Source organism: Candidatus Manganitrophus noduliformans (genome assembly GCF_012184425.1).
Classification (GTDB): domain Bacteria; phylum Nitrospirota; class Nitrospiria; order SBBL01; family Manganitrophaceae; genus Manganitrophus; species Manganitrophus noduliformans.
Genome location: NZ_VTOW01000002.1, coordinates 1093713 through 1149980, shown reverse-complemented (window position 1 = coordinate 1149980; position 56268 = coordinate 1093713). Strand labels below are relative to the sequence as shown.

The 56268-nt window shown below is 58.3% G+C and carries 54 protein-coding genes, 1 pseudogene and 2 riboswitches (2 of these 57 running past the window's edge); of the genes and pseudogenes, 31 read left to right on the top strand and 24 right to left on the bottom strand.

Annotated elements, in window-relative coordinates; translation table 11 throughout:
- Positions 1–289: the start of a transcriptional repressor LexA gene (lexA, locus tag MNODULE_RS14610; RefSeq protein ID WP_168061048.1), read on the bottom strand. Its footprint begins 326 nt before the window's first position; 289 of the gene's 615 nt are visible here — the first part of the coding sequence; it begins with the start codon at positions 287–289; its stop codon lies beyond the left edge, outside the window.
- 187 nt (positions 290–476) lie between these two features.
- Here lexA and MNODULE_RS14605 point away from each other — a divergent pair, with 187 nt between their 5' ends.
- Positions 477–1055, top strand: a complete 579-nt coding sequence (locus tag MNODULE_RS14605; RefSeq protein WP_168061046.1) for a type 1 glutamine amidotransferase domain-containing protein — start codon at positions 477–479, stop codon at positions 1053–1055.
- 44 nt (positions 1056–1099) lie between these two features.
- Here the strand turns inward: MNODULE_RS14605 and MNODULE_RS14600 are convergent, their stop codons facing one another.
- Positions 1100–1759 (bottom strand): thioredoxin domain-containing protein, encoded by a 660-nt coding sequence (locus MNODULE_RS14600; protein ID WP_168061044.1) that lies wholly within the window; start codon positions 1757–1759, stop codon positions 1100–1102.
- Between the two features lie 180 nt (positions 1760–1939).
- Here MNODULE_RS14600 and MNODULE_RS14595 point away from each other — a divergent pair, with 180 nt between their 5' ends.
- Positions 1940–3328 (top strand): MmgE/PrpD family protein, encoded by a 1389-nt coding sequence (locus tag MNODULE_RS14595; protein ID WP_168061042.1) that lies wholly within the window; start codon positions 1940–1942, stop codon positions 3326–3328.
- A 277-nt stretch (positions 3329–3605) separates the two neighbouring features.
- A complete protein-coding gene (locus MNODULE_RS14590) occupies positions 3606–5723 on the top strand; it encodes a DUF4091 domain-containing protein (protein WP_168061040.1) in 2118 nt (705 codons plus the stop codon).
- A gap of 70 nt (positions 5724–5793) precedes the next feature.
- Here the strand turns inward: MNODULE_RS14590 and MNODULE_RS14585 are convergent, their stop codons facing one another.
- The 4 genes from MNODULE_RS14585 to MNODULE_RS14575 all read right to left on the bottom strand — a co-directional run bounded on the left by MNODULE_RS14585 (position 5794) and on the right by MNODULE_RS14575 (position 9870).
- Positions 5794–6030, bottom strand: coding sequence for a hypothetical protein (locus MNODULE_RS14585; protein ID WP_168061038.1), 237 nt, complete (start codon positions 6028–6030; stop codon positions 5794–5796).
- A 61-nt stretch (positions 6031–6091) separates the two neighbouring features.
- A complete protein-coding gene (locus MNODULE_RS14580; RefSeq protein ID WP_168061036.1) occupies positions 6092–7186 on the bottom strand; it encodes an SDR family oxidoreductase in 1095 nt (364 codons plus the stop codon).
- Positions 7187–7453: 267 nt separating this feature from the next.
- Positions 7454–7582, bottom strand: coding sequence for a hypothetical protein (locus tag MNODULE_RS25090; protein ID WP_272953264.1), 129 nt, complete (start codon positions 7580–7582; stop codon positions 7454–7456).
- 143 nt (positions 7583–7725) lie between these two features.
- On the bottom strand, positions 7726–9870 hold the full coding sequence (locus MNODULE_RS14575; protein WP_168061034.1) for a YCF48-related protein: 2145 nt from the start codon (positions 9868–9870) through the stop codon (positions 7726–7728).
- Positions 9871–10103: 233 nt separating this feature from the next.
- On the opposite strand from MNODULE_RS14575, the gene MNODULE_RS14570 reads away from it, so the two are divergent.
- Both MNODULE_RS14570 and MNODULE_RS14565 read left to right on the top strand, forming a co-directional pair.
- Positions 10104–10973: a 50S ribosomal protein L11 methyltransferase gene (locus tag MNODULE_RS14570; RefSeq protein ID WP_168061032.1), complete on the top strand. Its 870-nt coding sequence runs from the start codon at positions 10104–10106 to the stop codon at positions 10971–10973.
- 47 nt (positions 10974–11020) lie between these two features.
- On the top strand, positions 11021–11740 hold the full coding sequence (locus MNODULE_RS14565) for a pseudouridine synthase (protein WP_202882219.1): 720 nt from the start codon (positions 11021–11023) through the stop codon (positions 11738–11740).
- A 93-nt stretch (positions 11741–11833) separates the two neighbouring features.
- Here the strand turns inward: MNODULE_RS14565 and MNODULE_RS14560 are convergent, their stop codons facing one another.
- The 4 genes and pseudogenes from MNODULE_RS14560 to MNODULE_RS14550 all read right to left on the bottom strand — a co-directional run bounded on the left by MNODULE_RS14560 (position 11834) and on the right by MNODULE_RS14550 (position 14431).
- Complete coding sequence (locus MNODULE_RS14560; protein WP_168061028.1) at positions 11834–12625, bottom strand: hypothetical protein; 792 nt, start codon at positions 12623–12625, stop codon at positions 11834–11836.
- Between the two features lie 201 nt (positions 12626–12826).
- On the bottom strand, positions 12827–13558 hold the full coding sequence (locus MNODULE_RS14555; protein WP_422666759.1) for a metallophosphoesterase family protein: 732 nt from the start codon (positions 13556–13558) through the stop codon (positions 12827–12829).
- Between the two features lie 87 nt (positions 13559–13645).
- Positions 13646–13801, bottom strand: a pseudogene (locus tag MNODULE_RS25485) (BON domain-containing protein); the annotation flags it as partial.
- A gap of 12 nt (positions 13802–13813) precedes the next feature.
- Positions 13814–14431: a nucleotidyltransferase gene (locus tag MNODULE_RS14550; protein WP_168061025.1), complete on the bottom strand. Its 618-nt coding sequence runs from the start codon at positions 14429–14431 to the stop codon at positions 13814–13816.
- A 204-nt stretch (positions 14432–14635) separates the two neighbouring features.
- On the opposite strand from MNODULE_RS14550, the gene MNODULE_RS14545 reads away from it, so the two are divergent.
- The 3 genes from MNODULE_RS14545 to MNODULE_RS14535 are packed head-to-tail and all read left to right on the top strand — an operon-like array spanning position 14636 to position 18068.
- On the top strand, positions 14636–16030 hold the full coding sequence (locus MNODULE_RS14545) for an MmgE/PrpD family protein (RefSeq protein WP_168061023.1): 1395 nt from the start codon (positions 14636–14638) through the stop codon (positions 16028–16030).
- On the top strand, positions 16027–16929 hold the full coding sequence (gene prpB, locus MNODULE_RS14540; RefSeq protein WP_168061021.1) for a methylisocitrate lyase: 903 nt from the start codon (positions 16027–16029) through the stop codon (positions 16927–16929). The genes MNODULE_RS14545 and prpB overlap by 4 nt, the downstream gene beginning before the upstream one ends.
- The gene (locus MNODULE_RS14535) at positions 16926–18068 is read left to right on the top strand and encodes a citrate/2-methylcitrate synthase (protein ID WP_168061019.1); all 1143 of its coding nucleotides are present in this window, start codon (positions 16926–16928) and stop codon (positions 18066–18068) included. Before prpB ends, MNODULE_RS14535 begins: the two co-directional genes overlap by 4 nt.
- A gap of 13 nt (positions 18069–18081) precedes the next feature.
- On the opposite strand, the gene MNODULE_RS14530 is transcribed toward MNODULE_RS14535, so the two are convergent.
- Positions 18082–18345: a hypothetical protein gene (locus MNODULE_RS14530; protein WP_168061017.1), complete on the bottom strand. Its 264-nt coding sequence runs from the start codon at positions 18343–18345 to the stop codon at positions 18082–18084.
- 355 nt (positions 18346–18700) lie between these two features.
- On the opposite strand from MNODULE_RS14530, the gene MNODULE_RS14525 reads away from it, so the two are divergent.
- Positions 18701–19084, top strand: a complete 384-nt coding sequence (locus MNODULE_RS14525) for a response regulator transcription factor (RefSeq protein WP_168061015.1) — start codon at positions 18701–18703, stop codon at positions 19082–19084.
- 52 nt (positions 19085–19136) lie between these two features.
- Here the strand turns inward: MNODULE_RS14525 and MNODULE_RS14520 are convergent, their stop codons facing one another.
- Complete coding sequence (locus tag MNODULE_RS14520; RefSeq protein ID WP_168061013.1) at positions 19137–20633, bottom strand: Rqc2 family fibronectin-binding protein; 1497 nt, start codon at positions 20631–20633, stop codon at positions 19137–19139.
- Between the two features lie 138 nt (positions 20634–20771).
- Between MNODULE_RS14520 and MNODULE_RS14515 the strand changes: the two genes are divergently transcribed.
- From MNODULE_RS14515 to hutI, 5 genes are all read left to right on the top strand, one after another.
- On the top strand, positions 20772–23126 hold the full coding sequence (locus tag MNODULE_RS14515) for an endonuclease MutS2 (protein WP_168061011.1): 2355 nt from the start codon (positions 20772–20774) through the stop codon (positions 23124–23126).
- A 177-nt stretch (positions 23127–23303) separates the two neighbouring features.
- The gene (locus MNODULE_RS14510; RefSeq protein ID WP_168061009.1) at positions 23304–23975 is read left to right on the top strand and encodes a lytic transglycosylase domain-containing protein; all 672 of its coding nucleotides are present in this window, start codon (positions 23304–23306) and stop codon (positions 23973–23975) included.
- 104 nt (positions 23976–24079) lie between these two features.
- Positions 24080–25090: a formimidoylglutamase gene (locus tag MNODULE_RS14505; RefSeq protein WP_168061007.1), complete on the top strand. Its 1011-nt coding sequence runs from the start codon at positions 24080–24082 to the stop codon at positions 25088–25090.
- Positions 25091–25101: 11 nt separating this feature from the next.
- Positions 25102–26778, top strand: coding sequence for a urocanate hydratase (gene hutU, locus MNODULE_RS14500; RefSeq protein WP_168061005.1), 1677 nt, complete (start codon positions 25102–25104; stop codon positions 26776–26778).
- A gap of 34 nt (positions 26779–26812) precedes the next feature.
- Positions 26813–28066 carry an imidazolonepropionase gene (gene hutI, locus MNODULE_RS14495; protein WP_168061003.1) on the top strand — a complete coding sequence of 418 codons (1254 nt, stop codon included), beginning with the start codon at positions 26813–26815 and terminating at the stop codon, positions 28064–28066.
- A gap of 44 nt (positions 28067–28110) precedes the next feature.
- Here the strand turns inward: hutI and MNODULE_RS14490 are convergent, their stop codons facing one another.
- From MNODULE_RS14490 to MNODULE_RS14465, 6 genes are all read right to left on the bottom strand, one after another.
- Complete coding sequence (locus MNODULE_RS14490) at positions 28111–28485, bottom strand: cobalamin B12-binding domain-containing protein (RefSeq protein ID WP_422666758.1); 375 nt, start codon at positions 28483–28485, stop codon at positions 28111–28113.
- A 64-nt stretch (positions 28486–28549) separates the two neighbouring features.
- Complete coding sequence (locus tag MNODULE_RS14485; RefSeq protein WP_168060999.1) at positions 28550–29425, bottom strand: MBL fold metallo-hydrolase; 876 nt, start codon at positions 29423–29425, stop codon at positions 28550–28552.
- Positions 29394–31007, bottom strand: a complete 1614-nt coding sequence (locus MNODULE_RS14480) for an acyl-CoA mutase large subunit family protein (protein WP_168060997.1) — start codon at positions 31005–31007, stop codon at positions 29394–29396. The genes MNODULE_RS14485 and MNODULE_RS14480 overlap by 32 nt, the downstream gene beginning before the upstream one ends.
- 44 nt (positions 31008–31051) lie before the next feature.
- Entirely contained in the window at positions 31052–32188 is a 1137-nt protein-coding gene (locus tag MNODULE_RS14475; RefSeq protein ID WP_168060995.1) for an acyl-CoA dehydrogenase family protein, read from the bottom strand.
- Positions 32185–33054, bottom strand: coding sequence for a 3-hydroxyacyl-CoA dehydrogenase NAD-binding domain-containing protein (locus tag MNODULE_RS14470; protein WP_168060993.1), 870 nt, complete (start codon positions 33052–33054; stop codon positions 32185–32187). The genes MNODULE_RS14475 and MNODULE_RS14470 overlap by 4 nt, the downstream gene beginning before the upstream one ends.
- A 9-nt stretch (positions 33055–33063) precedes the next feature.
- Positions 33064–34281, bottom strand: a complete 1218-nt coding sequence (locus tag MNODULE_RS14465) for a thiolase family protein (protein WP_168060991.1) — start codon at positions 34279–34281, stop codon at positions 33064–33066.
- Between the two features lie 128 nt (positions 34282–34409).
- Here MNODULE_RS14465 and pdhA point away from each other — a divergent pair, with 128 nt between their 5' ends.
- The 15 genes from pdhA (at position 34410) to MNODULE_RS14390 (ending at position 49279) form a co-directional block, all read left to right on the top strand.
- Positions 34410–35498, top strand: coding sequence for a pyruvate dehydrogenase (acetyl-transferring) E1 component subunit alpha (gene pdhA / locus MNODULE_RS14460; protein ID WP_168060989.1), 1089 nt, complete (start codon positions 34410–34412; stop codon positions 35496–35498).
- Positions 35495–36472 (top strand): pyruvate dehydrogenase complex E1 component subunit beta, encoded by a 978-nt coding sequence (locus MNODULE_RS14455; RefSeq protein WP_168060987.1) that lies wholly within the window; start codon positions 35495–35497, stop codon positions 36470–36472. Before pdhA ends, MNODULE_RS14455 begins: the two co-directional genes overlap by 4 nt.
- A gap of 40 nt (positions 36473–36512) precedes the next feature.
- A complete protein-coding gene (locus MNODULE_RS14450) occupies positions 36513–37745 on the top strand; it encodes a dihydrolipoamide acetyltransferase family protein (RefSeq protein WP_168060986.1) in 1233 nt (410 codons plus the stop codon).
- Positions 37746–37880: 135 nt separating this feature from the next.
- Complete coding sequence (locus MNODULE_RS14445; RefSeq protein WP_168060984.1) at positions 37881–38969, top strand: type IV pilus twitching motility protein PilT; 1089 nt, start codon at positions 37881–37883, stop codon at positions 38967–38969.
- Positions 38962–39411, top strand: coding sequence for a hypothetical protein (locus tag MNODULE_RS14440; protein ID WP_168060982.1), 450 nt, complete (start codon positions 38962–38964; stop codon positions 39409–39411). Before MNODULE_RS14445 ends, MNODULE_RS14440 begins: the two co-directional genes overlap by 8 nt.
- Positions 39412–39469: 58 nt before the next feature.
- Positions 39470–39669, top strand: a riboswitch (cobalamin riboswitch).
- Between the two features lie 88 nt (positions 39670–39757).
- Positions 39758–39990, top strand: a riboswitch (cobalamin riboswitch).
- A gap of 23 nt (positions 39991–40013) precedes the next feature.
- Positions 40014–41873: a TonB-dependent receptor plug domain-containing protein gene (locus MNODULE_RS14435; protein WP_168060980.1), complete on the top strand. Its 1860-nt coding sequence runs from the start codon at positions 40014–40016 to the stop codon at positions 41871–41873.
- 1 nt (position 41874) lies between these two features.
- A complete protein-coding gene (gene cobU / locus MNODULE_RS14430) occupies positions 41875–42459 on the top strand; it encodes a bifunctional adenosylcobinamide kinase/adenosylcobinamide-phosphate guanylyltransferase (protein WP_168060979.1) in 585 nt (194 codons plus the stop codon).
- Positions 42425–43489: a nicotinate-nucleotide--dimethylbenzimidazole phosphoribosyltransferase gene (cobT, locus tag MNODULE_RS14425; RefSeq protein ID WP_168060977.1), complete on the top strand. Its 1065-nt coding sequence runs from the start codon at positions 42425–42427 to the stop codon at positions 43487–43489. The genes cobU and cobT overlap by 35 nt, the downstream gene beginning before the upstream one ends.
- On the top strand, positions 43486–44217 hold the full coding sequence (cobS, locus tag MNODULE_RS14420; protein ID WP_168060975.1) for an adenosylcobinamide-GDP ribazoletransferase: 732 nt from the start codon (positions 43486–43488) through the stop codon (positions 44215–44217). The genes cobT and cobS overlap by 4 nt, the downstream gene beginning before the upstream one ends.
- A gap of 127 nt (positions 44218–44344) precedes the next feature.
- Positions 44345–44908 carry a cob(I)yrinic acid a,c-diamide adenosyltransferase gene (locus tag MNODULE_RS14415; RefSeq protein ID WP_168060973.1) on the top strand — a complete coding sequence of 188 codons (564 nt, stop codon included), beginning with the start codon at positions 44345–44347 and terminating at the stop codon, positions 44906–44908.
- Positions 44909–44926: 18 nt separating this feature from the next.
- Positions 44927–45607 (top strand): adenine nucleotide alpha hydrolase, encoded by a 681-nt coding sequence (locus tag MNODULE_RS14410; protein ID WP_168060971.1) that lies wholly within the window; start codon positions 44927–44929, stop codon positions 45605–45607.
- Complete coding sequence (locus MNODULE_RS14405; RefSeq protein ID WP_168060969.1) at positions 45604–46524, top strand: ABC transporter substrate-binding protein; 921 nt, start codon at positions 45604–45606, stop codon at positions 46522–46524. Before MNODULE_RS14410 ends, MNODULE_RS14405 begins: the two co-directional genes overlap by 4 nt.
- Positions 46521–47597: a FecCD family ABC transporter permease gene (locus MNODULE_RS14400; RefSeq protein WP_168060967.1), complete on the top strand. Its 1077-nt coding sequence runs from the start codon at positions 46521–46523 to the stop codon at positions 47595–47597. Before MNODULE_RS14405 ends, MNODULE_RS14400 begins: the two co-directional genes overlap by 4 nt.
- On the top strand, positions 47584–48390 hold the full coding sequence (locus tag MNODULE_RS14395) for a heme ABC transporter ATP-binding protein (protein WP_168060965.1): 807 nt from the start codon (positions 47584–47586) through the stop codon (positions 48388–48390). Before MNODULE_RS14400 ends, MNODULE_RS14395 begins: the two co-directional genes overlap by 14 nt.
- A 4-nt stretch (positions 48391–48394) precedes the next feature.
- Entirely contained in the window at positions 48395–49279 is an 885-nt protein-coding gene (locus tag MNODULE_RS14390) for an energy transducer TonB (RefSeq protein WP_168060963.1), read from the top strand.
- 44 nt (positions 49280–49323) lie between these two features.
- Here the strand turns inward: MNODULE_RS14390 and MNODULE_RS14385 are convergent, their stop codons facing one another.
- The 3 genes from MNODULE_RS14385 to MNODULE_RS14375 all read right to left on the bottom strand — a co-directional run bounded on the left by MNODULE_RS14385 (position 49324) and on the right by MNODULE_RS14375 (position 51480).
- Positions 49324–49956, bottom strand: coding sequence for a hypothetical protein (locus tag MNODULE_RS14385; protein ID WP_168060961.1), 633 nt, complete (start codon positions 49954–49956; stop codon positions 49324–49326).
- A gap of 101 nt (positions 49957–50057) precedes the next feature.
- Positions 50058–51083 carry a hypothetical protein gene (locus tag MNODULE_RS14380; RefSeq protein ID WP_168060959.1) on the bottom strand — a complete coding sequence of 342 codons (1026 nt, stop codon included), beginning with the start codon at positions 51081–51083 and terminating at the stop codon, positions 50058–50060.
- A 70-nt stretch (positions 51084–51153) separates the two neighbouring features.
- Entirely contained in the window at positions 51154–51480 is a 327-nt protein-coding gene (locus MNODULE_RS14375) for a hypothetical protein (RefSeq protein ID WP_168059264.1), read from the bottom strand.
- A gap of 20 nt (positions 51481–51500) precedes the next feature.
- Between MNODULE_RS14375 and hemE the strand changes: the two genes are divergently transcribed.
- Together hemE and hemH are read left to right on the top strand one after the other, a co-directional pair.
- On the top strand, positions 51501–52541 hold the full coding sequence (gene hemE / locus MNODULE_RS14370; protein WP_168061190.1) for a uroporphyrinogen decarboxylase: 1041 nt from the start codon (positions 51501–51503) through the stop codon (positions 52539–52541).
- Positions 52538–53497, top strand: coding sequence for a ferrochelatase (gene hemH / locus MNODULE_RS14365; RefSeq protein WP_168060957.1), 960 nt, complete (start codon positions 52538–52540; stop codon positions 53495–53497). The genes hemE and hemH overlap by 4 nt, the downstream gene beginning before the upstream one ends.
- A 35-nt stretch (positions 53498–53532) precedes the next feature.
- Here hemH and MNODULE_RS14360 read toward each other — a convergent pair whose 3' ends face one another.
- From MNODULE_RS14360 to MNODULE_RS14350, 3 genes are all read right to left on the bottom strand, one after another.
- A complete protein-coding gene (locus MNODULE_RS14360) occupies positions 53533–54528 on the bottom strand; it encodes a hypothetical protein (RefSeq protein WP_168060955.1) in 996 nt (331 codons plus the stop codon).
- 96 nt (positions 54529–54624) lie between these two features.
- Entirely contained in the window at positions 54625–55395 is a 771-nt protein-coding gene (locus MNODULE_RS14355; protein ID WP_202882217.1) for a hypothetical protein, read from the bottom strand.
- Between the two features lie 273 nt (positions 55396–55668).
- On the bottom strand, positions 55669–56268 hold the end of the coding sequence (locus tag MNODULE_RS14350; RefSeq protein ID WP_238339498.1) for a hypothetical protein. 957 nt of this gene lie beyond the right edge of the window; 600 of the gene's 1557 nt are visible here — the last part of the coding sequence; its start codon lies beyond the right edge, outside the window; the stop codon is at positions 55669–55671.

The window sequence follows — 56268 nt, the reverse complement described above, 5'->3', positions numbered from 1 at the left end:
TCCCTTCGATATTCTCGGTCGCCAAAATCGGCTCCCCTGCCGCGACCTTTCCGACCACCGGAATGCCGCGGGTTGCTCCGCGCAGCTCCAGCGCTCGCGCGCCGCGATGGGATCGGCTCAAATGGCCTTTTTTCTCCAGCGCTTCCAGATGGCGGGCGACCCCCCGGGTGCTCTTCATCTTAAACCGCCGCATGATCTCTCGCTGCGTCGGCGGAAATCCGTGGTCGGCGAGATAGCCGGTAATAAATTGGAGGACCTGGGCCTGACGGTCTGTCAGCAGTTGAGGCATTCTGTCTCCGGATAGTATTCAAATGAATACTATCCGGTTGCGGTGTTCCTGTCAAGCGAATTTTGCCGGCGAATTGGATCTGGAGGAGATTGAAGAAATTCATACTCGAAAGAGTTAACTCTTTGCGGCAAATAGACAGGCCGCCGGGGAAAAGACTAAGTTTGTTCTAATAGAAAGGAGGTTCGTCATGGCAGAGAATATCAGATTGGAGGGACTGCGGGTTGCGATTCTGGTGACCGATGATTTCGAGCAGGTGGAGTTAACGGAGCCGAAGAAGGCGCTGGAGGAGGCCGGGGCGAGTACGAGCATCATTGCGCCCCATCCCGGCCAGGTCCAGGGGATGAATCACGATGAGAAGGCCGACCGCTTCAATGTCGATCAGACGCTCGATCAGTCGAACCCCGATGATTATGATGCGGTTCTTTTGCCCGGCGGGGCGATCAATGCCGACGCTTTACGGATGGAGCCGAAGGCGCAGGAGTTCGTAAGGAAGATCGAAGCGGCCAACAAGCCGATCGCTTTTATCTGCCACGCGCCGTGGCTGCTTGTCTCGGCGGGGCTGGTCAACGGCCGAACGTTAACCGGCTACTACACCCTCCAGGACGACATCCGCAACGCCGGAGGACGCTGGTGGGACCTGCCGCTGGTGCATGACGACAACTGGATCAGCAGCCGCTTTCCGAAAGATATCCCGATTTTTAATCAAGGAATGATCGAGCTTTTCTCCGACTATCAAGAGATGGAGGAATACGAAGAGGCGGCGTAGGCGTAGAGACGTCCCGCCGGGACGTCTCTAAGGATTCATCCGCATTAGGGTTTCACGGCTCCCTTTACGGCGGCGAGGGCCGTTTCGACCTCTCGTTTGAAGAGGGAATAGGGGATCGCCCCTTCCACCTTGCGCCCGTTGATGAAGAAGGTCGGCGTCGCCCGGACCCCCCGTTCGATCGCTTCGTTATAATCGGCCTCCATCCGAGTGATAAGACTCCGATCGCCCAGGGAGGCCTCAAACCGCGCCATGTCGAGATTCAGCCGGCGGGCATAGCCGAAAATGTCGTCTCGGGCGACGCGGTCCCGGTTTTCAAAGAGAAGGTCGTGCATCTCCCAGAAGCGGCCCTGTTCGCCGGCGGCCATCGCAACCATGTGGATCGCCGGGGCGTCCGGATGAGACTCAAAGACCGGGAAGTGGCGGAAGATCCATCGGACCTCGCCGGGGTACTCTTCGAGAATCCGCTTGACGGTTGAAACGCTCCGGGCGCAGAAGGGACATTGAAAGTCGGAGAACTCCTCGATTGTCACCGGCGCCGACGGCGCTCCGCGGACCGGAAATTGAGCCGGGACCGGTTTGGCCGGGACCGGTTTGAATGGAGCAGGGGGAGCGCTCTCGGCCTCACGCCGCTCCGCTTGGACGGGCGCTTCCGAACGGAGCGGGTAAAACAGATAGAGACCGGCGGCCGCTCCCGCCAGAAGCACAATCCATAAAAGTGGATTCGACCTTTTTCCTTTTAGCGACTCCTTCTTTTTCATTTCGAAGAAGGAGTGTACAGACGAACGGCCGGAGAGTCAATCGCCCTCCTTGACACCTCCCTCATCTATTCCTTACGCTAGAGGTAAGCCACACTCGGCATCCTTCTCAAAATAGGGGAGACGTCCATGACCCTTGTCGAACAGCTCGCTTCATTCGTCGTCAATGCATCCTACGAAAACCTCTCCGATGCCGCCCGTCAGGCGCTGAAGATCCGCATCCTCGACTCGATCGGCTGCGCCATCGGGGCGCTCGATGGGGAGCCGATCCGGCTTATCCGGGCGCATCTGGAAGACTTCGGCGGCGCCGAGCGCTGCACCCTCGTCGGCGGCGGGCGGAACGCCCCCGATCGGGCCGCTTTCTACAACAGCGCCCTGGTCCGCTACCTCGACTTCAACGACAGCTATCTGGCAAAGGGGGAAACCTGTCATCCGAGCGACAACCTCGGGTCGGTCCTGGCCGCCGCCGAGTATTCGGATCGATCGGGCAAAGATCTCCTCGCGGCCCTGGCGGTCGCCTACCAGGTTCAGTGTCGCTTAAGCGACGTCGCCCCCGTCCGGGACAAGGGGTTCGATCATACCACGCAGGGGTCCTACGCCGCCGCGGCGGGAGTGGCCCGGGCGCTCGGTCTCGATCCGACCCGGACCGCGCATGCCGTCGCCGTCAGCGGAACCGCCTTCAACGCGCTTCGGGTGACCCGGACGGGGCTCCTCTCCCATTGGAAGGGGCTGGCCTATCCGAACACCGCCTTCGGCGCAACCCACGCGGCCTTCTTGGCGATGCGCGGGATCACCGGTCCTTTGGAGGTTTTCGAGGGAAACAAGGGATTCATGGAGAGCATCGCGGGACGGTTTGAGATCGATTGGTCGAGAGAAGATCTCGAACGGGTGACGCGTACCATCATCAAGAAGTACAACGCCGAGATTCATTCCCAATCGGCGATTGAAGGGATTTTGGAGCTCAAGCGGGAGGACCCTTTCTCTCCGGCCGATGTGGAACGGATCGAGATCGAGATCTTCGACGTCGCGCACAAAATCATCGGCGGCGGCGAGGAGGGGGACAAAACGGTCGTTCAAAACAAAGAGCAGGCCGATCACAGCTTGCAATATATGATGGCGGTGGCCCTTTTGGATGATCAGGTCCTACCCGAGCAATATCTGCCGGAGCGGATCGAGCGGCAAGATGTCCAAGCGCTTCTTCAAAAGATCACCGTCCGTCCACGAAAGGATTTCAGCGAGCGGTTTCCCGATGAGATGCCGTGCAGGCTGACTGTTTCGCTTCGGGATGGACGGACCCTCATCAAAGAAAAGCGGGACTATGAAGGGTTCTACACCCGCCCGATGCAGTGGGAGACCGTCTCCCGGAAATTCGAGCAGCTCAGCAAGCGATACGCGGACGCCTCCCTGCGCCGCGATATTCGGGAGGCGGTCTCCCGGATCGAAGAGATCCAATCGCGGGATCTTATGCGGCTTTTGTCCCGGGTTCAGTTCTCGACCGATCTAAAAGCGGCTTCATAGCCGGGCCTTCCCGATTTCGGTTATTTACCTTCTCCCAAAAGGTGTGTTCCTCGTCACACTTTTTCGCTCGCCTTCATCAAAAAGTCATCGATAAAACCCTTCTAAGTGTTTTCACATCCCTGTAATAAGACAATTCCCAATAGTCACAATAATAATCTCTGTTATCTTTGGCCGTGGGTTTACTGTAGAGCTTGCTCTCGGTAAGGAGATTTTTCCGAGATCTTCCCGGAGGGGGCGCTCGCCCCCTTGTCATCAACGCCCTTGTAATGGAGGTGGAATGAGAAAGTCTGTTTTCGCAACCACGGCCCTCGCCGCGCTCACCCTTTTTGTGTCGCTCTGGTCCGCAGGCGCGGCCGGTGCGATGACCGTCTGGACGGAGCACGCCACCGTCAAGATCCGAAGAACAACCTCTCCGAAAACAAGCCAGACCGCGGCGGTCCTCAAAGCGGCCAAAAACGAATTCGAAGCCTTCCAGCTGGTGGTGACGGCGAACAGCGGCGCCCTTTCGGGTGTCGATGTGAATGTGAGCGATCTGCGCGACGATCACGGCAATACGATCCCTGCCGATCAGATCATGATTTATAATCAGGCTTACATCAACGTGACCACCGTTTCGACTATCCAGGGGGCGACGGGAGAATGGCCCGACGCGTTGATTCCGAAGAAGGATGCCTACTTCGGCGAAGTCCGAAACGCCTTCCCCTTCTCTGTCGCATCCGGCAGAAACCAGCCGGTCTGGATCGAGGTCTACGTTCCGTCCACGGCGGCGGCGGGGGTTTATACCGGCTCGGCGACCGTGACGGCCTCCGGCCGGAACCCGGTAGTGGTTCCGATTCAGCTGACCGTCTGGAATTTTACCCTTCCTTCCACTTCAACCCTCAAGTCGGCGCACTCCATCGATTACCACCTTGTGCCGGTCGGGCATGGTTTGGGTTCTTATACTTCCCCCCCCAGTTCGAGCCATCTTAGACTGGTAAAGCTCTACGCGAAAGCCAATCTGCTTCATCGGTTGACGACAAATTATTTGCCGGCCCCGCAAGCTATGGGAGGGGTCTCGAACAGCCAGATCAGCTGGGGACCATTCGATACGACCTTCGGTCCCCTCTTCGATGGAACCGAGGCGCTTCCGGGGGGAAAGCTCCCGGGGGCAAAGATGACGAGCTATAGTATGTCTTTCTCGGGACATGATACGAACACCACTTTTCTCCGAGGCATCGCGACGCATGCGAAGGCGAAGGGATGGTTCGATCGTCTCTTCCAGTACACCCTCGATGAGCCGAGCACGAGCGCGCATTGGCAGACGATTCGAACCCGGGCCAACGCGCTCCATCAGGCCGACCCCGAACTTATGGCGGGAGTCACGACCAGCATTCAAAACGCCACCTCGAACAATGCGGCCGGTCTGATCGACCTGTTCATCCCGACCATCCGGTTCATGGACAACAAGCCGTACGGACGGGAACCGGGCGGCGAGGTCCCCGGCGGCGCGGGAACCATCGGGAATCAGCGGAGCAAATATCCCCAAGAGACCTGGTGGTATCAGGCCTGCGGCAGTCACGGCTGCGGGATGGTGGGGGGGGGAGTGTTCGACTCGGAGGGGTACCATCTCGATTGGCCTAGCTATATGATCGACCTCCCCGCTCCGTTCAGCCGGATCATGGAGTGGATGAGCTTCAAATATAATCTTCAGGGAGAGCTCTACTACGACATGGTTTACGCCTACGGGCGGAGAGATCCCTGGGTCGGCCAGTACGACTTCGGCGGCAACGGCGACGGGACCCTCTACTATCCGGGGCGGCCGAACAAAATCGGCGGGACGAGCCACATTCCAATCGAGTCGATCCGGTTGAAGCTCCTTCGGGAGGGGATGGAAGATTACGAGTATCTGCATCTTCTGAAGACCCTCGGCGAGGAAGGTTATGCCGATGAGCAGGTCGCCCAGGTGGTCACGAATGTCTACACCTGGAGCAAGAACCCGCTCCTCCTCTACGATGCCCGCGAGAAAATGGGGACGCGGATATCGGTTCTCCAGGGTGGAGCGAATCCTGCGCCGACCCCCTCCCCCGAACCCCCTCCGCCGGCCGATCCCGGTTCCGATCCGGACCCTGACGCCGGGGCCGGGGCCGGATCGGGAACGGACCCTGATCCTGATTCGGAATCGGATCCTCCCATCTCGAAAGATCCCGATCCGATCTCAAAAGATCCCGGTCCGATTACCCCCTCCACCGGGGAGAGCGGATCTTCTTCCGGTGTGCAATTTGGCGGGTGCAGTCTCTTGAGAACGACGGGGGAGGCATCCCCCCCGATGGAAGCGGTCGCTTATCTTCTCCTCTTTTTCTCCCCCTTCTGCGGGGTGGTTTGGAGGAAGATTCGGGTTTTTGCTCGACTCCGCTAAACGTTGAACGGGAGAGGGATTCTAAAAGATCCCTCTCCCGTCTCTAATTTAAAAACCAACCTGAATGATTCTAAGGGACGTGGTCCGGCCCGTAGACGGTGAAGCCGTGCAGCTCCAGGACCATCTTCGCTTGATCGGCCTCGGCCCGATCGGCAAACCACCAATCGAATTTTTCCGCTTTCTCGGCGGCGGTCAATTCCGAGGTCGCAACCCGGTAAGCGGTTTGATTTTCATCGTTCATGGGGAACTCATCGATGCCGACATGCCACAAGGCCGACCCGCGGCACGGATCTTCTTTCTTCGCCATCGCTTCCTCTCTATAAAAGGGATTTTCTAAAATGAGGATGCAACGCCATCCTTATTCTCGATTAAGGGATAGAGCGACCGAACATCCGACCGGCGATCGCGTGTCCAACGGCTTCCGCCAGCGGGCTTAGGAAATCGATCATGCTTGGCGCGCTTCTCCTCGGAAGAGCGGTTCTCATGCCGAGACGGAACCATGCCATCAGCAAGATCGGCGCGAGGATCGCCGCCCCCGCGACGGCGGCACGGCGAAAGGAGAGATGACCGTTGACCTTCCATCCTCCGCGAATACCGGTCCACTCGGGGAGCGGTTCGAAGAGGTTCCCCGCCGTGGGAGGAATCGGTTGATCTTTCAGGAGCTGCATTTTGTCGGTCATGACGGCAAGTTGTCGCTCCGTTGTTTCAGGCGCCAGAAGTGATTCGAAACTCAGCATGCGGGCCGCATTGCCGACATAAACCTCATGGCGCGGATTCTCTGCCAGACGGATGAACGTTTCGGCGACCTGGTCGGGCGTATAAACCGGGGGAAGCGGCTTGGCGGCGCGGCCGGTGTAATTGCCGGCATGCTGGTAGAGAGGCGTGTCGATGCTGGCCGGAACCACCGTGCAAACATGGATATTCTCCGCCCCCTCCAGCAGGAGCTCTTGCCTCAGACTCATGCTCAGGCCTCGGACGCCATGATTGGCGGCGACGTAGGCGCTCAGGTAGGGTTGAGAGAGTTTGGCGGCGAGAGAGGCATTGTTGATCAGCACGCCGCTTCCCTGCTCGCGGAAGTAGGGGAGGGCGGCCCGTGCCCCATGGATAAAGCCGAACAGTTTTGTCTCAATCACACGCCGGTAGGCCTCGATCGGGGCATCTTCAAAACGGGCGAAAAGGGTGACCGCCGCATTATTGATCCAGACATCGAGCCGGCCGAAATGCTCGACGGCGCGCCGCGCCAGATTCCGAACGGCCGCTTCATCGGTCACGTCGGTCGGCACCGCGAGGGCCCGTCCTCCCAAGTTTTTGCATTGCGTGACAATTTCACGCAACGGTTGCTCCCGCCGAGCGGCGATGACGACCGATGCTCCCTTTTTCGAGAAGGCCAGCGCGGCGGCGCGGCCGATACCGCTTGATGCACCGGTAATGACGATAACCGAATCGCTGATCCTCCTACGCATCGAACCCTCCCTGTCGGTCATAAGTGAGACTTCTTGCTTTATTAAAGAGCAATATCCGTACCGGATGGAGGCGCCCGTCCTCCCCCTTCTTGCGGTTCGGCAGGAAGAAGAGAGGGAGAGGGGATGAGGCGGCCTGATTTGGAAGGGACATTACAGAAACGGGGTGAGCGGAAGAGGATGAGACGTACCGGGGCCCGGGAAGTTTTGGATCAACATGCATGAAAGTGCGTGATTTTTATCTTGCGGGGGAGGAGGGGTCGGGAGAGATTATCTCTGAAAATCGGTGGTGTTCTGAACCACCGCCGGCTTGGCGGCTTTGGCCTCCAGGGCCCGGACCGCGCGTTGGAGCAGCCAGATTTTAAAATAAATCCGTAACTGAACAAAGGGGGTGAACATGTTAACGGCTCCTCCGATGAAACGCTTTTTCTTCTTCGTGATGAAAGAAGGGAGACGATCCGGCGATCATTTCTCCCCGATATTGTATATCACTTTATGGGATAAATTAATTTTGGGCAATCCCCTCGAAAGAGGGGGGCTTGTCAGTCTCCTCCTGACACGGTTCGGAAGACCTGGCCTTGACCGGCGATCCAGCCGTGGTTCTTATCGAAGAAAAAGACCCGGCGCAGCTGGCTGGACGTCCCGCTTGTCTGCTGCCGCCAGCTTGCTCCCCCGTCACTGCTGTGGAGAATCAGCCCGCCCCACCCCGCCATCCAAATGTCGGAGGGGGAGAGGAGGGCAAGACCGTAATAGGCGTTGGAGAAGTTCGACGCCGATCTTACCTGGCGCCATGTTTGACCCCCGTCGGTTGTCTGGAGAGCATTGGCGCGGGCCGTGCCGTTTCCCCCGACCGCCCAGCCGATCGGCCCCGCCGAGCCGTCCACATTCCGGCTGAACTTGATGTCAAAGAGACGACCGTTTCCTTCGAGCTGCCCGCCGTTTTCGGCCTCGTAGAGGAACCGCCACGTCTGCCCGCCGTCGGTGGTGTGCCCGAGCATCCGAAGCCACCCCGTCGCGCACGGCTCGTCCGCCTCCGATCCGCCGCCGATCCAGACCTCATTCGGACTGATGACATCGACCGTAAAGAGATGGGGATTGTAAGAAACCACGTCCGGCCGCGGCTGACCGGCCTGCGAATGTCCCGCCGGATAGGTGCACGGCACCGGAAGGGGGCGGACGGCGCCGGTCTGCGGGATCGCCCGCCAGGTCGCCCCGCCGTCGTCGGTCTTGAAGATAAACCCGAAGCGCCCGACGGTCCACCCATGCCGGCTGTCGGCAAACACGACCTTGCGCAGGTAGACGCCGACCTTTCTGCTGCAGTACTGATCGGCGCTGTTCCAAGTCGTGCACCAGTCTCGCTGATCCCACGTTCCGTCTCCGTTGCGATCACCCCAGTAGCCGCGATGCAGGTGCTGCTCCACCCAGGTCGCCCCGCCGTCGGTCGTCTTGAAGATCGCCTCCGGCCAGCCGACCGCCCAGCCGGTTCGGGCATCGGTAAAAAAGACGTCGTAGAAGTCGATCGGCGCGGCTTCGGGAGAGGGCGATCCGGTGAAGACCAGATTTTCCTGAAGTGTCCAGGTGGCGCCGCCATCGGTCGTGTATGCGATCACCTCGTTGAGTCCGACGGCCCATCCCTCGGTGGGGGAAACGAAGTGGACCCCGAAGAGATCGCCGTTGATCCCCTTGGGCCGCCAACCTGATCCTGGAGGGGGCGGGGGAGAGGGAGAATGCACGGTGATGGCGACGGACGCCGTCCCGGTGGCGCCTCTGTTGTCGGCGACGTCGAGGGTGGCCTTGAACTCGCCGGCGTTTTGATAGGTGTGATCAATCACCGCCCCTTTGCCCGGGGGGGAGCCGTCTCCGAAGGTCCAAGTATAGGAGAGAATCGAACCGTCGGGGTCGGACGATCCCGTGGCGTCGAAGGTGACGGTGAGGGGGGCGATCCCGCTCCTCGCGGTGGTGGCAATCTCCGCCGACGGTTTCAGATTATCGTCGCGCACGATCACGACCATCGACCCGCTGACGCCGTTCTCCGCCGTCGCGGTGACGGTGGCGCTTCCGGCCGCCTGGGCCGTTGCCGATCCGCTCGAATCGATCGATACGATTCCCGGCGCGCTGGAACTCCATGTAACGATCACGCCGGGGATCGATTTCCCGTCGGCATCCCTCGCCGTTGCAACGAGCCGGATCTCGTTGCCGACGAAGAGCGGCTGAGAAAGGCCGTCCAAATCGATCGAGTCGACGGGGAGGGGGGTCCGGGGGGGCGACACGACCTCCAAAAACGCTTCGTTGCTGGTGACCTCTCCGATGAAGGCGGTCAAGGTTGTTGTTCCTACATTAAGTCCCTTCACGGAGCCATCCGAGGCGACCTGCCCCACCTCCGGATCGGCGATCCTCCAGGAAACCTCGACCCCCATCACCGCTTCGCCCGCGCCATCCAGGACGGTCGCCGCGAACGGCCGGATCTCTCCGACCAGGAGAGTCGTCTCCGTCGGCGCGATCTGTATCTCCGAGATAGCCGGCTGCTTCGATCGGGAATCGGGCAGTTTGGGATTGGGTGAAGAGGTTGAGGCGCCGCTCCCGCAGGCGATGAGGGAGAGTGACAAGAAAAATGGCGCGAAGACCCGGAAAGAGGGGGTGCGTTTGAATCGAAACGAGATAAGACGGCGAGAGGAAACAGGGTTCACAAGTTCTTTCTTACAGAGAGGGTCTATTCCGATTGAATGATGGTCGGCCTTTGCTCGGAATTACTCCTAAGAGAGTAGCAAAGCAGGTGCCATTCGCTGATTTTCGAATCACTCCGAAATCAGCGAAGGATGGAGCCTCTCGACTCCAGCGGCCTGATTCTCTTTGCAGAATGGGTGCAATGATTTTCCGAGTCGGAGTGGAGCCCTGCCCGGTTCCGTGTTACAATCGCCCCATGTCCACCGAAGGCGCCCATTGGCGGGAGATCAAGGCGACCGTGCCGGCCGAGGATGAAGCGCGCGCCGCTGCGTTCTTGATTGAGCAGGGAGCGGGCGGGGTCTGGGTCGAATCAAACGGCGCCCTTGTTCACCTCCATGTCTTTTTTCCTGTTCAAGAGGAGGGAAGGGTCGCCGCCATCCGGAAAGGGCTTCGCCGGCTGGTCTCGAAGGGAAAGGTCGCGCTTCTCACCGCGCTCCGGCCGGAGGAGGCATGGCAGACCGCTTGGCAGAAGCATTCCGTTCCGGTTCAGCGGATCGGGAAACGTTTGTTGATCGGCGCGACATGGCATTTTCCCCTTGCGAACCGTTCCGGGCGAGAGGTTATTCGACTGACGCCGGGAATGGCTTTCGGCACCGGAACACACGCGACGACAAAAAGCTGTCTGATCCTCTTGGAAAAACGGATCGGGGAGGAGGAGCGGGGGAGGCTCCTCGATATCGGGACGGGAAGCGGCATCCTGGCGATCGCCGGGGCGAAACTGGGAGCAATCGGGGTGACGGCGGTCGAGGTCGATCCGGTCGCCCTCGCCGTGGCGAGAGGAAATGCGCGGATCAATGGGGTGGCTTCCAAAATCGTTTTTCGCGAGACGCTTCCTTCCCGTTCCCGCTACTGGTGGGTCGTCGCCAATGTGACTGCGCCGGTCTTGATCGAACTCTCTGAAGCCGTGACCGATCGGGTCGGCCCGGGAGGAACGCTGATCCTCTCCGGAATCCTGGCATCGGAATGGCGCGGCGTTCTTCTCCGATATCGCGAGCGCTTTACCCTGGTTCGAAGAATACAAAGGGGAGAATGGATCACCCTTCTTCTGGAAAAGAGAAAAAAATAGCGAAAAGGGGTCGCCCCGGCTCTCCGGGACGCCCGCTGGAGCGGAAGGTGAGTCTCGGGCGCGCCCTCTCGAAGCTCGGATTTACCTCGCGCAGTCAGGCGCGGCCCCTGATCGAATCGGGGCGGGTCTCTGTGAATGGGCGATCGATTCGAAATCCGGAGGTCCGCGTCGATCCCGACCGCGAGGTGATCCGGGTAGATGGTCAAATCATCCGCTCTGCGGCCCCGGTTTATCTGATGATGCATAAGCCGAAAGGGGTGGTGACGACCCGTTCGGATGAAAGGGAAAGGAAAACCGTCTATGATCTCCTTGGAAAAGATGAACAGTGGCTCTTCCCGGTCGGTCGTCTCGATAAAGAGACCTCCGGACTGTTGCTCCTGACCAATGATACGCAGTGGGGAAATCGAATCACGGCGCCGGAGTCAAAAGTTTCCAAGATCTACCACGTGAAGCTGAACAGGACGATGACGGAGAACGATTTGGAGCGGCTTCGGTTGGGTGTTGTTCTTGAGGAGGGACAAACCGCTCCGGCGGAAGCGACCCGCCTGAGGCAGGCTGAAGGTAAGGAGTGGATTTCGCTGGCCCTCCGGGAGGGGCGAAACCGCCAGGTGCGCCGGATGTGCGAGGCGCTCGGCTATCGAGTTGAAGAGCTTACCCGGATCCGAATCGGCGATCTGGCGTTGGGGGATCTTCCGGCGGGGGGGCATCGGCCGCTGACCCCGTCGGAGGTCCGGCGGCTGGCGGCTCCTCCAAATAAATCGCTTTGAAAATAAAAAGACGCGCCGCTTCCCGAGCGCTATCCGTGCCGGTGAGAGCGGCGCGTCTTGGACCGTTTCAGGAGAATCTCTACAGAGGATCGCTCAGGTTCTCGCCGGCCGGTCGTACCCGCGCCGTGAGAATCCGAGATGTCCTCCCCATACGGCGGCCCCGAGAGACAAGAGCGCCGTGATGAAGAACCACCACGCTGCGGCGGCGCCAAACTTCGCCGTCGTCTCGGCGGCTTCCGCCGCCTGCTGCTGGACCTGTCCCTGACCGCCGGCGCCGAGGCCGAGTTGGTCGACCGCTTGCTCCGCCTGTTCTCGGGACAGACCGGTGGTATTCATCAGATTCTGGATCATCGATTCACGATCCATCTCCGCCTGAGTTCCACCTGCGCCGCGTCCGACCTCCTGGTCTCCTTGCCCCATTTGAGAGATGGCCCCCTGCGCTCCGCCTTGGATCCCTTGTCCGACCAATCCCATGATTCCCCCAAGGGCGGTGCCGACTCCCATGGTGGCGATCCAGATAAAGAAGATCAGCGAGAGCGACCAGACCAATGCTCCTTGAAGAGATCCTTCCCCCCGTTCAGGGATCGATGTGTAGCGGCCCGCGACCCACGCTCCGACAAAAACGGAAATCACGGACGAAACAATCGTCCAGATTCCGGCCCCGATGCCCATCGCAGTGCCGGGCGTCTCTCCCTCTGCCCCCACCATGCTCAATCCGATGGCGACTCCCAGCGTATTCAGTAAGATCTGCGTCACCGTGGCGATAAAAAAACCGGCGATCACCGCGCCCCATCCGATTCGACTCACCGGATAGAGGGAAGATTCTCTCGTTGTTGGATAAGTCTCTCGATACGGCTCCCTGACTCCTTCACGTTCCATTTCCATTATGAACCTCCTCTTCCTCGACAATAAATTGCTGCTATTGAAAAGGAAAAATGGATTTGTAATACCCCTTTATATAATTTTGCAAAAAGGGTGCCTCTAGGGAAAGGGAAGGATGACAGAGTCTGGAGGCAATGCGGTAGACCGCGCAAGAATGCGCCTGTGGGGATGGGAAGGATCACGTCAAATTCGGTATTTTTTCTCTTACGAGTGTGTTTTTTTTGCACGCGGAGAAAGGGAATAGAAGAGGTTGGCCTTCTTGAGCATCGGGATGGCGGCATTGCGGACCGGGATTCCTCCGCGGGTCATGCCTCGTTCTCGACCGTGGTGGGCATGGCCGTGAACGACAAGATCGGCCCCCGCTTCGTCGATCGCCTTTCCCAAGAGATAGCTCCCCAAGAAGGGGAAGACCTCGGCGCGCTCGCCGGCGAGGGTCTCTCTGATCGGCGCATAGTGGAGAAGCGCAATCTTGAGATCGGTCTCCAAAGAGAAGAGGGTTTCCTTCAACTGGTGGGACACCCTTTCGGTATGAGCGATAAACGCTTTCATCTCCGGCTCGCCGAAGACGGTCCCGCAAGCCCCTTCGAATCCCCCCGCGAATCCCTTCGTCCCGGCGATGCCGATCGACAGTTCCCGGCAGTGGACCACGGTGGAATCCCCTTCCAAGACCGTGACCCCGCCCTCCCCCAACATCCGGCGGACCTCCTTGACTTGATTGCAGTGATAATCGTGGTTTCCCAAAACGGCGACGATCGGGATCCGGAGCCCTTTTAAATCTTCAATGAGGACGGCGGTTTCCTCAGAGGTCCCCGTGTCGGTCAGATCGCCGGCCAAGAGGAGAAGATCGGCCTCTCCCTCCAATTTCTGGAAATGAGAGCGAAGTTTCCCGCGCGAGCGGGCGTCGTAGTGAAGGTCTCCCGCCGCCGCAATCCGCACATAGGGCCCTTCCGGCGGCCCTTCCGGCGGGATCGGCGGGGTGAGCTCGCTGATGACCTCAAAATCGGGCAATTGCCGCTGAACCACCGTTCGCGCGTACTCTCCCTTCTCCGGAGAAGAAACCTCTCCATAGAGAATGATCCGTTTTCCCTCGATCTGGACCCGGACGTTCAGAATACCGACCTGGGGGTCGGTCGCAAGGGTCTGCCTGATTTTTTCCCGGAGGTAATGATCTTCCGTCATCGCTTCCTCAATTCATTCAAGATAGGTATGCAGGATATCCAAGACGGCGCGATCGGGGACCGGCAGATCGATCGATTGCGCATAGAAGAGAAGACCCAAGACCCGGCGGGGTCCATGTTTGGCGCGCCGTTTTAAATAGTCCCAATCGATCTTTCCCGACTTGATCACATCGAGGGCGTCGAACCAGTGGTGGGGGCCGAACTCTTCCGTGGCCAGGCTTTTCATGACGATGAGATCCTCGGCGGGAAGGATGGGAATTCGCTTTCCCTTAAAATCGACCGGCGTCGCCCTTCGAAAGGTTTCGTCGTCGAGATAAATATTCCCCGCCGACTTAAAAATGATGTCGATCGGAACGTCGTCTTTTTTGGCTTTGTAGAGCCATTTCGGGTCGGTCATCTCGGTTTTAAACCCGATCTGATCGAGGGCGTCGAGCAGCCGCTCGGCATGCTCCGGCCGCACGAAGATGTCGATATCTTTCGTCCGCCGCTCCCGTCCCAAACATTTGGCGGCGAGGCCTCCTCCAAACACATAGGGGATCTGGGTTCGTTCCTGCACTAGGATGAGATCATCCAGCACGTTTTGAATATCGTCATCTTCGATTAATTTCCGTGGGGATGGTTCTGTTTGCATGGGAAAATACTCCCGGGTGGAAAAGGGCTCGGCGGCGCGCAATTCAGGTGAAAACCGAGAAGGACAGACGCAAATTGATTATAACATGGCGAGTCAACGGGGAGGAAGAGGGGCGGTTCAAGCGGCAAACGATCCGCGGTTGCATTGACACTTCCCGGAAAGGTTTGTAGACTAAAACCATCGAAAATAAAATAAGGAGGAGCGATGGCGCACACCGCCCATCCCAAAGTCGATTCCACCGTGGCAGAGCGGCTGGCGCGCTTCAGCCGCGAATTATCTTACCGCCACCTGCCGCCGGAGGTGATCCATGAAGTGAAGCGCCGTCTCATCGACACGCTCGGATGCGCCTTCGGCGGCTGGAAAGACCCCCCGGCGAAGATCGCGCGCAAGGTGGCGCGGTCGGTCCGGTTCCGTCCCGGGGCGACGCTGTTCGGGGAGGCGCATCGAACGACCGAGGACCTCGCCGCCTTCGCCAACGGCACCGCCGCCCGTTATCTCGACTATAACGACACCTACCTTTCCAAAGAGCCGGCCCATCCGAGCGACAACATTCCGGCCGCGCTGGCCGCGGCCGAGGCGGCGGGGCGGGGCGGAAAGGCGCTGATCGAGGCGGTCGTCCTCGGCTACGAGATTCAGTGCCGTCTCTGTGACGCCGCCGCCCTTCGTCCGCGGGGATGGGATCATGTGACCTACGGGGCGTTCTCCAGCGCGCTGACGGCGGCCAAGCTCTGGAGACTGACCGAGGCAAAGACGATCCACGCCGTCGGCCTGGCCGGCACGCCGAATCAGGCGCTCCGCCAGACGCGGGTCGGGGAGATCTCGATGTGGAAGGCGGCGGCCTTCGCCAATGCGGCGCGCAACGGGCTTTTCGCCGTGGAGCTCGCCCGGTTGGGGATGACCGGTCCGGCGCCGATCTTCGAGGGAGAGAAGGGTTTCATGCGGATCGTCTCGGGCGAGTTCGACCTCCCGCCGCTCCATCCGTCCGGTCCGTTCAAGATCATGGAAACGTACATCAAATATTTCCCGGTGGAATACCATGCCCAGAGCGCCGTCCAGGCGGCGCTTCTGCTGCGGGAGCGAATGGAAGGGGGAATCGATTCGATCGACGCGATCACGATCCGCACCCCCGATATCTCTTATGAGATCATCGGGCGCGACCCGGAGAAGTGGCATCCGAAGACCCGGGAGACGGCCGATCATTCCCTTCCCTATTGTGTCGCGGTCGCTCTGATGGATGGCGAAGTGGGGCTTCGGCAGTTTGGACCGCGGCGTTTGATCGATCCGAAACTTCATCTCCTGATACAGAAGGTGCGTGTCCTCTCCGACCCCGATCTCTCCGCCGCTTATCCCGGCGCCATTGCGAATATCGTCGAGATCGAGGCGGGGGGAAGACGCGAGGTCGAGCGGGTCGACCACCCGAGAGGCCATCCGAAGAATCCGATGACCGACGCCGAGGTGGAGGAGAAATTCCGGCGGCTGGCCGGCCGGCTCCTTTCGAAAAGACAAATTGAAGGGGTGCTGGCCCGGATTTGGGCGTTGGAGAAGGTGAAATCGGTGGGGGAAATTTTAAACCTGCTGAAGGTGAGGGGGAAGGGATGACCTCTCCCGGCAGACGGCTCCGGCGGATCATCGAAAAGCGCGCCCTTCTCCTGCCGGGGGCGTTCAACGCCTTCTCCGCGGAGTTGATCGAGCGGGCCGGCTTCGAGGCGGTTTACATCTCCGGGGCCGGCCTTGCAAACGGGGTGGCGGGGGTTCCCGACGTCGGGCTTCTCTCTCTGGCGGAGGTGACGGCCCAGGCGGCCTATATCGCGCGGGCGGTGAAGATTCCGGCGATCGCCGACGCCGATACCGGCTTCGGCGAAGGGATACACCTGGTCCGGGCGGTCGAGGGGTTCGAGACGGCCGGGGTGGCCGGGATTCAGATCGAAGACCAGGCTTTCCCGAAACGATGCGGTCATCTGCCCGGAAAAAGTCTGATCCCCGCCAGGGAGATGGTTCAAAAGATCCAAGCGGCGACCCGCGCGCGGCGCGATCCCGATTTTCTGATCATCGCCAGAACCGACGCCAGGGGGGTGACCGGCTTTCGTGATGCCGTCGATCGGGCGCGCCGTTACCTCGACGTCGGCGCCGATGTGATTTTTCCGGAGGCGTTGGAGTCGGCAGAGGAATTTACGAAATTCGCGGAGAAGATCAAGGCCCCTTTGTTGGCGAACATGACCGAATTCGGCAAGAGCCCGCTTCTTTCCGCCGAAGAACTTTCAAGGATCGGCTATCGGTTGATTCTCTTCCCGATGACCCTCTTTCGAACGGCGGCAAAAGCGATGGAGGAGACCCTGGAGGCGCTGAAGAAGGAGGGGACGTCGAGGCGATTGCTGGGGCGGATGCAGAGCCGCCGAGATCTCTATGAAGTCATCCGATATGCCGATTATGAGCGGCTCGATCAGGATCTGGCTTCCCAGAAACCCGGCCCGAAGCGGAGCAACCGGAGGAAAAAATGAGTGAAGTTCGCAAAGAGGGCGCCGATCGGGTTTACCATGGGCTCGAAGGGATTCTGGCGGGAGAGTCCGAGATTTGCGACGTGGAAGAGACGACCGGGGGACTCTTCTATCGCGGCTACCGGATCGAAGATCTTTCCGAGCGGGCCTCGTTCGAAGAGGTGGCCTATCTTCTGCTGATGGGAAAACTGCCCAATCGAAAAGAGCTCTCCGATTTTTCGGGGGAGCTGGTCCGGTCGCGCCCGCTTCCCGAAACCGTCCGCCGTTTTCTGAAGACCGTTCCGACCTCCGCCGGCCCGATGGACATGCTCCGGACGGCGGTTTCCTTTCTCGGCCTCAACGATCCCGATCGGGGATCGAACGACCGCCCGGCCAATCTTCGCAAGGCGATCCGGCTGATTGCTCAGATCCCCTCGCTTTTGGCCGCGTTCCGGCATGCGCCCGAAGAGCCTCCTTCTTCCGATCCGTCCCTGTCGCACGCGGCGAGCCTTCTCTATTTGATCACCGGAAAACGGCCCGATCCGTTCTCGGAGAAGGTGATGGAGATCTCGCTGATTCTTTATGCCGAACATGAATTCAACGCCTCGACTTTCGCGGCGCGGGTGACCGCCTCTTCCCTCTCCGATATGCACTCCGCGATCACCTCGGCGATCGGGTCGCTCAAGGGACCGCTGCACGGCGGCGCGAACGAGGCGGTGATGAAGATGCTTCTGGAGATCGGCGGGATTGAAAACGAGGAGCGATACATCCGTGACCGCTTGGCCCGGAAGGAGCGGATCATGGGGTTTGGCCACCGGGTGCTGAAGGGGGGGGATATCCGATCCGATATCATCAAGAGATATTCAAAGGAGCTGGGGGAAAAGAAGAACGACCGAAAATGGTTTGCGCTCTCAAGCCGGATCGAGGAGAGAATGCGGCAGGAGAAGGGGCTTCATCCCAATCTCGATTTCTATTCCGCTTCGGCCTACTACCTTCTCGGCCTTCCGATCGAGTTCGATACCCCGCTTTTTGTCTGCAGCCGGATCGCCGGCTGGTCGGCCCACGTCATCGAGCAGCACGACCACAACCGATTGATCCGCCCCCGCTGCCTTTATACCGGCCCCAGGGAGCTTCCTTACCTCCCCATCGAAGCCCGCCCGTAAAAGCTCCGCATTGTCAGAGGGTCTGCAACTCCGCTTGTAGCTGTTTTGCCAACAATCCGGGATCTTCCGCCTTTGCAACCGCCTCCTGAATCATTTCTCTCAGGTATCGGTTCATTCCGACTTTTTGAATCAGATTTTCAAAGAATCGCGTCTGATCGAGCTGCGTACTCTCTTTCAAGGTCTGGACCAGTTCGGGCTCGAGCGCAATGGAATAATCTCCAACGTGAAGGTAAGCGGGGTAGATGGGGCCAGGGAGCTTTTCAAATCTCAAGTTCATTGGATCGATTCTCCTTTGAGGATAAGACGAAGCCGGTTAAGCGGTCGCCCTTCTGGTCGGACCGGCGGTTGCCGCGAGCAATCGGCGCGAACAATCGAATTGATGAGGAGGCGACTCCCTATCTTAATCTTTCAGAAATATTTTTCAAGCTCTTTCGGGATTTAACCCCAGCCGGAGGCGGTTTTTCTATAAGAGAGAAACCCTCTTTCCTTGTGAAAAACAGGGGCCTCACTATTTTTACGTATTTTATTGAAATCGGGTTTCTCCATTGATTAGAATAACAACATTTGCTTCGTTGCATCAGTTGGGAGAGGGGAAAGTCTCCTCTGATGCGGGAATGGGGGGAGGTGGTTCTTTGTCAAAGCGGATTCTGATTGTCGATGACAATCAAGATACGGTCCATATCTTAACGGTGATCTTAAATCAGGGGGGGTATCCTACCTTTGCGGCCAGGGACGGCGTCGAGGCGCTCCAAAAGATTCAGGAAGAGGCGCCGGCGCTTGTTCTCTTGGATATCATGATGCCGAAGCTGGACGGTTTTGGGGTGATGGAGGTCATGCGGGGCGATTCAGGGATGAGTCAGATTCCGGTGCTGGTGATCTCGGCGAAAGTCGATCGCGCTTCCAAGGCGCGCAGCATGGAATTGGGGGCGAGAGATTATATCGTGAAGCCGATCAATCCGGATGAAATCCTCTTGAAGGTCAAAGAGCACTGTCCCGCGTTGAAGACATTAGTGTGAGGAAAGTTGATCTTCTTCCCTCCGGATTGATCCGATTCATCCTTTATTCTTCTCAAAGGGTGCTGGCCAAGAGGCGTTCCAGCCGCTTCGGTTCGATTTCAATGTAGATGTTTTTCTCCTGGGAGACGAGGACGGCGCCCGGCTTGGCCCCTTTCGGTTTCTGGATATACTTCCGAAAGGTATAAACGACATCGCCCTTCCCCTCTTTCCTCCCGTCGCTGAAATGAAGCGCCAGGGTCGCCGCGTCGAGCAGGGTCTGGTAGGGGATCTCCTTCCCTCGGTCCATCCGGACGATCAGATGGGACCCGGGAACGCCGCGGGCGTGAAACCAGAGATCGTTTCCCCGCGCCGTCCGGAAAGTAATCTCTTCGTTTTCCCGATGATTTCTTCCGACGATCACGCTCCAGCCGTCTGCCGAGAGAAAGGTGGGAGGGCCGGCCCGCTTCCCCTTCTCCCGTCGGGTCGGGACGGGCGTTTTTCCCGCCATGGCGACGGTCCCCCCTTCCAGAAGGACCGTTCGATTCCGTTCCAGCGCTTCCAATTCTTTTTTCGTCTTCTCCCTCTGCGTCTGAAGGGCCGCCTGCGCCGCCTGGGCTTTTTTATATCTCTTGAAGAACCGTTCCAGATTTTCCGACGGGGAGAGGGCGGGGTCCAACGAAAGAGTCATCTCCGCCTGGTCCGGATGCGCTGGATCGGGAATCTTCACCTCTGTCATTCCTGTCCGGACTTGGCGAAGATGACCCTTCAGGAGCTCTCCTTCGTAGCGAAACCGGTCGGCCTTTTCGGCCTCGGCCAGGCCGATGGAGATCTGCTGTAACTTTTTCCGGCAGCGGCGAATTCCCTCATCGATCAGGGCCGTCAGCCGCCTCTTCTCTTCCTCCTCGGCCGTTTTTTCCTGCAGGGGGCGATAGGTGGCCTCCACCGACCGGTTGAATCGGTGGGGACCCGGTTCGACAAGGGGAATCTCCGTTTCTTTAAAGAGACCGGTCGGATGCAGCGCAGGAGGGAGATAGGGGAGACCGACCTGTAAGGCGCGCCCGGCGGGAGGGGGGAAGAGCGAGCCCAAAACAATCCCTTGATGGTCGATTAAAAAGAAATTCGACGCCGTTCCCATCAGCTCCGCGACCAGAGAGAGGGTTCGCCTCTCTTCTTCTTTCGTTGATGAAGGTGGTAGGGCATCGGCTCCGACTTCTCGTGACGATTCCGTCTTTATCTCCGTTCGGGTCGAAGGCCAGGCGCAGGTCATTCGGACGATCCGGTCTCCTCCGATCTGTTCAAGAGAGACGATCCGTTTCCATCGAAGATGCGCCCGCAGGAGTTGGCAGAACCGGGGAGGGGAGGAGGGGTTGGGGTGTTTTTCGTTGGTCAGGTGGATTCGGGAGAAGCGCCGCTGTCCGGAAAAGTAGAGGTGATATCTCTCCCGCCGCTGATGAATCTCGAAGACCAGGCTCCAGGGTTGGGGCTGATCGATTTTCTGAATCACCCCCCCCCGCAGCGTGTCCCCGATCTCTGCAAGGACCTCCCCGATCTGTCCGGCGCTGAGCGACATTCGTTTGACCCTTTTCCAAGCGTTGTGTTAATTTACGTCGTTGCGAAGTCCTGATTGTACCGGGACGTTTTTATTTAAGCAACTTGTCAGGCTTGCGCATCGCCGAAGTGGATCATTAGAAGAAGGAACAAGATCGACATGCAATCGAACCCTCTCTACGAACAGTCATTCACCTCACTCGGCTGGCCCGAGATCGTTGAGTTTCTCGCCCGGCAGGCCGCGTTGCCGATCACGGCGGAGCGCTGCCGCGCCCTCCCTTTCCTGGAGGAACCGGGAACGGTTCGGGAGCGGCTTGCGGTTGTTTGGGAGGGGGTTCTCCTTTTAAAGGAGGGGAGCCATATCCCTCTCTCCTCTTTTACCGATCCCCGCCCATTCTTGGCCCGCGCGAACAAAGGAGCGGTTCTGGAGGGAATCGAGTTGCGGGGGATCCATGATCTGCTCGAACAGGTCGAGTCGGTCCGCTCTTTCTTGATCCGAAAAAAAGAGGAGGCTTCCCGCCTTTTTCAGATCGCAGTGCAATTGGAGCCGCCGGCCGGTTTAAGACAAAAGATCGCGGCAGCCGTCGACCCGGAGGGACGGATTCAGGAGGGAGCGACGCCGGCCCTCCGCGCCCTGACCGCCGAGGCGGCCCGGGCGCGGGAGGCGATCACCGATCAGCTCGAAAAGATCCTCCGATCGGCCCGCTATGAAAAACTTTTGCAGGAGCCGTATTATACCGAGCGGGAGGGACGGTATGTCCTCCCCTTCAAGATCGCCGATCAGAACAAAGAGGGAGGGGTGGTTCATGATCTCTCGGCGAGCGGGGCGACTGCGTTCGTCGAACCGAGGGAGCTGGTCGGGTCAAACAACCGCCTGAGGGTCGCCCAGTTGGCGGTCTCCCGTGAAGTGGAGCGGATCTTGCGATCGCTCAGCGAGGAGGTCGGGAGAGAAGCGGGGCGGCTTACGCGCAACTTGGAGATCCTTGCCGAGATCGATCTGCTCCGCGCGTCGGCGAATCTGGCCGAGCGAATCGGCGGGATCTGCCCGAAGGTGAATGCCGGGGGTGCGATTCGTCTCTTCGAGGCCCGGCACCCGCTCCTCCTGCTCCGGAAGGGAAGCATCGTTCCCAACGACATCCTTTTGGAAGAGGGGCGCCGCGCCTTGATCCTCTCCGGTCCGAATACCGGCGGGAAGACGGTCCTCTTGAAGACCGTCGGTCTTTTGGCGCTGATGGTTCGAGCCGGCCTCCCGATTCCATGCCGGGAGGGTTCGGAGATTCCCCTCTTCCCGGCGGTCATTGCCGACATCGGCGATGATCAAGATCTCTCGCGCGACCTTTCGAGCTTCTCGGCCCACCTCCTTAAAATTTTAGCCATCCTGGAAACGGCCCCCGGCGGATCGCTGATTCTGCTCGATGAGTTGGTCACTTCGACCGATCCCGCCGAAGGGGCCGCCCTGGCCGCGGCGATATTAACGGAGTTGGCCGATCGGGGAATGCGGATCGTGACGACGACGCATTATCCCTCCCTTAAAGGTCTGGCCCAGGCCGATCCTCGATTTCTAAATGGGAGTCTGGCTTTCGATCTGGAACGGCTCGCTCCGACCTATCGCTTGGTGTTGGGAACCCCGGGGCGGAGCGCCGCCCTGGAAATGGCGGCCCGGTTGGGCCTCCCCGCTTCGATCCTGGAGCGGGCCAAAGAACACCTTCGTCCGAATGAGACGACCCTGGAGCGGATCATCTCCGAGTTGGAACGGGAGCGGCGAAACGCGGAAGAGGAGCGTCGGCGATTGGAAGCCCTCCGAGCGGAGGCGGAAGCCGCGGCCGCCGCGCAAAAAGAAGGGGCCGCCCGCTGGGCGATGAGCGAGCGGGAGATTCAGAAAAAGATCCGTCAAAAAGTGGCGGAAGCGGTGGCGGAGGCGCGATCCGAAATCGCGACCTTGATGGCATCCCTGAAAGAAAAGCGCGATCCGGCCCTGATCAAGAAAGGGCGGGCCGTCCTGGAGGAGATCGGGCAGAAGGCCGGCGACACGGCGGCCCGAAAGGAGCCCTCGTCTGCGCCGGGACCGTTGCAGGTCGGCCGGCGGGTCGAGGTCCTTCCGCTCGGCAAGCAGGGGGTTCTGCTCGATCCCCCCGAGGGATCAAAGAAGGTCCGGGTTCAGATTGGAAGCCAGATCCTCTTCGTTTCGCCCGAGGCCATCGAAGGGGTCATCGAGGAAGAGAGAGAAGAGGGACCCCCGGCCCCGGTCTTCAGATCGGCCGGACCGGCCGAATCCACCGTCAATCTCGTCGGGAAGCGGGTGGAGGAGGCGCTGGAGATTCTGGAGCGTTTTTTGGATCGGGCGATCCTGGGGAACGAACGGGAGATCCGCCTCGTCCATGGCCATGGGAGCGGAAAGCTAAAGAAGGCCGTTCGGGAATATTTACCAACCTCCCCCTACGTCGCGCGATTTCGCCCCGGGGACCTTCTGGAGGGGGGAGATGCCGTCACGATCATTACCCTGAAGGAAGAATGATCGCTTCCTGCTGAAATCAAAGAGGATTCTCCCGCTCTTCTTTTTTTACAGGGAGATTTTTTATCCCTTTCTAGATTATCCCTATTAGGGGTTGCCAATCCCCTCGAAAGAGGGAGTTGACTCGGCGGGATAATTTTAGTAAAGTAGCGCCGCATGATACAAAAAACGAAAAAATATATGAGACCTTGCTTTTTTACCCTCTCGTTGGGATTTTTTCTTCTCCATCCCTTATCGACCGAGTTTTCCCAGACCGCCTCTTTGCCGATTCATTCCTCTTCCGTTGAATTGTCGCCGGCTCCTCAGGAAACGGACCTCAAGGCGCGGGAGAAAAAGGTCCTGCAGATCTTGTCGAATTTCAAGACGGGACTGCGGCCGGATAAAAAGCGGGAGCTGGCGACCTTCATCAATGAGGAGAGCCATCGGTACGGCTTCGATCCGGAATTGGTGATGGCCGTCATCTCCACGGAGAGTTCCTTTTATAATTGGTCGATGTCGCCGAAGGGGGCGGTCGGTTTGATGCAGATTATTCCGACGACCGGAAAAGCATTGGCCGAAACAAACAACATCGTTTGGCACGAGAAAGATCCCCTTTTGGACCCGTTCATCAATATCAAATTGGGGATTCATTACCTCTGGGAGCTCTACCTGAGATTCGGCGATCTTCCCGTCGCGTTGACGGCCTACAATTACGGCCCTACGGCCGTGGCGCGCTGGCTCCATTCGGGAGAGGAGATCCCTGTGAAGTATGCTGAAAAGGTCATCAAGCGTTACGAAGAATTCCTCGGCTTAAACGCGGAAGAGCGCGCGGAGCCTGAGGAGGAATCTTCATCCGATATCACCCGCCTCTAATCTGATTGCCTGAAGAAAAGGTCTTTTCGATCCCTCCGGTCGTCCGGGTCCTTGCTTACCTCCCTTCTTGCCATCCGAACGTCGATTTGCAATAATGATGGACGATGAAGATTCCGCACGTCCAGCCCGCTAAAATTCAGATCTATGAAAAGCCCGTCGGTGGCGCCGATATACGGATCCGGCATCTTCTCCCGCCATACGAGGGGCAACCGGTTGCGGCCGGCCTTCTCGGAGCGCCGTCGGACGCCGGCGTCGTTCAGGGAGGGGGTCGCGCCGGCGCCGCCGAGGGGCCTTCGGCGATCCGGCTTCAATTAAAACGGTATGGCACCGCCTACAACTTCGAACAGGACGCCGACCTTTCAGCGCTTCCTTTGGCCGATTTCGGCGATCTTGTTCCGGACGAGAAATCGGTCGAGCAGACCCACCTCCGCCTCACCGCCGCGGTGGAGGCGATCATCGACCTCGGCGCCATCCCGATCGTCCTCGGCGGCGGCCACGATTTAACCTTCGGCGGCGTCCGGGCGCTCTCCCAGCGGACCGAGGGAACCGTCGGCGGATGGACCCTCGATGCGCACTTCGACGTCCGGGAGGCGGTCAGCGGCATCCCGACCAGCGGCACCCCTTTTCGAAATATTCTTGAAAAACTCGGAAACGTCCCCGGCGATCACTTCATCGAAATCGGCGGGAACGGGTTGGCCAACGCCAAGGAGCACTTCGATTACCTGATCGGCAAGAGGGCGCGGATTTTTTCTCTTTCCGAGACCCGCCGGAAGGGGATCGGTGCGGTGATCGAGAAGGCGTTTCAGACCGCCGGCCATGGCGCCGAAAAGGTCTTTTGTTCGATCGACATCGATTCGGTCGCGCAGGCCTTTGCCCCCGGCGTCTCGGCCCCCTCCCCGGACGGGTTTACCCCCGAGGAGGTCTCGCTGGCGGCCGCCCTCGCCGGTCTTCATCCGAAAACGGCCTACTTCGACATCATGGAATTAAACCCGATCTTCGATCAGGAGGGTCGAACCGCCCGTCTGGCGGCCGCCCTAATCCTCCATTTTCTGGCCGGGCTGGCGAAGCGGGAGGAAAAAGGGAAGAAGGTCATCGGATTCAAAGGAAGAGAATGATGAATCGGCCGATGTCCGAAGAACTCCGACCGCAAGATCCGATTCATGCCCCAACCGGAACCCGGCGGAGCTGCAAGACCTGGGATGCCGAAGCGGCGCTCCGGATGTTGATGAACAACCTCGACGATCGGGTGGCGGTCGATTGGAAAAACCTCATCGTTTACGGCGGCACCGGCCGGGCGGCGCGGAACTGGAAGGAATACCATCGAATCGTCGCCGCGCTGAAGTCGCTGGCGCCGGACGAGACCCTCTGCATCCAATCGGGCAAGCCGGTCTACATCGCCAAGACCGATCAGGAGGCGCCGCGTGTGATTCTCGCCAACAGCAACCTCGTTCCGGCCTGGGCGACGCCTGAGGAGTTCGATCGACTCGATCGGATGGGCCTCATGATGTATGGGCAGATGACGGCGGGGAGCTGGATCTACATCGGCACGCAGGGGATTCTGCAAGGAACCTATGAGACCTTCGCCGCCATCGCCAAACAGGCTTTTAAGACCGAGTCGCTCTGCGGAAAATGGATCTTGACCGCCGGGATGGGGGGGATGAGCGGGGCGCAGCCGGTGGCGGCGACGATGAACGAGGCGGTCATCCTCGATGTCGAAGTCCGGCCGGAGCGGATCGAGCGGAAGGTGAAGGAGGGGTATTGCGATCGGATGACCGATCGGCTCGATGAGGCGCTCGAATGGATCGGTACCGCATGTCGCATCGGTCAGCCGCTCTCGATCGGACTCGTTGGAAATGCCGGGGAAGTTTATCCCGAGCTGGTCCGGCGGGGACGGATTCCCGATATCGTGACTGATCAGACGCCCGCGCACGATCTTCTCTCGTATGTCCCGATCGGCGATGTCGCCGAGCTCGACCGGCTTCGGGAGCGCGATCCGAAGGCGTATCGTCAAAAGTCGCTCGACACGATCGCTCGCCATGCGGGGGCGATCTTGGCGATGCAGTCGGCCGGGGCGGTTGCCGTCGATTACGGCAACAATCTCCGTGCGCAAGCGGCCGATGCCGGTGTGCCGGTTCAGAATCCCGACGGCTCGTTTAAGTATCCGGGATTTGTTCCAGCCTACATCCGTCCCCTCTTCTGCGAAGGGAAAGGGCCGTTCCGATGGGCCGCCCTTTCCGGTGATCCGAAAGACATCCATCGGATCGACCGAGCGTTGAAGGGGGCCTTTCCGAAAGACCGGGCGCTCAAACGATGGGTCGATCTGGCGCAAAGGAAAATTCCATTCACCGGCTTGCCCGCGCGGATCTGCTGGCTCGGCTATGGGGACCGGGCGAAGTTCGGTCTTGTCATCAACGATCTGGTCCGAAAGGGAGAGGTCAAAGGTCCGATCGTGATCGGGCGGGACCACCTCGACTGCGGGTCGGTTGCCTCGCCTTATCGTGAGACGGAGGGGATGGACGACGGCTCCGACGCCGTCGGCGACTGGCCGCTTCTTAATTTCGCTTTGAATGCGATCTCCGGCGCGTCGTGGGTCTCGTTCCATCATGGCGGCGGCGTCGGGATGGGGAATTCCCTCCATGCCGGCATGGTGATTGTCGCCGATGGGACGAAGCGGCGGGCGCAGAGATTAGAGCGGGTCCTCACCGTGGACCCGGGAATTGGCGTTGCCCGGCATGTCGATGCCGGTTATGATCTGGCCAGACAGACCGCACAAAAGAAAAAGATCAAAATCCCAAAGAAGTAAATCCGTTCCTCTTGTTTAGAAAAAGGACAATGCGATGCCGTTTGCGTTCGATCTCGCGATTTTGAACTGCGGCGAGCTCCTTACGTTGGCAGGGGAGCGCCGCGGGCCGAGGCGCCGGTCAGGGTTGATAGAGCTCGGTCTGATTCAAAACGGCGCCATCGGGATCTCGCGGGGAAAGATCGCCTGGGTTGGCGCGCAGAGGGAGTATCGCCGACAAGGGCGTGCCCGGCGGGAGATCGATGCCGGCGGAAAAGTCGTCCTGCCCGGCTTCGTCGATCCGCACACCCACGCCGTTTTTGCCGGGAGCCGCGAGGGGGAGTGGGCCGAGAAGCTGCGCGGGGTTCCTTATCTTGAAATCCTCCAGCGGGGAGGGGGCATTCTCAGCACGGTGGAGGCGACCCGCGACGCGTCACTGAAGTCGCTGACGGAAACCGCCGAGCATTTTCTGGGACAGATGCTGGCGTGCGGGACGACCACGGTGGAGATCAAAAGCGGGTATGGCCTTGATCTTAAAAACGAGGTCAAAATCCTGAAGGTGATCGAGCAGCTCAAAAAGCGGGTTCCGATCGATCCGGTCCCGACCTTCCTGGGGGCGCATACGATTCCGAAGGAATATTCGGACCGCCCCGAAGCGTATGTTGATCAGGTCATCGAAATGCTCCCGGCCGTCCGGGGACGGGCCCGGTTCTGCGATGTGTTCTGCGAAGAAGGGGCCTTCAATGCCGATCAAACGCGGCGAATCCTCGAAGCGGCCAAGAGCGAAGGATTTGCGATTAAGCTTCATGCGGGGGAGTTCTCCGATCAGGAGGGGGTGCGGCTGGCGGCGGAGTTCGGGGCGGTCTCGGTCGATCATCTCGATCACATCCGGCCGGAGGAGATGCCGCTCTTGGCGCAAAGCGGCGCCGTCGGTGTTCTTTTGCCGGGGGTGTCGCACTTTCTCATGTCGAAGCATCTTCCGCCGGCGCGTGCTTTGATCGAAGCGGGGGTGCCGATTGCGCTGGCGACCGATTTCAACCCCGGCTCTTCACCCACCCTTTCGATGCAGGAGATCATTCATCTTGCGGTGCGCGATTTCAAGTTGAGTGCGGCGGAAGCCATTTCGGCGGCGACCATTAATGCGGCGCATGCAGTGGGGATGGGAGAGGTCGTCGGGAGTTTGGAAGTTGGGAAACAGGCCGATATTCTGATTCTCGATTTAGAACGTTATGAACAGTTGCCTTATTTCTTTGGGGTGAATCATTTGGAGAAGGTTTTGAAGAAAGGAAAGGTGGTTTATTCATCGTGCTGAGCGTAGGGGCGAGGCGCTGCCTTGCCCTTTCTTTCCGGACATTCTTATCTCTTCAACTTTTTCACAAACTGAACAATCTCGTCCAGCGGCGTGCCGGGGGTGAAGATTTCGCGGATTCCTTGCTTTTTGAGGTCGCGGATATCTTCATCGGGAATGATGCCGCCGCCGAAGACGGCGATGTCGGTCGCCTTTTCCTTCTTCAAGAGTTTCAAAACTTCTTCGAAGAGGGTCATGTGGGCGGCGGAGTGGATCGAGAGGCCGATGGCGTCGGCATCCTCCTGAATCGCGGAGGCGACGATTTCGGCGGGGGTGTGGTGCAGGCCGAGGTAGATCACCTCGTTTCCGCCGTCGCGCAGGGCGCGAGCGACGACCTTGATGCCGCGGTCGTGGCCGTCGAGGCCGATCTTGGCGAGCAGCACCCGCTTTCGCCGCTCGGTCGTTTTCTTGCGATCGGATGATTTTACGGGGGCGTTCTTGACCGCTCTAGGCAACCCGGACCTCCTCCAATTGGTATCGGCCTTCCTTCTTCTTTAAGTATCCCATTCGAATCTTCGGATCGTGCTGGAAAATCAAAAGCCAGTGCTCCTCGTGCGCCTGCGCCAGCAGTTCCCGCTTGGTCTCCATCGTCGTCAACGGAAAGAGATCGTATCCCATGATGTAGGGAAGCGGAAGATGGGCGGCGGTCGGGATGAGATCGCCGATGAAGAGGGCCTTCTCGCCGTTCGATTCGACCAGAATCGATTGGTGGTGTTCGGTGTGGCCGGGAGTCCGGACGACGGAAACCCCCTTCAGAATTTCCGAGTCTCCCTCCAAAAGATCGAGCCGCCCTTCTTTCGGGAGGACTTCGTAGTTCTCGAGAAGATAACTTCCGCGGGTCCGCTCGTTCGGGGTGTTGGCGAACTCCCACTCTCCCTTCTGGATGAAGTAGGTCGCCCTCGGAAAGGTCGGATGGATGTGGCCGTGATCGTCCCGCCGGGTGTTCCCGCCGGCATGGTCGAAGTGGAAATGGGTGTTGATCACCAGCGCGATGTCGGCGGGGGCGAGGCCGTGTTTCGCGAGCGACGCCTCAATCGACGGCGTCCGGTTCACGGCGTAAATTTCGTTAAACTTCTCGTCTCCTTTGTTTCCGATTCCGGTGTCGACGAGAATGTTCATCCCGTGTGCCCGGATCAGCAGAACGCCGAGTTCCAGATGAATCCGATTCCGGTCGTCGGCCGGATGGTGTTTTTCCCAGAGCACCTTGGGAACCACGCCGAACATGGCGCCGCCGTCCAATCGAAAGGTGCCGTCGGTAAGGGGTTCGATTTCAAAGGCGCCGAGCTTCATATCAAAACGAGACCGACTCGCGGTACTCCCCATAAGCTTTTCTAAATACGTCGGAGATCTCTCCGACCGTGGCGGAGGCCCGCACGGCGTCGAGGATCAACGGCATCAGATAAGCGCCGGCCTCCGCGGCGGAGGTAAGCCGTTGTAACGTCTGTTGGAGTTTTTTCGGATCGCGCTCTGCCTTGACCTTCTTTAATCGTGCGACCTGCCGCCGCTCCACATCCCCCGTGACCTTGAGGATCTCAATCCGGCGTTCTTCCTTTTCGATAAAGGCGTTCATGCCGACGATGAGCCGATCTTTCCGATCGATCTCCTGCTGGTAGGCGACGGCGGCGCGGTGGATCTCCCGCTGCGGAAAGCCCTTCTCGATGGCACGGACCATTCCCCCCATTCCGTCGAGCTTCTTGAAGTAGCGCTGCGCCTCTTTCTCCATCCGGTTTGTCAGCGATTCGATATAGTACGATCCGGCGAGGGGGTCGACGGTGTCGGTGACGCCGCTCTCGTGGGCGATGATCTGTTGCGTCCGAAGGGCGATCTTCACCGCCTCTTGCGTCGGAAGGGCGTAGGTCTCATCCATCGAATTCGTATGAAGCGACTGGGTGCCGCCCAGGACGGCGGCCAGCGCTTGCAGCGCCACCCGAACGATGTTGTTGTACGGCTGCTGCGCGGTCAGCGTGCAGCCGGCGGTCTGCGTGTGAAACCGAAGCGCCATTGATCGGGGGTCTCTTGGATGAAACCGCTTCTTCATCTCCCGCGCCCAGAGCCGCCGGGCGGCGCGGTATTTCGCGATCTCCTCGAAGAAATCGTTGTGGGCATTGAAGAAGAAGGAGAGGCGCGGGGCAAAGTCGTCGACCTTTAAGCCCGATTTGATGGCCGATTCCACATAGCTGAGACCGTCATAGAGGGTGAAGGCGAGCTCCTGCACCGCCGTCGATCCGGCCTCGCGGATATGATAGCCGGAAATGCTGATGGGGTGAAAGAGCGGCGCTTCTTCGACGCAGAACCGGACGGTGTCGTTGATCAATTTGAGCGAGGGCTCCGGCGAGGTGATCCATTCCTTCTGGGCGATGTACTCTTTGAGGATATCGTTCTGGAGTGTTCCCCGGAGCTGGTTAAAGGAGACCCTTTGTTTCTCGGCGACGGCAAGGTACATGGCAAAGAGGACGATCGCCGGGGCGTTGATCGTCATCGAGGTGCTGACCCGGTCGAGGGGGATCCCGTCGAAGAGCCGTTCCATATCATGAACCGTGTCAATGGCGACGCCGCACTTCCCGACTTCGCCGAGCGACTTCGGATGATCGGAGTCGTATCCCATCAACGTCGGGAGATCGAACGCAACAGACAAGCCGGTCTGGCCCTGATTCAGAAGATAGTGGTAGCGTTCATTGGTCTCGGCGGCGGAGGCGAAGCCGGAGAACTGCCGCATCGTCCAGAGCTGCCCGCGATACATCGTCGGGTAGATGCCGCGGGTGAAGGGGAACGCTCCCGGCCGGCCGAGATCTTTTTCCGGGTCGATCGAGCGGGTGGACCGCTCGGTATAGAGCCGGTCGATCTCAATGTCTGAGAGATTTTTGAACTTCGGTTTCCGTTCTCTTTTGGAAAGATCTTTCTTCATCAAATGCCTGTTGTAAGGGCGTATTGCAATACGCCCTACATGGATTATAACAAATGCCGCGCAATCACCATCCGCTGGACCTCCGAGGTTCCTTCATACAGGGTGGTGATCCGGGCATCTCTGTAAAATCGCTCGACCGGAAAATCTTTGATAAAGCCGTAGCCGCCGAAGACCTGGACCGCCTTGTAGGCGACCCGGTTCGCCATCTCAGAAGCATACAGCTTCGCCTCGGCGGCGATCGCCGTGACCAGTCTTCCCTGGTGGCGGCTCCAGGCGGCCCGATGGGTGAGGAGCCGGGCGGCGTCGATCTCGGTCTTCATGTCGGCGAGCATGTTTTGAATCGCCTGAAAGTCGCCGATCGGCCGGTTGAACTGCTTCCGCTCTTTGGCATACGCGAGGGATTCTTCAAGACAGCCCTGCGCGATCCCGAGCGCCTGGGCGGCGATCCCGATCCGTCCGCCGTCAAGCGTCGCGAGCGCGATCTTGAAGCCTTCGTTCTCCACCCCGAGAAGATTCTCCGCCGGAACCCGGCACTCCTGGAAGATTAATTCAGCGGTGTCGGAGCCGCGCAGCCCCATCTTGTCCTCGATTTTCCCAACCACGAAACCGGAAAACGCTTTTTCAACGATGAAGGCTGAGATCCCTTTTTTCCCCCGCGCCGGATCGGTCACCGCGTAGACGATCGCCACATCGGCATTCTTTCCATTGGTGATGAAGAGCTTTGTTCCGTTCAGAACATAGTGACCGCCGTCCTTCCGCGCCTGTGTCGCAATGCCGCCCGCGTCGGAGCCGGCCCCCGGCTCGGTTAACGCATAACATCCCAAGAGACGGCCTTGCGCGAGCGGGACGAGGTACTTCTCTTTCTGCGCCTTGGTTCCGAACCGGTTGATCGGATCGCAGGCGAGCGAGTTGTTGACTGTCATGACGACGCCGAGGGAGGCCCACGCCTTCGAGATCTCCTCCATCGCAAGGATGTAGGTCAACAGATCCATCCCGGAGCCGCCGTATTCGGCCGGGATAAAGGCTCCCATCAATCCCATCTCACCCAGCCCTTTGACCAGCGCGTGCGGAAACTCGGAGGCGGCATCCATCTTGGAAGCGACCGGCTTCACCTCTTTTTCGGCGAAGCCCCGAACCGTTTCCAAGACCATCTGTTGCTCTTCGGTGAAATGCAAATTCACGGGGTCGATCCCTGCGTTTTATAATAGTAGAAGCCGCGTCCGGTTTTTTTCCCAAGGAGGCCGGCCTCCACATATTTGCGCAAGAGGGGGGCTGGGCGGTATTTGCTGTCGCCGAATTCGGTGAAGAGGACTTCCATGATATCGAGGCAGGTGTCGAGACCGATCAGATCGGCGAGCGCGAGCGGGCCCATCGGATGGCGGACCCCCATCGTCATCGCCATGTCGATCTCCTGCGGCGTTCCGACCCCTTCCATGACGGCGAAGATCGCTTCGTTGATCATCGGCATCAGAATTCGGTTGATGATGAAACCGGGAAAATCTTTCGAGACGACGACCGTCTTTCCCAATTTCTCGACGAAATGTTTTGCTTGAAGGAACGTTTCATCAGAGGTCTGCCACCCCCGGACGATCTCGACCAATTCAATGATCGCGGCCGGGTTCATGAAATGAATGCCGATGAATTTATCGGCCCGCTGTGTCACGGAAGCGAGCCGGGTGATCGAGATCGAGGAGGTGTTCGTAGCGAAGACGACCTCCTTCGGACAAATCGAATCGAGGAGCTCGAACGTTTCCATTTTGATCTCTTCCCGCTCGGGGGCCGCCTCGATGAGCATATGGCAGTGGGCGAGATCTTCCAGCCGGGTTGTCAGCTTGATGTTCTTGAGCGTTTTTTCCCGAACCCACTCCGTCAATTTCCCCCGCTTGACCGCCGTGTTGAGTCCCTCCGTAATTCGTTCGACGGCGGCCTCCAACACTTTCGCGTCAAGGTCGTAAAGAAGCACGTGGTATCCGCCGGTGGAGACAACCTGGGTGATGCCGCTTCCCATCTGTCCCGCGCCGACCACGCCGATGATGCTGATTTCCATCGGTCTACCTCACAGTCCTTTCTGATTTGATTTTTTTGATTCGGTCTTGGACGTTCGCTCGATCAACAAGGCGACCGCTTCCCCTCCGCCGATGCAGAGAGAGGCGACCCCGCGGGAAAGATCGAGGTCTTCCAAGAGGTGGATCAGGGTGGTGAGAATGCGGGCGCCGCTGGCGCCGATCGGATGTCCCAACGCGATCGCCCCGCCGCGCCGATTGATCTTCTTCGAATCGATCCCCAAATCCCGCATCACCGCGATCGAAGAGGCGGCGAACGCCTCATTGATCTCGAAAAGATCGATGTCGGACGGGGTCAGCCGGACTTTCTTCAGCAGCGCGGTGATGGCGGCGGCGGGGGCCACGGTAAATCGGGCCGGTGCGGTCGCCGTGGTGGTGTACCCGATGATTTCGGCGCGGGGTCGGGCTCCGAGGCGCTGCGCTTGCTCCGCCGACATCAGCACCACGGCGGCGGCCCCATCGCTGAGGGAGGAGGCGTTTCCCGCCGTGATCCGGCCCTCTTTCTCAAAGGCCGGCTTGAGCTTGCGAAATTTGTCGAAGTCGACCCGCTTCGGCTCCTCGTCTTCCGAAAGGACCGCCGGTCCCTTTCTTCCCGCGATCTCGAGAGGAACCACCTCTCTTTTGAACTCGCCCCGCTGTTGCGCCTCTTGCGCCCGGTGATAACTCTCCAGGGCGAAGTCGTCCAACATCTCCCGACTCAGATGATACTCCTCCGCGCATTGCTCCGCGGCCGATCCCATGTGAAAGTTGTTGTAGACGTCCCAAAGGCCGTCTTTGATAATGCTGTCGGTCAGGGTGCCGTGACCGAGACGGTAGCCCGATCGGGCCCGCTCCAAAAGATAGGGGGCGTTCGTCATGCTCTCCATCCCCCCGGCCACCACGACGCTCGCATCACCGAGGGCGATCGCCTGTGCCCCGATCATCACCGCTTTGAGACCCGAGCCGCAGACCTTGTTGATCGTCGTGCAAGGGACCGAATCGGGAAGACCGGCCCCGAGGGCGGCTTGTCGGGCGGGGGCCTGGCCCAATCCGGCGGAGAGGACGTTGCCCATCAGAACCTCATCGATTTGATCGGGCTGGAGACCCGCGCGCGAGATCGCCTCGGCGATGGCGCGGCTTCCGAGTTGCGGCGCCGTGAGGGGGCTGAGCGCCCCTTGAAAAGCGCCGATCGGCGTGCGAACGGCGCCGGTGATGATCACTTTTTGAGCCATGAAATCGTTCCTCTTTTTCCTAAGGCTCATTATAACACATCACTCTTTGACAAACAGCCCGCCCGACCCCAACCGGAGCAATCGCTCGAATGGATATGTTATAATAAAAACGAAATTGAGGGAGACCGATGCCGAAGAAAGTCGTTCACGAATTTAAAGTCGAATTTCTTCAGATATTGGACGAGGCCGGGCGGGTCGATCGCGCCCTCTGGCCGGGTCTGGACGAAAAAGAGATCAAAGGGTTTTACGAATCGATGGTGCTGATTCGCACCTTCGATGAGAAGGCGCTGAACCTTCAGCGCGAGGGACGACTCGGCACGTACGCCTCCGTCCAAGGCCAGGAGGCGGCGCAGGTCGGGAGCGCCGCGGCGCTTCGTCCCTCCGATTGGATCTTCCCCGCCTTTCGCGAGCCGGGTGTTTCCATTCTCCGGGGCCTCCCGATGAGGATGATCTACCAGTACTGGTCGGGCGATGAGCGCGGAAGCGCCATCCCGGAAGATCAACACGACTTCCCGATCGCCATCCCGGTGGGAACCCACATTCCGCACGCGGTCGGCGCCGCCTGGGCGGCGCAATTCAAGGGAGATCCGGTCGCGGTCGCGGCCTTTTTCGGAGACGGAGCGACTTCGAAAGGAGATTTCCACGAAGGGCTCAACTTTGCCGGCGTCTTTCGCCTTCCGATCGTTTTCATCTGCCAGAACAATCACTGGGCCATTTCGGTTCCGCTCTCCCGCCAGACCGCTGCGGCGACCTTGGCGCAGAAGGCGATCGCCTATGGGTTCGAAGGGATTCAGGTCGACGGCAATGATGTCTTCGCCGTCTACACCGCCGCCAAGAACGCCCTGGAGAAGGCGCGGCGCGGAGAGGGCCCGACGTTGATCGAGTGTTATACCTATCGCTTGAGCGATCACACCACCGCCGATGACGCCTCCCGCTACCGAAAGGTGGAAGAGGTGGCGACTTGGAGAAAAAAGGATCCGATCGTTCGGCTTCGCGCATTTCTTGAGCGGGAGTACCGTTGGTCGGAAGCCGATGAGCAGGTCCTCCGCCGGCAGATGCAAGAGCGGGTCGCCGCCGCGGTGCATGAATTCGAAGCGGTTCCCCCGCAAGATCCGCAGACGATGTTCGATCTTCTCTACGCGACCCCGACCCCCGACCTGATCCGTCAGAAGGAGATTCTTCGCAAGCGCCTTCAGCAGAAGAAGGAGAAAGAGTGAGCAAGCTGAATGTCGTTCAAGCGATCAATCAGGCCCTCCGTCATGAGATGGAGCGGAATCCCGATCTCATCTTAATGGGGGAGGATATCGGGAAGGACGGCGGTGTCTTCCGGGTGACCGAAGGGTTGATCGACCAGTTTGGCGAGCGACGGGTCGTCGACACCCCGCTTTCCGAATCGGGAATCGTCGGCGTCGCCATCGGAATGGCCGCGTATGGTCTTACTCCTGTGGTCGAGATCCAATTCATGGGGTTTCTCTATGCGGCGATGGAGCAACTGATTTCTCACGCGGCGCGTCTTCGGACCCGGACCCGCGGCCGCTACACCTGCCCGATCGTCGTCCGGACCCCCTACGGCGGCGGCATTCATGCGCCGGAGCATCACTCGGAGAGCACCGAGGCTTTCTTCGTCCATACTCCCGGCCTAAAAGTCGTCGTCCCCTCGACCCCCGCGGAGGCGAAGGGGCTGATGCTCTCCGCGATCCGCGACCCCGATCCGGTGATTTTCCTGGAGCCGGCCAAAATCTACCGGGCCATCAAGGAAGAGGTCCCTGAAGGAGACAATGCGATCCCGCTCGGCGAGGCGCGGCTGTTGACGGAGGGGAAAGATCTGACCCTCATCACCTGGGGGGCGATGCTCCATCCGACGTTGAAGGCGGCCGATCGGATGGCGGAAAAAGGGGTGGAGGCGGAGGTGATCGATCTGAGGACCCTCTCGCCGCTCGATTCGGCGACGATCATTCGATCGGTCGAGAAGACCGGACGCGCCGTCATCATTCATGAAGCCCCAAAAACCTGCGGGCTCGGCGCGGAGATTGCCGCCCGTCTCTGTGAGGAGGCGCTTCTCTCACTCGAAGCCCCCGTGGCGCGTGTGACCGGGTTCGACACGCCGATTCCCCTTCCAAAGAATGAGAAGTATTATCTTCCCGATGTCGATCAGATCGTTGAAGCGGCCGAACAGGCCGTCGGATTCTGACGTTGCTCGTAATTACCGAAAACAAATCAGGGATGAATCGATGAGAAAAGAATTTAAATTCCCCGACGTCGGCGAAGGGATTGCCGAGGGAGAACTGGTCAAGTGGCTTGTCTCTCAGGGCGAATCTGTCAAAGAGGACCAGCCGCTGGTGGAGGTGGAGACCGACAAAGCGGTCGTGACCCTTCCCTCGCCTTATACCGGGAAGGTGATCGAGCTGCGCGGCAAGCCGGGAGAGGTGATCCAGGTCGGATCGGTCCTGGTGGCGGTGGAGACGGAGGAAGCTTCCGCCGCGAAGACGACGGAGAAAAAACCGACCGCGGAAATAAAAAAAGAAGAGACCCGAAAAGATGCCGGCTCGGTCGTCGGGCGACTGGGGCAAGAGGAAGAAGAGTTTAAAGTGCGGGCGATTCCCTCGGTCCGGGCGCGGGCGAAGGAGCTGGGGGTCGATCTCTCGAAGGTGCGGGGAACCGGCCCCAACGGGCGTCTCACGCGGGAGGACGTTGAACAGGCCGCGCAGCCCCGAAAGGAAGCCGCGCCGATTCAACCCCATGCTGAAACGGGACCGCTCGGTCCGGTGGAGCGAATTGCATTTCGGGGGGTTCGGCGAAGCGCCGCGCGGCGGGTGAGCGAGTCGTCCCAGAAGGTCGCCGCGGTCACCTTCACCGACGACGCCGATGTGACCGCGCTCGAAAATGTCCGCTCCAAGAAGAAAAACCTGGCTGAAGCGCGCGGCTTTAAACTGACCTATCTCCCCTTCATCATCAAGGCGGTGGTCGCCGGCCTTAAAGAATATCCCTACTTGAATGCGACCTTGGACGAAGAGAAAGAAGAGATCATTTTAAAAAAGTATTACAACATTGGGATTGCGGTCGACACGCCGGAAGGATTGATGGTCTTCGTCATCAAACGAGCCGATGAAAAAAGCGTGCTCGATCTTTCGAAAGAGATCTCGGTCCTCACAGAGAAGGCCTTCTCCAGAATGATCGATCTTTCCGATTTGAAGGGGGGGACCTTCACCCTCACCAACTATGGTGTGATCGGCGGCATTTACGGCACGCCGATCATCAACTATCCCGAGGTCGGTATACTCGGCCTCGGCAAAATCGAGGACAAAGTGGTCGCCCGGTCGGGTGAGATGGTGATCCGGAAGATCCTGCCGCTCTCCCTCACCTTTGATCATCGTGTGATCTACGGCGCCGAGGCGGCCCGGTTCATGAACACGGTCATTCAACATTTGGAAGATCCCGATTTGATGCTCATCGAAGGCAAGTAGGGGCGGGTTTCAAACCCGCCCTCCCTGTTTTTGATTCCCTCCCTAGGCCAAATCCATCCATTGTTCTCATCGACTTACAGATTTTTTATCCTATGGTAAACTTCCTTCCGTGCTTCTCAATGATTCGGAGTCCACATGCCTCAAATCGACGTCCTCTTTAAAGCGTTAAGAGAGAAAAAAGGGTCTGATCTACATCTCTCGCCGCAGAATCCCCCGATGATGCGGGCGGCGGGAGACTTGGTTCCGGTCACACCCGAGAAACTGACACATGAAGGAAACCAGAAACTTCTCTATGAAATCATGAGCGATCTCCATAAAGAGAAGTTCGAAACGACGCACGATATCGATTTCGCCTACGAAGTTCCGGAGTTGCAGGCCCGCTTCCGGGCCAATATTTTCCTGGGCCGGCTCGGGATGAGCGCCGTCTTCCGGATGATTCCCACCCAAATCTTGACAGTCGAGCAGCTGGGGCTTCCCGCCACCGTTTTAAAATTCGCCCAATTCAAGAAAGGGCTGGTCTTGGTGACCGGCGCGACCGGAAGCGGAAAGTCGACGACTCTCGCGGCGATCATCGACTATATCAATCGGACCAAAAAAGAGCATATCCTCACGGTGGAAGATCCGATCGAGTTCGTCCATACCAGCCAGGGGTGTCTGATCAATCAGCGGGAGGTCGGACGCGATACAAAATCGTTTGCCGCCGCGCTGAAAGCGGCCCTTCGGGAAGATCCGGATATTATCCTCGTCGGGGAGATGCGCGACCTGGAGACGATCGAGCTGGCGATTACGGCGGCCGAGACCGGCCACCTCGTCTTCGGAACGCTGCATACGAGCAGCGCAGCCAAGACGGTCGACCGGATCATCAACGTCTTTCCGACCAACCAGCAGGAGCAGATCCGGGCGATGTTGGCGGAATCGCTCAAAGGGGTGGTCGCTCAAAATCTTTTGAAGACGGTCGACGGCAAGCGATGCGCGGCGCTGGAGATTTTGCTCGTGAACACCGCCACCTCCAACCTGATCCGGGAAGCAAAGACGTTCCAGATCCCATCGGTCATCCAGACCGGAAAGGCCGAAGGGATGCAGCTGATGGATCAGGCCCTCCAGGCGCTGGTGGCCTCGAAGAAGGTATCGATTGAAGAGGCGCATAAATTTGCCACGAACAAAGCCCTCTTCCCTTTGTCGGGGCAGGGAGCGGCCCCTCAAGGAGCGGCACCCCGTGGATGAGCGAAAGATCGAAAAAGAGAACCGTCCGGTTTTGTTCGAACTCTCCGACGGGAGCGAGGTCGAAGGGGAAGTTTTTCTCCGGCTCTATGAGGCGCACCATGCGGGGCTTCAAAAGGTCGGGGATCTTTTGCACGAGGAGAAAAAGTTCATCCCCGTGAGGACGAAAGGGGGAACCCTCCTGATCAATCGGTCTCATATCGTCGTGGCGAAGGTCCCGGCGCAGCTGGAAAAAGACGACCTCATGACGTTGGGAAAAAAGAATTCCGTCTCTTTGAAGATGATCCGGGGCAATGAGATCGAGGGGGATGTTTTTGTCAACCTTCCCGAAGGATTCTGCCGGATGAAGGATTATCTGAATCAGCCGGTCCGTTTTTTCACCCTCATCCAGCCGGAATTCGTTGTCTATATTAATCAGGAATTTGTCCTCTCCGTCCACGACTAAGCCCCCGATCAATTTTTTTGTTGATTTCGTTCCGCCCCCCTGGTATAGATTACCCGTTCGATAAAGAACCCGTTCAGGTGATCCCGACGTCATGTCGGGATTGAAAAGGGAATCCCGTGTAAATCGGGAGCGGACCCGCCGCTGTTATGGGACGCGAAACCGACCAACACCACTCTCCGTATAAAATATCCGGGGGGGAAGGGGTCGGGAGTAAGATCGTCCCAGAGCCAGAAGACCTGCCTGAATGGAAAGCACTGCCTGTCTTCGATGGTCAAGACGGGGGGCGGACTCATTCCATCCCCTCCTTTCCATTCGAAAGGCGGGGATTTTTTTTGGACAGAATTTAAATCAAATAACCTGAAGGGTTGATCGGGAAAGCGGTGCAAAACCGCTGCTGCCCCGCAACTGTGACGGGAACGAAACCACAACGGCCACTGGGGTTTCGTTATTCGTGAATCGTGAATCGTAAATTCTTTTACGCTTAACGTTTAACTAATAACGAGTAACGATTTCCTCCCTGGGAAGGCGTGGGAGTAGGTTGCCCTCAGCCAGGAGACCGGGCCTTTCAGGATCACATTTTACCTTTCGAAGGGAGAGGATAGATGACCCCGTTCCAATGGCGTATTGCGTTTTGCTCATTTCTCGTTCTGATTGCAGTCACCACCAATGTATCCGGCGCAGAAGAAACATCCCCTGAAGAGATTCCCACCTTTCCGCCGGTTTTTGTCACGGCCACCCAAACGGAGGTTCCGTTGAAAGAGACCGCCGCTTCCGTTACCCTCATCGACGAAAAGACGATCGAAGAGAAACATCTCACCACCGTCGAGGAAGCACTGCGTGAAGTGCCGGGTCTGACGGTGGTACAGCAGGGCGGGCCAGGAGCGACAAGCTCGGTGTTTTTGCGCGGAACGGAGTCCAATCATACGCTTGTCCTGATCGATGGCGTTCCGGTCAATAGCCCCACCACGGGTGCGTTCGATTTTGCGGATCTTACCGTGGAGAATATCGAACGGATTGAGGTGATCCGCGGTCCGCAGAGTACACTATACGGATCGGACGCCCTCGGCGGGGTCATTCAGATCTTTACAAAAAAAGGAGAGGGCCCTCCGTCAGGCTTTCTCTCGCTGGAGGCAGGAGCGTATCGTACTTTTCGGGAGGCGGCGGGGTTAAACGGGTCAACAGAGCGGGTCGATTACTCCCTCTCGGCGTCGCGGTTTGACACCCGAGGATTCTCCCGGGCGAATGAACTCGCTGGAAATCGCGAGGACGACGGATATGAGAATACTGCTTTTTCCGCGCGGCTAGGGACCGATCTTTCAGAGAAGACGCGGCTTGAATGGACGGGGCGTTATACCAACTCGGAGAGCGAGCTGGACGGTTGTGATCCGGACACTTTTTTCTGCCCGGTCGACGTTCGGAATCTGGTCCTGGATCATCGGCAATGGGTCACTACGCTCGGCATGAAGACCGCCGTCATTGAGGAATGGGATCAGCATCTGAGGGTCGGCTTCAACGAGGATGATACAACATTCGATGGTTCTGAAATCGACACCTCAAGAAAATGGTTGGATTGGCGGCATGACCTCCGCCTCGGCCGCCGCAACCTCTTGACCGTCGGCTACGAGTATGAGTCGCAGAACGGCAAGTTTGGCGATGGCGTTGACGAAACCACGGTCAATCATGCCGGTTATGGTTTCTATCAACTTCGCCAGTTGCCTTTTATTTTGAACTTCGGTCTCCGTTATGACGGCAATAACCGATATGGAGGCGAAACGACTTACAAAGTCGAGACCGCTTATCTCATGGAGTCGACGGCCACAAAGCTTCGAGCGGCGTACGGAACCGGATTTCACGGTCCGACGCTTAATGATCTCTTCTTTCCTAATTTTGGCAATCCCAATCTTGAACCGGAGAAGAGCGAGAGTTTTGAAGCGGGGGTCGAACAGTCGCTCTGGAGCGAGCAAGTGCAGGTGGGTGTAACCTATTTCCAGAATCGGATTGAAGACCTGATCGTCTTTGTTTTTAACCCGGATACCTTTGTGGGAAGACCGGAGAATGTGGCGAGGGCGAAGATCACCGGGTGGGAATTCGAGGTCTCGGCGAGACCATTGGAACAGGCCGCCCTTTCGGCAAGCTACACCTTTATGAATACAAAGGATGAAGGGACAGGGGACGAGCTGGTACGGCGACCCCGTCATCAGGCGAGTGGAAGCCTCTCCATCCAACCGGCCAATCCCCTTCGTTTGGTTCTCCAGGTCCGCTATGTTGGGAAGCGATTTGACGTAGGCAATGTTGAAATGGACGACTACACCGTCGTCGACCTCTCCGGGACTTACGCCCTCCACCGGAACGTTGCGCTCTTTGCACGAGTCGAGAACCTCTTTGATCGGGAGTACGAAGAGGTGACCGGCTATGGGACGGCGGGGTTCTCCGGCTATGGCGGCGTAAAGGTAACATTCTAGCATGGAGCGAAAAGATCTCAGCAAAAGTCGTCTGATCCTCATCCTCGGCGGCGCGCGCTCCGGCAAGAGCCGGTTTGCATTGGAGCGAGGGGAAACCTTGGGTGAGGAGAAGATCTTCATCGCCACGGCGCGACCGTCCGATGCGGAGATGGCGCGGCGGATCGAGCGGCATCGTCGCGATCGGCCGGAGGTTTGGAAGACAATGGAGGAGCCGATACATCTTGCCGATCTGCTCCAGTCAATGCAAGGAAAAGGTGTGGCGGTCATCGACTGCCTTACCCTTTGGCTTTCCAACCTCTTGACGACGGTGGGGGAAGATGAGGAGAAGATTCTGAGCGAGATCGACCGGTTGGTCAGCGTGGCCCGATCGGTCAATCTCTCGATCGTTGCCGTATCGAACGAGGTCGGATTGGGAGTGGTCCCCACCGATCATTCCCTCTCCCGGCTCTTCCGGGATCTCTCCGGCCTTCTCCACCAGCGGTGGGCCGCCGAGGCCGATGAGGTTTACTGGATGATGGCGGGAATCGCCGTCCCGATTAAAAGGAAGCGTGATGAAAAGGTTGCAGTTGGTCATCGGCCGGATTAAACCGTTGGAAGAATCGGGACGCATTCTTGCTCAGAAGCGTCTCAACAGTCTAACAAAGCCCCCCGGCAGCCTCGGCCGGTTGGAGGAGTTGGCAACCTGGTATATCCAGGTGACCGGAAAGATTCCTTCACCGCCGTTGAAGAAAGTCATTTGCGTCTTCGCCGGCGATCACGGGGTGGTGGAGGAGAAGGTCAGCGTCTATCCCCAGGCGGTCACGGCTCAGATGGTTTACAACTTCCTTCACGGGGGAGCGGCAATCTGCGTCCTCGCGAGGCAGGCGGGGGCCGACGTCCGTGTGATCGACATGGGGGTCGACCACCCCTTCGGGAAATTGCCGGGATTGATCGATCGAAAGATCGATCGGGGAACCCGGAACATGAGACTCGGGCGCGCTATGTCGCGCAGACAGGCGCTGTCGGCGATCGCCGTCGGATGCGAACTGGCGGAAGAAGAGGCCCGCCGCGGCACGAATCTCTTGGGGACCGGCGAGATGGGGATCGGCAACACCACCCCCAGCAGCGCCGTCACGGCGCTCTTGACCGGCTCGCCGGTGGAAGCGGTGACCGGACGGGGAACGGGAATCGACGAGCCGACCCTCCGTTTGAAGCGGACCGTTATTCAGGATGCACTCCGGGTCAATCGGCCGAATCCGGACGATCCGATCGACGTGCTGGCCAAGGTCGGCGGGTATGAGATTGCCGGGATCGTCGGTCTTCTCCTCGGGGCGGCGGCGCACCGGATTCCGGTTGTGGTTGATGGATTTATATCAACCGCCGCAGCCTTAGTCGCGGTGGCGCTTGCACCGGAGGTTAAGGAATATTTAGTCGCCGCCCATCGCTCGGCGGAGTCGGGCCACCGGATCGCATTGGACAAACTGGGGCTCGATCCGCTCTTGGATCTCAACATGCGGTTGGGTGAAGGGAGCGGCGCGGCATTGGGAATGGGCCTGGTGGAGAGCGCCGTCCGCATTCTCACCGAGATGGCGACTTTTGATGAGGCGGGCGTCTCCAGTCCGGAGCGGGAACGATGAGAAGCTTCTTCACCGCGATCGGCACCCTCACCATCGTCCCATGCCATCATTCAATGATCGCCACCGAGCGCGACCTCGGTCGCTCCGTCCTCTTCTTCCCGGTGGTGGGATTGGCGATCGGCGCTTTTTTGCTGGGGATGGTCCGTCTGCTCGAACCGGTTCTGGCTCCGGCGCCATTGGCGGCGCTCCTCCTGCTGGCCTTGGCCCTTTTGACCGGGGGACTCCATCTCGATGGATTGGCCGACCTCTGCGACGGCCTGGCCGCGGGCGGGGGCCGAGAGCGAATTCTCTCGGTGATGAAGGACCCACATATCGGCGCGTTCGGCGTCATCGGATTGGGGGTGGTCTTGATCTTGAAATATGCTCTCTTTGGTGAGATGATCCGTCGGGGGTGGCTGAGCGCTTTCCTCCTCATGGGGCTTCTCAGCCGATGGGCGATGGTCCTGGCGAGTTTTATCGGGAGGTATGCCCGAGAGAGCGGAACGGCGCAGCCGTTCATCGGACAGATCCACTGGCTCCCTTGCGCCGGCGCGACCGTGATCACCCTTGCAGGCACTTTTCTGATCTCAAAGGGAATCGGATTGATCGCAGCATCGCTCGTCTTTTTGTCGGTCTGGCTGTTCAATCGGTTTCTGGAATCAAGGATCGGCGGCTGGACGGGGGATACGCTGGGGGCGCTCTCCGAGATGGTGGAAGTGGGGGTGCTCCTCTTCATCAGCGCAGTTTAGATTAGCCGTCATTCCCGCGAAAGCGGGAATCCAGAAGCCATTGATTTAAATAAACTGGATTCCCGATTAAACATTTCGGGAATGACGGACAGAGAGCTTTTCAAGGAATGATGAAAGGAGTTCATTGATGCCGCGGATCACAAAAGTCTATACGCGAACCGGAGATGATGGAAGCACTGGGCTCGGCAGCAAGCGGCGGGTTCCGAAGGACTCCGCGCGGATTTCATCGTATGGCACGGTCGACGAGCTCAATTCCCACATCGGCGTCGCCATGGCGGCGGGGCTCGACACGGTATTGATGAAAGCCTTGTCCGGGATCCAGAACGATCTCTTCCACCTCGGCTCCGACCTCTGCATTCCGGAGGAAGATAAGGTGAAGATGAACGTGCCGAAGATCGAGCAGCGCCACATCGACGCCCTTGAGCAGTTGATGGACCGTCTTTCGGAAGCGCTCACCCCGCTTGAGAATTTCGTTCTTCCGGGCGGCGCGCCCGGCGCGGCGCAGCTTCATGTCGCCCGGACGGTCTGCCGCCGGGCGGAGCGGGAAGTGATCGCCCTCCGGCGGGCGGAGCCGGTCGGCCCCTTCACGGTCCCGTATCTCAATCGCCTCTCCGACGCTCTCTTCGTCATGGCGCGGTATGAGAACAAAAAGCGGGGGATCGCCGATCTGTTGTGGGACAGCCGGGCGTGAGCGAAAAAGGAAATTTATATGAAGAAAAAAACCTGGCTTTCCTGGAGCAGCGGCAAAGACAGCGCCTGGTCGCTCTATCGTCTTAGGCAGGAGCCCGATATCGAGGTGACCGGGTTGGTCACGACGGTGAATGAGCGACATCAACGGGTGGCGATGCACGCGGTCCGGTTGAGCTTGTTGCAAGCGCAGGCCGAGGCGGCGGGGGTTCCGCTTCACGTCGTGCCGATCCCTTCTCCTTGCAGCAACGAGGCGTATGAAGCGGCGATGCGCCGGCTCATTGAAGAAGCGAAGCAAGAGGGGGTGACGCAGATGGCTTTCGGAGATCTCTTCCTCGAAGACATCCGGGCGTACCGGGAGCAGCAGCTTTCCGGCACCGGGATCACACCGCTCTTCCCCCTCTGGCAGATCCCGACAGACCGGCTTGCCCAAGAGATGATCGCCGGCGGTCTGTCTGCCGTCATCACCTGCATCGATCCGCGGCATCTGGCGCCGACCTTCGCCGGGCGAACGTTCAACGCATCCTTTCTGGATGACCTCCCGAAAGAGGTCGATCCGTGCGGGGAGCGAGGAGAATTTCATAGCTTTGCGGTCGCGGGGCCGATGTTCCGCCATCCAATCTCCGTCACGGTCGGTGAGGTCGTCACGCGGGACGGGTTTGTCTTCGCCGATCTCTTACCGGCGGCGGAGGCGGTCCGATGAGGAGCGTCCGGCCCATCCTTTGGATTCTGGCGCTCTTTTTTCTTTTCGCCGATCACTCACCGGGGGTTGCGGCAGAGGAGACCGTTCCCCCCAGGAAACCGCAGCGGATCGTCTCGCTGACGCTCGGTACCGATGAGATCCTTTTCTCACTGGTCGATCCGAAGCGGATCGCGGCGGTAACCTATCTGGCGGCCGATCCGGGGATCTCCCATGTGGCCGAAGCGGCGAAAGGTGTGCCGAACAAAATCCGGGCGAACATGGAACAGGTGGTGGCGTTGCAGCCCGACCTGGTCTTCGTCGCGACCTACACCTCGATGGATGTCGTAAAGCAGTTGACCGAAGCGCGGCTTCCGGTGGTCAAGCTGGAGCTCTTTTCTTCTATTGAGGGGATCAAACAAAATATCCGGACCGTCGGCCGGGTGGTCGGCGAATCGCGGCGGGCGGAAGAGATTGTCGCCGAGATGGATCGGCGTTTGGATCGGATCGCCGCGCGGGCGGCGGCCGCCCCGCGGAAACCGCGGGTCCTCTTCTACACCCCGACCGGCGTCGTGGCCGGGAAAGAGACCACCTTCGATGAGATCGCCGCGTTGATTGGCGCGCGGAATCAAGCGGCGGAGGTCGGGTTGGTGGGACACCAGAAGTTGTCGGTCGAGCGGTTGATTCAGCTCGATCCGGAGATCGTGATCGTGAGCGACTGGAACCCGGAGGAGCCCGATTTTTATGAAAAATTGATGGCCCATCCGGAGCTGGGGCATCTCTCCGCCGTCCGCAACCGGCGGGTCTACGCGATTCCGGAAAAACATCTCTCGACCGTCTCCCACTACATTGTCGATGGAATCGAGCAGATGACGCGGATCATCCATCCGGAGTGGTTCGATTCGGCGGCGCTGGGAAAAGAAGGGGCGCGATCCCGATGAGGCCGTCTCCGTTGACCCTTCCCCTGCGGTGCACGCTCCCCTCCTTCTGGCCGAAGGCCGGCTTGCTCTCCATGCTCCTTCTTCTGCTGGCCGGAATGATCGTCGTGGCGACGGCGGTCGGATCGGTGGCGGTACCGCTTCCGGTGGTTGCTCGATTGATACTGAATCAACTCCCTTTCATCCATCTCGCGGGGTGGGAGGCGTCACAGGAAATCATCATCCTCACCGTCCGGCTTCCGCGTGTTCTCTTGGCCGCATTGATCGGCGGGGGGCTGGCGGTTTCGGGGGCGGCGATGCAGGGGCTCTTCCGCAACCCGATGGCCGATCCGGGGGTCATCGGCCTCTCCGGCGGGGCGGCCCTCGGCGCGGTGATTGCGCTGGGGTCGGGACTCGCTTTTCATCATCATCTCATCCTGCCGGCCTTCGCCTTCGCCGGCGCCTTCGGCACGGTTCTCCTGGTCTACCGGATTGCGACACGGGACGGGAAGACGCCGGTGACCACCTTTCTCCTCTCCGGGATGGCGGTCGGGATCTTCATGGTGTCGATGATGTCCCTGATCCTTTCGAGGCTCACCTCGGTCGCCGTGGTCGGCGAGATCCTCTTTTGGTTGATGGGGGGCCTCGACGCGCGGGGGTGGATTCATCTGAAGGTGGCGTTTGTTCCGATCCTGCTGGGGAGCGCGGGCCTTCTCTTCTTCGCGCGCGATCTGAACCTCCTTGCCTTGGAGGGGGAAGAGGGGGCGGCGGCGCTTGGGATGCGGGTCAAATCGGTCCAGCGCTTCCTGCTGCTGCTCTCCTCGCTTGTGACCGGCGCGGCGGTCGCTTTCACCGGGACGATCGCGTTCGTCGGCCTCATCATTCCGCATGTCGTTCGGCTGATCATCGGTCCCGATCACCGGATCTTGCTACCGGCCTCATTCTTAGCGGGAGGCGTCTTCCTGGTCGGCGCCGATCTCTTGGCGCGGGTTGTGATCTCGCCGGAGGAGCTTCGCTTGGGGACGATTACTTCGCTGGTCGGCGTTCCCTTTTTTCTCTACCTTCTTCATAAAGGGATTCGTGATGGCGGGCGCTGAGACGGGGGGGATCGATATCCAAAAGGTTTCCCTTTCGAGGAGAGGAAGGCCGATCTTGCATCGGATTGATCTCAAGATCGGGGGCCGGGAGCTGATCGGCCTGATCGGTCCGAACGGCGCGGGGAAGTCGAGCCTCCTGAAGCTGCTGATGAAGCTCCTGACACCGACCGACGGCGCGATCCTCCTCGACGGGAAAGACCTCAGTGAGTGGAGCCATCGGGCGCTCGCGCAGCGGGTCGCCTATCTTCCCCAGAGCCCATCGCTCGATTCCGCCTTTGCCTGCCGGGAGGTGGTTCTGATGGGGCGGTATGCGCATCTCGGGCGCTTCGAGCGGGAGTCTTCCAGAGATTATGAAATCGCCCAAGAGGCGATGCGGCGGACGGCGACGAGCGCTTTGGCCGACCGGCCGGTGACGGAATTATCCGGGGGAGAACTGCAGCGGGTGCTGCTGGCCCGGACCCTGGCGCAGGAGGCGAGCACCCTTCTGCTCGATGAGCCGACGGCGAACCTCGACCCGCAGCATCAGCTCGGCGTCATCGAGCTGGTCGCTTCTCTCGTCGAGAAAGGGATCTCCGTCGTGATGGCGCTGCACGATCTTCATCTGGCGGCGCGTTATTGCCGGCGCTTGATCTTGCTTCATCAGGGGGAGGTGATTGCGGACGGTGCGCCGCGGGCGGTCCTGACGGAGCAGAATCTGCGGCGGGTCTACGGCATCGAGGCGGAGATCACGATTCATCCGACGCTTCACTATCCGGTGGTGACCCCCCTTTCGATCGCGCCGCCGGGGAGATGAAAAGATGAAGTCAAAGATTCGCCTTGCATTGGTCCTTTCCCTCCTGTTTCACATGGTTCTGCTCTTCGCTCTCTTTTCGGGAGAGAATCGCCGCGGAAGTGAAATAGAGGGTTTGGTTGTCGAATTGGTCTCGCTTGGCCGGATAGAATCGTCCGCCTCGATCATGGGAGACGCCACCGGCTCGTCCGATCTTATCCCACCGCGGCCTGCTTTCCCGATGCAATCCGAAGAAGCCCTCGCCTCCATCGCGGAGGGGGCCCCGCCGTCCCCCGCGCCTTCTTCTGTCGAGGAGGCTGAAGCGCAAGTCTCTCCTCCTTCCAATCAGGAGGAGCCGGAAACGGTCTTTCCGGAGGAACCGGATGCTTTTTCCGATCCGGACCTTCCTCCCATGGAGGAGATTGTGGAACCCTTGTCCGAAGAGCGGTTCGAACCGGAGCCGACCTTCAGACTTGTTACAGGAGGGAACCGTTCCGGCAACGACTCAGCGGGGGGGGTGGGAGAATGGGAGAAAGAGTCAGGCTCCTCAGATGGAGGCGCGCCCCAGCCGACGGTCAGTGATGCGCTCCCCGGGGGGATCGGGGGGGCGGGAGGAGGGCAGATCGGTCCCCGTTTTATGATTCCAAGCGCCGGGCGATCCAATCCGAAGCCGCGTTATCCTGAGAGCGCGCGGGCCAAGGGGAGGGAAGGAACGGCCCTCCTCCGGGTAACGGTTCTCTCGACCGGGAGAGTCGGCGAGGCGCTCATCGAGCAATCTTCCGGGCATGACGATCTCGACCGCTCGGCGGTCGAGGCGGTGATGAAGTGGACCTTTCTCCCGGCGCGGCGCGGAGAGACGCCGGTAACTTCCTCCGTCCGCATTCCGGTGATCTTCGCTCTTGATGATCCTTAGAGGGGTTTCCCACGTAGGGGTGGTCGAGACAGGTTGAGGAGGATTTAGACTGTCCTGTTATCGGTTGATTTTTCACGGCTGGCCCTCAGTTCAGCGAGTTTTCTCCCGTATGAAGGGAGATCCCCCATTTGAATGAATTCTACCAATTTCGTGAATTCACGAATTCTTTGATTTATCTCAAAGGTAGCCTTTAAGGAATTTTCTAAATCATTAGCGCTCAGGCCGGGAATCTGTTTATTCTTATATGTGGCACGGGCCTCCTGCATATTAAAAAGGGGTGAAGTTAAACGATAATAAGTTTTCCCATTTTTGTGTATACTGCTGATATGACCGTGAGCAACTTTGTTGCGGGTACGTTTAAGATTGTCTAATGTTTTTAGACATGCCTTCCATTCATCAGCTAAACCTACTAACCCATGATGATAAATGAACTCCTCTAAAGCCCTGTCCACGATTTTGAATCGCGTTTCTATATTGGAAGGTGCAAAATAGATTGCAGACGCATAGCTAACAGAGCTAGTGCGGTTCTCATTTAAGATTTTTTCGAGGAGCATGATCATGGAGTTTTCAATGTTAGCCCATGCGAAAGTAATTGCTGCTGTCGCATTCCAAAGTCTTTTGTTCTCTAAGCTTGCTTTTTCTAATTGTTCAGCTGACGATTCTATGTCATCAGTCATTTTTTGTTTCTCTGTGGTTAATCAAAATAACACCCCTCTTAACACCTATGTGCATAAGTCAAAAAGTTAAGACTGACACGTACCAGACACGTACCACATAGTTAGCCTGCAGATTCCGCATCAATCCTCGGTTTGAACCAAGCATGCAGTTGCTCAAATGACGAATTCCGTGGAGGAGTGAAAGGCTGAATGAACATGCAATCCATATTTTGTGCCCAGATTGCTTCGCAACTCCGGCGGGGGTGCTCAGCAAGCCACGATTCAAAATAGCTGCGCTTGACTGTGTAATGGTGCGTGTGAATGAACTGATCCCATGATGCGCGAAGCGAATCTTCGTTCTTGATGTCGATAATCTCGATTTCTTCAAGATTCCGATCATTTACCCTACCCCAACCTTCCTTTAATAAAGCTACCGCCTCTACGTCAGTCTTCGGGGCGCTGTAACCAAAAATCGTGAATGCCCAGCATTCTTTCAATGCTCGCTGAAGGTTCCGCCAGTGCGCTGCAATTGCTGCGTCAGAGTTGTAATTCTTTTTCGTTACTGGAAATAAGATAGGTACCGGCTCGATCGCGCGCCCGCATTTACAGTGGACCTGACTTCTTGAAAGCACAATCTTGCAATTGTCACAGCGACCGATCGCTACCGAGCCGTGTAGAAATAGGATCGACGGCGGACTTGCAGTTGAACGGTTTCTGTGGCACGCATTCCAAAGAAATGGATCCCAGTTGAATGTCGCAATCACGTCCTTACGGCGCAGAGACAGTATCAGATGATCATAGAGGGTCGGTCCTTCCGGCAGTTCCAAGCTTTCGAAGTATGTGTAGACCGCAGTATCGATGCGGCCTTTTACAGAAGTCAGATCGGGGTCTAAAGCAATCCTCGAATAAATTGCTTCGAAGTCATCAAATGGTAGTTGGATGTTAGCTTCCGACATCAAATGTTCTAAACCGATGACCTCTACGAAGTCCTTCAACAAAGGAAGCTTGCGCCCGTTCTTGTCGCCATTGGGGAACGCTGCATAACTGGCTCCGGCGCCCAGCAAGACCACATGGGGCCTGCCAAAGGACACGTGTTTGATTTCGTACTCTTCGGTGTACTCGGGTGGAATCATTCTGTAAGCTAACATGTATTAGACGCCCTAAAAAGCGTCTTTTTCTACCTATGGCTTTTCTGTATAATCTAAGGCACCCGTAATGTCAATGGCTTAATTTAGGGAGGGGAGAAGAGGACACTTTTAAGACGCCTGGCTCTTCGGTGCGGCCATGAAGATGACGTCGTGCCTCCAATCTTGATGACCTGCCCGATCGGATGTCGATTTCTTTTTCTAATGAATGTCCAAAGATTGAAAACATATCTTGTCCGGCGGTTTTCATCCCGCTCCAAATTCTCACCAGGCGTTCACCCCGCGATTGACTCCTCCCCCCCAGGATGTTAGAATCCAGCGGTAATTTGAAGAAATTTCGGATTGCGGAATGCGGATTGCGAATTAAAAAATAATAAATTTCGCCTGTTTCAGGCTGCAATCCGAAATCGCCAATCCGTAATCAAAAGGGAGTCTCCCACGAACGATCGATTCTTAAAAGCCTGCCGGCGGGAGCCGGTTGATTGCACGCCGGTCTGGCTGATGCGCCAGGCGGGACGCTACATGAAAGAATTTCGCGAAGTCCGGGCGAAGCATTCGCTCCTGACCGTCTGCAAAACGCCGGAGCTGGCCGCCGAGGTGACCCTTCAGCCGATCAAACGGTTCGAGCTCGACGCGTCGATCATCTTCGCAGACATCCTCCTGCCGCTGGAGCCGATGGGGCTGCAGCTTGAATTCGTCAAGGGAGAAGGACCGGCCATCCACAATCCGGTGAAAGATAAAAAAGGGGTCGAAGCGCTCCGGCCGGTCGAGCCGGAAGAGAGCCTCGGCTACGTGATGGAGGCGATCCGGCAGGTTCGGCGAGAGCTGAAGGTGCCGCTCATCGGCTTCGCCGGCGCCCCGTTCACCCTCGCGAGCTACATGATCGAAGGGGGACATTCCCGGAATTATCTCGATACCAAGCGGATGATGTACGGCGCGCCGGAGGTCTGGGATCTCTTGATGACGAAGCTGGTCCGCGTTCTCTCCGATTACCTGCTCGCCCAAGTCAAAGCGGGGGCGCAGACGCTTCAGGTTTTTGACAGCTGGATCGGGGCCCTCTCGCCCGACGACTACCGGCGCTTTGTCTTTCCCCACATGAAGGCGCTCTTCACCGCGCTTCGGAGCGCGGGGGTGCCGCTGATCCACTTCGGGACCGGGACTGCGACGCTGCTGGAGCTGCAGAAAGAGGCGGGGGGGGATGTGATCGGCCTCGACTGGCGGGTCAACCTGGATGAGGGATGGAAGCGGCTGGGGTACGATGTCGCCGTTCAAGGAAATCTCGATCCGGTCGTCCTCTTCGCGCCGCGGGCCGAAATCGAAAAGCAGGTGGATGAAATCCTTCGCCGCGCCGCCGGCCGCCCCGGCCACATCTTCAATCTCGGCCACGGCATCCTTCCCGAAACACCCCTTGAGAGCGTCGACGCGGTGATCGAGCGGGTCCACCGAAAGAGCGCGAGATGATCACCCGGAACGGAAACCCGATGAAGAAGGTTCCATCGGAGCAGGTGGCGGTCCTCTTGATGGCCCACGGCGGGCCCGATTCGCTCGACGACGTCGAGCCGTTTCTCCGCCACATCATGAAGGATCGGGTCCCCTCGCCCGAGATCGTCTCGCAGGTCCGGGAGCGTTATCGGCTGATCGGCGGGAAGTCGCCGCTCCTGGAGATCACGCAGCAGCAGGCCGCCGCCCTCGAAGCCGAGCTGAACAAAAAATCGTCCCGATTCCGCGTCTACATCGGGATGCGGCATTGGACCCCCTTTATCAAAGAGGCGGTCAAGCAGATCAATGAGGATCAGTCGCAACAGCTCATCGCCATCAGCCTGGCCCCGCACTACTCCAAGCTGAGCGTCGGCGCCTATATCCAGGCGCTCCAGACGGCGCTCGCCGACGCCGGGAGCGACCTGCCGATGACGGCGGTGGAGAGCTGGCACAACCAACCGCTTCTCCTCGATGCTTTCGCGAAAAAAGTGAAGGAGGCGCTCGTCGCCTATCCGGAAGAAATCCGATCGACGATCCCGATCCTTTTCACGGCCCACTCTCTTCCAGAGCGGGTCCTCGCGGAAGGAGATCCTTATCCGAAGGAGTTGGAGGTGACCGTCGCCGGCGTGGTGAAGCGGCTGGGGAAGGTGAATTCCCGCTTTGCCTATCAGAGCCGCGGAATGTCGCCGGGGAAATGGCTGGGACCGGAGGTGGATGAGGTCCTCAACGAGCTGGCCGCCAAAGGCGAAAAACATCTCCTCATCGTTCCGGTCGGATTCGTCTGCGACCATGTCGAGATCCTCTACGACATCGACATCCTCTACAAACAAACGGCGGAATCCAAAGGAATCGCGCTCCGCCGGACCGAATCGCTCAACGCCTCGCCGCTCTTCATTCAGGCGCTCGCCGCCGTCGTCCACGCGCATTTGCCAGTATAAAGGTCTACTTTTCTCGGAATTTTTAGCGGGCTATATTAAAGAGCGGATAGCCACTCCATTAAGATTATGGCGGAACCCCACCAATCTGAGACTGTTTTTCCATTTACGGTAATTTCTTGGTTGCTATCATTGCGGAAGATTAACTTACCGCGGTGAGCGACTTTGTTGCGGCATCTAAAAAGGTAGTCGATATTCTTATAATCGTTTGGGTATTCAGTTTTAAAACTTTTTCCAAAAGCTTCTAAAGTCACTCGATCCATAAGTTCTAAAACTCGGACGTTCACTTGTGCTTTGTCTTCGAGATAGTCAAAAGCAGCTCCGGCCGGGGAATCATTTGCAAAAAACTGACGCTTCACTGCAATCTCACAGGCAATTGCTAATTCTAGGATCGCACGACGGAGATTGCCCTCGAACCAGGCGCTTTGGGCATCTGAGAGTAACTGTTGGGTGAGTGGGAGAGATATAGGGTGACCTATAAAATCTTCCAATGCCCCTAGTGTTTCAAGGTTTAACTTCTTGACTCCGAGTTCACCGTACAGGCCAGGCACCTTCTCTGAGACTATAGTGACTCCGGCTTTGCCGACAATCTTATTGTTCTCGTCTGTCCACTTCGCATTGCTAAAATATTGATGGTTAGCTGGGAATTCCTGTAACGAGGGTGTCCTTAATAAGAACCGGAAAAAACGAATCATTCGATTCGTTGCTTCCCGGGCTACATGACCAAAGGCTTCTATCCTCTGACAAAAATATTCACTTTGAATAGTGTAGTCGAGGTGTCCTTTGTCGTTTGGATATACCGGAGGTGGAAATTCTACTTCGTTTCGCGATACTCTGACCAATAAACGTTCAATTCGACGAGTCCATTCGTTATCGCTTTTGTGTTTTGCCCGCCAACTTTCATTGACGATTAGTTGAATTTCTACGTCAAACCCGTTGATTGCAGAATGAACAATGATCTCTTTATTTGGCAAAGCAATAAGGCATTGGCCCGGTAATGACTCAACGTCAAAGTGTGCGACTAGTTGCGGCATAGTAGATATCGATAATGATAGAAGAGCAACAGTGTTTTGAACTTAATGGTCAGGTTTAGTAGTGTGGCAGTTTCATTCCATCAGAAGTAATGGTGTCTAGGAGTCTTTCTCCTTGGTTCTTTCGATGTTTGTTTTAAGAAGTCTGCTCACGGCAGATTTGAGCTCGGCTTCCTCCTTCAATGCGTTTGCAAGACGATCCACCAACTCAGTTAGTACTATCCTAATACTTGTGGCTAACTCTAAACATTCCTCATCAGTTTGGGCATGCAGACCTTCACTGAGTGCAGAGTGAAGCAAGGTCAGAGGGTTATGGCCGTTTATGAGTAGGGCTGGAGGAATACCGTGTCTGAGTGCCGCAACTACCCTATTGAATTGTGTTTCCTTCTTCGCAGCATTGAGATCACCCAAGATTTCCTTAGAAGCACCAATTTTTTCTGAGACACGGATGATCTCGTCGAGAATTTTGTTTTTCTGATTTTCTACAACACGGCGATAGTACGCGAATGCGGCAATGCCGAGCCCCTGATTTTCTGCGCGACGCCCTTTTAAGTAATATTCTTTCTCCGCGCCCAATATTGTGATTACTTTTGCTGGTGTCGGTGGACCGAAAGGTGGATTCTCTCCAAATTTAAATAGATTTCCCTGGACCCTATCTTCGTTTAGAGAGGCCCATACCGCATATGTTTTTATTGTTTTCTTGCAATTTCGGCATTTATAACTGACGAAGTATTCCTTTATTTCGCCAGGTTGCAGATAGCCTCTTTCCAGAGGCTCAAAAAATCGAATGCCATTACAGGATTTTGTCTCGCAGTGAAGTTCGAGTTCAGGTAACAAAAACTGGTAAGAAGGGGCAAGTGTCCCACTCACGGATATTCTGCCGGCCAAATCCTTAATGGGAGTGATACGCCCAGGAGGAACTCTCTCAAAAAATTCTTTTACGGAGACCGGTTGGCTAACCGGAGATTGTGTCGACCCTTCAGTCATATGCATAGACTAAGTGTTGTTAATAAATTTCAGATTTCCATCTGTTGTATATGCTTATTTTTTAATGAAGTCAATAACTTATTTGGGAGAAAGTAATGGACTGTATGAAATAAAGATGGTGAGTTTTTCAGTCTGGATAGCAAGACATTGCTGAATTTATCTGGATTTATCTTGGTTTCTTTGGAAGGCCATCCCGACAAGAAACGCCGCCATCAGCCCATACGCCGCGGCGATCCGGAACGGGTAGATCGTTTCGATCCCCCACGGGAAAAAGAGCCGTCCATCTTCAAACGGGGAATGAATCACGCCGAAGAGGGCCAGCGCCCCGGCCGCGCCGAAAAAAAGCGCCGCGCGTCGAAGCCGCCGGTCAATGATCTCCGCCAGCGCTCCACCCCAGAGAAGCGAGGAGACGATGAAGCCGTTCGAGAGGAACAACATCGCCTGGTAGGTGAGGGCCGTCTCCCCCTGGAGGTCGGAGGAACTTTTTCCGAGGTTCCCCAGGAGGCTGTTCATCTGGATCAAGATGACGGCGGCGATTACCGGGAGGAAGGCGAAGGCGACCGCTTTGTAATGTTCCTTCGGGGTGGCGGCGAAGGCCTGCGCGGTGATCTCCAGGCCGATGAAGACCAGGATCGGCGCCACCGCCGCCTCCGGCAGCAGATCGACCACATTCCCGAGGAATCCGAAGATTCCGGCGAGCCCGATAAAAAGCGCCGTCGCCAAGGTATATCCCGCTCCGCCCCCCATCTCCTTGTA

Bases quoted from the DNA above. Each gene is read 5' to 3' on its own strand.
- MNODULE_RS14465 (WP_168060991.1), bottom strand. From the start codon at position 34,281: ATGGCTCAAAAAGTGATCATCACCGGCGCCGTTCGCACGCCGATCGGC.
- MNODULE_RS14510 (WP_168061009.1), top strand. From the start codon at position 23,304: ATGAGACCTTGCTTTTTTACCCTCTCGTTGGGATTTTTTCTTCTCCAT.
- MNODULE_RS14590 (WP_168061040.1), top strand. From the start codon at position 3,606: ATGAGAAAGTCTGTTTTCGCAACCACGGCCCTCGCCGCGCTCACCCTT.
- MNODULE_RS14360 (WP_168060955.1), bottom strand. From the start codon at position 54,528: ATGCCGCAACTAGTCGCACACTTTGACGTTGAGTCATTACCGGGCCAA.
- hutU (WP_168061005.1), top strand. From the start codon at position 25,102: ATGTCCGAAGAACTCCGACCGCAAGATCCGATTCATGCCCCAACCGGA.
- MNODULE_RS25090 (WP_272953264.1), bottom strand. From the start codon at position 7,582: ATGTTCACCCCCTTTGTTCAGTTACGGATTTATTTTAAAATCTGGCTG.
- MNODULE_RS14580 (WP_168061036.1), bottom strand. From the start codon at position 7,186: ATGCGTAGGAGGATCAGCGATTCGGTTATCGTCATTACCGGTGCATCA.
- MNODULE_RS14570 (WP_168061032.1), top strand. From the start codon at position 10,104: ATGTCCACCGAAGGCGCCCATTGGCGGGAGATCAAGGCGACCGTGCCG.
- MNODULE_RS14605 (WP_168061046.1), top strand. From the start codon at position 477: ATGGCAGAGAATATCAGATTGGAGGGACTGCGGGTTGCGATTCTGGTG.
- MNODULE_RS14390 (WP_168060963.1), top strand. From the start codon at position 48,395: ATGAAGTCAAAGATTCGCCTTGCATTGGTCCTTTCCCTCCTGTTTCAC.
- MNODULE_RS14485 (WP_168060999.1), bottom strand. From the start codon at position 29,425: ATGGGGAGTACCGCGAGTCGGTCTCGTTTTGATATGAAGCTCGGCGCC.
- MNODULE_RS14435 (WP_168060980.1), top strand. From the start codon at position 40,014: ATGACCCCGTTCCAATGGCGTATTGCGTTTTGCTCATTTCTCGTTCTG.
- MNODULE_RS14415 (WP_168060973.1), top strand. From the start codon at position 44,345: ATGCCGCGGATCACAAAAGTCTATACGCGAACCGGAGATGATGGAAGC.
- prpB (WP_168061021.1), top strand. From the start codon at position 16,027: ATGACCTCTCCCGGCAGACGGCTCCGGCGGATCATCGAAAAGCGCGCC.
- MNODULE_RS14480 (WP_168060997.1), bottom strand. From the start codon at position 31,007: ATGAAGAAAGATCTTTCCAAAAGAGAACGGAAACCGAAGTTCAAAAAT.
- MNODULE_RS14405 (WP_168060969.1), top strand. From the start codon at position 45,604: ATGAGGAGCGTCCGGCCCATCCTTTGGATTCTGGCGCTCTTTTTTCTT.
- MNODULE_RS14520 (WP_168061013.1), bottom strand. From the start codon at position 20,633: ATGTCGCTCAGCGCCGGACAGATCGGGGAGGTCCTTGCAGAGATCGGG.
- MNODULE_RS14445 (WP_168060984.1), top strand. From the start codon at position 37,881: ATGCCTCAAATCGACGTCCTCTTTAAAGCGTTAAGAGAGAAAAAAGGG.
- MNODULE_RS14595 (WP_168061042.1), top strand. From the start codon at position 1,940: ATGACCCTTGTCGAACAGCTCGCTTCATTCGTCGTCAATGCATCCTAC.
- MNODULE_RS14530 (WP_168061017.1), bottom strand. From the start codon at position 18,345: ATGAACTTGAGATTTGAAAAGCTCCCTGGCCCCATCTACCCCGCTTAC.
- MNODULE_RS14545 (WP_168061023.1), top strand. From the start codon at position 14,636: ATGGCGCACACCGCCCATCCCAAAGTCGATTCCACCGTGGCAGAGCGG.
- MNODULE_RS14400 (WP_168060967.1), top strand. From the start codon at position 46,521: ATGAGGCCGTCTCCGTTGACCCTTCCCCTGCGGTGCACGCTCCCCTCC.
- MNODULE_RS14450 (WP_168060986.1), top strand. From the start codon at position 36,513: ATGAGAAAAGAATTTAAATTCCCCGACGTCGGCGAAGGGATTGCCGAG.
- MNODULE_RS14560 (WP_168061028.1), bottom strand. From the start codon at position 12,625: ATGGAAATGGAACGTGAAGGAGTCAGGGAGCCGTATCGAGAGACTTAT.
- hutI (WP_168061003.1), top strand. From the start codon at position 26,813: ATGCCGTTTGCGTTCGATCTCGCGATTTTGAACTGCGGCGAGCTCCTT.
- MNODULE_RS14470 (WP_168060993.1), bottom strand. From the start codon at position 33,054: ATGGAAATCAGCATCATCGGCGTGGTCGGCGCGGGACAGATGGGAAGC.
- cobU (WP_168060979.1), top strand. From the start codon at position 41,875: ATGGAGCGAAAAGATCTCAGCAAAAGTCGTCTGATCCTCATCCTCGGC.
- MNODULE_RS14585 (WP_168061038.1), bottom strand. From the start codon at position 6,030: ATGGCGAAGAAAGAAGATCCGTGCCGCGGGTCGGCCTTGTGGCATGTC.
- MNODULE_RS14505 (WP_168061007.1), top strand. From the start codon at position 24,080: ATGAAGATTCCGCACGTCCAGCCCGCTAAAATTCAGATCTATGAAAAG.
- MNODULE_RS14410 (WP_168060971.1), top strand. From the start codon at position 44,927: ATGAAGAAAAAAACCTGGCTTTCCTGGAGCAGCGGCAAAGACAGCGCC.
- pdhA (WP_168060989.1), top strand. From the start codon at position 34,410: ATGCCGAAGAAAGTCGTTCACGAATTTAAAGTCGAATTTCTTCAGATA.
- MNODULE_RS14515 (WP_168061011.1), top strand. From the start codon at position 20,772: ATGCAATCGAACCCTCTCTACGAACAGTCATTCACCTCACTCGGCTGG.
- hemH (WP_168060957.1), top strand. From the start codon at position 52,538: ATGATCACCCGGAACGGAAACCCGATGAAGAAGGTTCCATCGGAGCAG.
- cobS (WP_168060975.1), top strand. From the start codon at position 43,486: ATGAGAAGCTTCTTCACCGCGATCGGCACCCTCACCATCGTCCCATGC.
- MNODULE_RS14380 (WP_168060959.1), bottom strand. From the start codon at position 51,083: ATGTTAGCTTACAGAATGATTCCACCCGAGTACACCGAAGAGTACGAA.
- MNODULE_RS14535 (WP_168061019.1), top strand. From the start codon at position 16,926: ATGAGTGAAGTTCGCAAAGAGGGCGCCGATCGGGTTTACCATGGGCTC.
- MNODULE_RS14395 (WP_168060965.1), top strand. From the start codon at position 47,584: ATGGCGGGCGCTGAGACGGGGGGGATCGATATCCAAAAGGTTTCCCTT.
- cobT (WP_168060977.1), top strand. From the start codon at position 42,425: ATGAAAAGGTTGCAGTTGGTCATCGGCCGGATTAAACCGTTGGAAGAA.
- MNODULE_RS14385 (WP_168060961.1), bottom strand. From the start codon at position 49,956: ATGACTGATGACATAGAATCGTCAGCTGAACAATTAGAAAAAGCAAGC.
- MNODULE_RS14550 (WP_168061025.1), bottom strand. From the start codon at position 14,431: ATGCAAACAGAACCATCCCCACGGAAATTAATCGAAGATGACGATATT.